The organism is Pirellulales bacterium (genome assembly GCA_035939775.1).
Taxonomy (GTDB): Bacteria; Planctomycetota; Planctomycetia; order Pirellulales; family DATAWG01; genus DASZFO01.
Map to the genome: position 1 here is coordinate 1 of DASZFO010000245.1, position 57,671 is coordinate 57,671.

Sequence of the window (57,671 nt, forward strand, 5' to 3'; positions counted from 1 at the left end):
GTGAAGGTAAAGGTGAGGGTAAAGGAGAGGGTAAAGGAGAGGGTAAAGGAGAGGGTAAAGGAGAGGGTAAAGGAGAGGGTAAAGGAGAGGGTAAAGGTCAAGGCAAGGGTCAGGGACAAGGTCAGGGGCAAGAAGGTCAGCCGCAAGGAGACAGCCAAGATCAAGACAACCAGCCCAACCAAGGCCAATCCGACGATCAGAGCCCCGCCCGCAAGCGGATCGAAGCCGCTGAGAACAAGATGCGGCAGGCGCAGAAGCGATTGGAGGAGGCGAATCGCAAAGGCGCTGCCGACGAGCAACAGAAGGCCCTCGACGATCTCAAGGCCGCCAAACTGGAACTCGAAAAAATCCTCCGTCAGATGCGCGAAGAGCAGATCGAGCGCGTGTTGGCGATGCTCGAGGGCCGGTTTCGCAAGATGCTCGTCGAGCAAATCGAAGTCTACGAAGGGACGGTGCGGCTCGACAAAGTCCCCGACGCCGATCGGAGCCACGACGACGAGATCGAAGCTTCGCGCTTGAGCCGCAAGGAATCGGGCATCGTCCTTGAGGCCGATAAGGCGCTAAACCTATTGCACGAGGAAGGCTCCGCCGTGGCCTTCCCTGAGTCGGTCGAGCAAATGCGCGACGACATGCAACAGGTGGCCGCCCGGCTCGCTCGCGCCAAAGTGGAGCAAGTCACGCAGGTGGTCGAGGAGGACATCATCAAGCAGCTCGAGGAGACGATCGCCGCCTTGCAGAAGGCCCAGAAGGACCAGAAATCGGGCAAGCCGCGGCCGGGCCAGGCCCAAGGGCAACCTCAAGAGCCGCCGCTGGTGGATAAGATCGCGGAGTTGAAGATGATCCGCGCTTTGCAGATGCGCGTCAACAGCCGCACCAAGCGCTATTCCAAATTGCTCGAAGGGGACGTCGAGGAGACCGACCGCCCCGACCTGGTCGAGGCCCTCAAGCGGCTCGCGGAGCGCGAGGAGCGAATTCACCAAGTGACCCACGACATCGTTGTCGGGAAGAACCGATGAGAGTTAGAATAAACTGTTCGGAGGCCATTCGATTGGCCGGACTAGAGGGGAAGCGATGATTCGAATTCAAACCAGGATGGCAAGCTGCGCTTGGGTGATCGCCTTGCCGCTGGCGGCGCTACCGGCGCGGGCAACCGCCGTCGTTGCCCAGGAGCCGGCCGACGAGGAATTTGCCAAGCAACCGACTTGGTCGGCCCCTACGGCGTCGGCCGTGCGGGCCGACGTGTTCAAGTGGGTCGACGATCGGAAACCTGGCGAGGCCATTCGCAAGGAGGTGGAATCCCTTTGGCCGAGCGACTCAGGGGCATCCGCTCAGCCTGCCGCCGGCTATCTCTTGGAGCGAGTGGTCAAGTCGATTGCCTTGGCGGACGCGCAGACCGGCGATTTGGTTTCGCTCTGCGCCAAGCCGAAAACGCTCGGCCCGCTGCCGAGCTTTTCTTGGCTAAGCGACGAAAAGACGCCGGCCTTCGAGCGCAATAATCTGCGGCTGTGGTATGGCCGCTGGCTTTCGCAAGAGCATCTCTACGACTACGCGCTCGAGCAATTGAGCGGATTGGAGCCGGCCGACGTTGTCGATCCGGCCACGCTGTTGTTCTATCAGGCGGTGGCCAATCACTGGCTGTTGCACCAAGATCCTGGCCTAAAGGCGATCGCGCGGCTGTTGGAGCGGAAGAAGGAGCTTCCTCGCCGCTACGCCCAGCTCGCCGATATGATGCAGACCGATCTGGCCGCCGTCAAAGAGGATTCGCTGGACCACATCGACCGGCGCATGCGCGACGTCGACGGCCGGCTCGACCACGCTCAGGCCGGCAAGAAGGTCCGCGGCGTCGAGGACGGGATCATCGCTTCGCTCGACAAGCTGATCGAAGAGGAAGAGAAGCGTCAGCAGGAAGCCGCCGCCGCGGCTGGAAGCCGGATGGGCCCCGGTGGCCGGCGGTCCAGTTCCCCTGCTCCCGATAGCGCGAGGCTCTTGGGCAAGGGCCCGGGCGACGTGGCGAAAAAGCCGATCGGCACGCATTCCAACTGGGGCGATCTCCCGGCCAAGGAACGCCAAGAGGTGCTCCAGGCGATCGGCAAGGAGTATCCGTCTCACTACCGCGACGTGATCGAACAGTATTTCAAGCGTTTGGCCTTGGAAGATGAAGAGGCGGGCAGATAGGGACTCGGGGCTGGGGATGGGGCACGCAGGCGGAGGTCCAGGTTAAGATGGAGCGTATGATTTCGCGCGAACCAGCCATTCGACGATGCGCCGGCGCTTTGGGCCGTCTAATACCCCGCCGTTCATTGTTGCCCATTGGCGTTTTCTTGCTGGCCTCTGGCCTCTGGCCTCCGACCTCCGACCTGCTCGCGGCCGAACCGCGTCAATTCCGGGTTACGACGATTGACGGCCAGATTCTCACCGGTGCTCTCGACGAACTCGGCGATCGGCAGCTTGTCGTCGAGACGGCCGGCGCGAAGAAGACGTTCAATTCCACCGATGTGCGGATGGTCGCTCCTGTCGAAGAGAAGGGTGTTCCGAAATTTGCCAACGGACTCACGGGAGAGCGGCGGCCGGCGGTTTGGCTCGAAACGATTGACGGCAGCCGGATTCCTGGATCGACGTATTCCGTCACCAAGGGGACCGCCGAATTGAAGCTGGCCGACGGCGCGGCGCTCAGCCTCCCGACGAAGTCGATCCGACTCGTCGAATTCCCCGGGACGGACGGCGCGGCCGCGAGTTGGGTCGGCGACTTGAGGACCGATTTGGCCGCGGACCTGATCGTGGTTCGCAAACGCGACGGAATCGATTACGTCGAAGGGGCCGCCGGAGACGTGAACGACGAGACCGTCAACTTCAATGTCGATAGCGACAACGTGCCGGTCAAGCGCGCGAAGGTGGCGGGGATCGTGTATTTTCATCCACCGGACAGTGCCGATTTACCGGAGGCGAATTGCGTGTTCGACGATGCGGCCGGCTGGCGCGTGAAGGCCAGGAGTGTGACTTTAGCCGACGGCCAACTGAAGATCGTGACCACATTCGGCGGCGAGTTGGCGCGGCCCGTCGAATCGCTCAAGCTCCTTGACTTCTCGCCCGGCAAGATGGTTTACCTCAGCGATCTTCCGCCCGTCTCGCGCGACTGGACGCCGCTGGTCGATTTCGGCAAAGAGGCCGAGTCGCTGGCCAAGTTTTACCGGCCGCAGGTCGATCGCGGCCTGGACGACGGCGCGCTGCGATTGGCCGGAAAGATTTACCCCAAGGGGCTCGCGATTCCCAGCCGAACCACACTCACCTACAAAATCACCGGCAAGGGCAAGCGGTTCAAGGCGCTCGCGGGGATCGACGACGGCGTGCGCGCGGCGGGCAGCGTGCGGCTGGCGATCCGCGGCGACGGCAAGCCGCTTTACGAAGCAAAAATCTCCGGACGCAGCCCGCCGGTCGATCTAGACCTGGACATCTCGGGAGTGAAGCGATTGAATATTCTCGTGGATTTCGGCGAAGGGCTCGACGTGGGGAACTACCTCGACCTCTGTGATGCAAGGATTGTGAAATGAAGCGACGGCACGCTCAAAGTATTAGGCACACTCCGTGTGCCGCAACCATCGAACTCCTCTCCTTCTGGGAGAGGTCGGGTGAGGAGAGCGTAGGAGTGGATTCTGCCGTCACCCCAGCCCTCTCCCAACGGGAGAGGGAGCCGATTTGCGGGAGGCCGCGTTATCTCGCCAGCGCCACCCGCGCTGCGCTGATCCTGCTGGCTTTACCCATCGCCGGTCTCTCGGGCCTCGCCACCGCGCGCGCCGACGTCGATGAATCCGTCAAGAAGGCCGAGGCCGAGCGGATTGCCGCCATCGCTAAGGCGGCCCCGGCATTCGTCGCGATTTACGCCAACAATGGCCAAGGAGGCGGCTCTGGTGTGGTCATTTCGCCGGATGGCTATGCCCTCACCAATTTTCACGTCACGCACGAGGCGGGCATCGGGATGAAATGCGGCATGCCCGACGGAAAGCTCTACGACGCCGTGGTCGTGGGCGTCGATCCGACCGGCGACCTCTCGCTGATCAAGCTCTTGGAACGCGAAGACTTTCCGGCCGCCGAATTGGGCGACAGCGATCAAGTTCATGCCGGCGACTGGTGTTTCGCCGCCGGCAATCCGTTCCTGCTGGCGACCGACTTTCACCCATCGATCAGCTACGGGGTTGTTTCAGGCGTCCATCGCTATCAATATCCGGCCGGCACGCTCTTGGAGTATTCCGATTGCTTGCAGGTCGACGCGGCAATCAATCCGGGCAACTCTGGCGGCCCGCTGTTCAATGCCCAGGGACAACTCATCGGGATCAACGGCCGAGCGTCGTTCGAGAAGCGCGGCCGCGTGAACGTGGGCGTCGGTTATGCCATTTCCGTCAATCAAGCAAAGAACTTCATCGGCTGCTTGAAAAGCGGGCGGATCGTCGACCACGCGACGCTTGGGGCGACCGTGAGCACGTCCGACGATGGCCGAGTGTTGGTCTCCGATATCCTGGAGGATTCCGACGCTTATCGTCGCGGCCTGCGCGAAGATGATGAGATTGTCTCCTTCGCCGGCCGGCCGATCCCTTCGACCAACGCCTTCAAGAATATCTTGGGCATCTTCCCGCAGGGCTGGAGGATCGCGCTTTCCTATCGCCGCGACGGCAAGACTTACGACATTCTCGTTCGCTTGCCGGGCGTGCATCATGAGACCGAACTCATCGCGGCCGCCGCCAGCGAGGAGCCGGTCGAGCCGAATCCGAAAGGGAGGCAACGGGGAGCGCCGAAAGACGACAAGGAGCCGCCGAAGGACGACAAGGAAAAGCCCAAGAACGACGGCGAGAAGCCGAAGGATAACGAAGGCAAGGGCAACGACGACAAGAAAGACGCCGACAAGTCCCCGCCGGGCGACAAGCCCGAGAATAAAGACCAGCCGGATAAACCAATTCCGCTTCCCGAAGCTTTGCGGCAACTTCTCCAAAAGCCACCGTTGGCGGAGGCCGTCAAGCAGCGCTACGAAGCCCGCTCCGGATTCGCCAACTATTATTTCAACAAGCTGGCCCGCGAGCGAATCTGGAAGGCCAACGTGGCCCGCGGCGATTTTTCATCGCTCGCCGGCGAATGGGCGCTTTCCGGTGATCTGATTGGCGGCGGCACGTTCGAGATCAAGCTGACTGATAAGGACGCCTCGATTGCGCTGCCGCTGGGCGACACGAAGCTCGAGGTGTGCGACGATCTCGGCGCCGTGCTCAACCCGCCGGGAAGCGGCGGCCTGTTGGCGGCTTTGCACCTCTGGCGGAAGCTGCAAATCGGCGGGCCGGTCAAATACGGGCAGTTGGTTTATCTCGGCACGATGCCGCTCGTTGGCCACGATCGGCCCGTCGAGGTGATCGTCGGCACCGCGGGAGGCGTGGATTGCCATTTCATGTTTGACACCGTTGACGAGTCGCTGGTCGCACTCGAGATGTATCCAGCGTTTGACACCGACCCCTGCGAAGTCTACTTCAGCGATTATCGCGAATCCGAAGGCCGCTTCTTCCCGCGCCGCCTGGAAGTCCACTATGGCGACAACCTGTTCGCGATCATGACGATCACGAAAGCCGATCTGAAAAAGGAGTCCGAGAAATGAGCCGGCCGGCTTTTCCCCAAATTGCTGCGGACCTAACCTCGGACCGTGCGCCGCCGCTTCGCGCCATTGGCTCGTTGTTTTTCGTTCGGCATCTGCCGATGGTCGTCTGCACATTGCTCCTGGCAACCGTAACCGCATCCGCCGGCCCTTCGCTGGCGAAGATCAGCGGTCAGGTCCAGCCGAAGATCGTTAAAATCTTCGGCGCGGGCGGGCTGAACGGCTTGGAGACTTATCAGAGCGGCTTTCTAGTCTCGTCCGACGGTTACATCGTCACGGTTTGGAGCCATGTCCTCGACGTCGACGAAGTCACCGTGATCCTCGACGACGGTCACAAATACGAAGCTAAACTGATCGGGCCCGATCCGCGGCTGGAGCTGGCGCTGTTGAAGATCGACGGCCAGGATTTGCCTCACTTCGATCTTTCGCAATCGGTCCCGGCCGCCGAAGGGACGCGGGTCTTGGCCTTCAGCAATCTCTTCGGCGTGGCGACCGGCGAGGAAGCGGCCAGCGTGCAGCATGGCGCGATCTCGGCGGTGACGACGCTCGACGCCCGCCGCGGCGCCTACGAAACGCCCTATCAGGGCCCGATCTACGTGCTCGACGCGATGACCAACAACCCCGGCGCCGCCGGCGGAGCGCTCACCGATCTGCAAGGCCGGCTGCTCGGCGTGCTCGGCAAGGAGCTGCGCAACTCGAAGAGCAACATCTGGCTGAACTTTGCCATCCCGACCGCCGAATTCGTCACTTCCGTTGAATCGATCCGCAAGACGGGCACGTCCGCGGGGACTCCCGATCCATCGAAGCCGAAGTCGCCCGATAATCCGCTCACGCTCGACCGGCTCGGGATCGTGCTGATTCCCGATGTGCTGGAGCGGACGCCGCCGTTCGTCGACGAGGTGCGGCCGGACTCCGCCGCGGCGAAGGCCGGCGTCCACCCGGACGATCTCGTGCTATTGGTCGAAAATCAGGTGGTGCAATCCTGCGCTGCCCTGCAAAAGGAATTGGGCCTTCGCGAAGCCGATGCCGACGTTCACTTGACTCTCATGCGCGGCAACGAATTGATCGAAGTGCAACTCAAAGTACCCGAAGATACGAAGCAATAGCCGCCATGCAGAGATCGACTGAATTATCGCGGCCACTGCGAGCGGCTCTGAGTGCCACTGCTGGCTTGCCAGCAGTGAAGCCCAACCCTCTGCTTGTAGGCAGCGCCGTTCAACGAGCTGACAGCGACGAAGGTGGCGCGGATGCGAATCGTGGCGAGTCTGGCGCTGCGAGCCGCAAACCAAGGACGGAGCTTCACTGCTGGCAAGCCAGCAGTGGCACCCAATCCAGCGGGATTCTCGGCATCGGTGCATTCAGCCTTGCCGCCACGCTTTTTCTCACGGCCGCGATGGCGTATTCCGCCGATGACGATGTCTCGCTCCGCGAGGATCAAGCGATCAAATCGGCCGTCGAGCGGGTCGCACCGTCGGTGGTGCGAATTGAAACCTTTGGGGGACGAGAGCGGATCGGCGATCTGCTCGTCGGCACCGGTCCGACGACGGGCCTCGCTGTCTCGGCCGACGGTTACGTCATTTCGAGCGCGTTCAATTTCGTCCAGAAGCCGGCCCAGATCTTGGTGCACCTCGACAACGGCGCGCGGCTGCCCGCCAAGCTCGTCGCCACCGACCACAGCCGGATGATCGTGCTGTTGAAGGTGAATCTCCCGTCCGGTGTGGAACTGGCCGTGCCAGTCGCCGCGCCCGAGAGCGAAATCGCCGTCGGGCAATGGTCGATCGCCGTCGGCCGCACGTTCGACGGCGCCGAGAGTCTTTCCGAGAATCGCCGGGGACTGTCCCCTTTTTCGGAGTCCGCGGAGAAAAAGGGGACTGTCCCCCTCTCCGTGGGCGATTCTCGGACAGGCTCTAAACCGAGCGTCTCGATCGGGATCATCAGTGCCGTGAATCGCATCTGGAACAAGGCGATGCAGACCGACGCCAAGATTTCTCCAAATAACTACGGCGGACCGCTCGTGGATATTGAGGGGCGCGTCATGGGCCTGCTCGTGCCGTTGTCGCCGATGGCCAGCGACGAATTAGCGGGCGTCGAATGGTACGACTCGGGCATCGGATTCGCCGTGCCGCTCGAGACCATCAACCGCATGCTCCCGCGGCTGGAAAAGGGAGAAGATCTATACGGCGGGCTGCTCGGCATCAGCATGAAGGGGATGGACATTTACGCCGACGAGGCGGAATTGGCCGCCGTGCAGCCAAATTCCCCCGCCTACCAGGCCGGCTTGAAGCCCAAGGACAAGATCGTCGAGATCGACGGCCACAAGATCGCGCGGCAGGCGGAGCTGAAGCATTTGCTCGGCCCGCGCTACGCCGGCGACAAGGTGACGCTAGTTCTGCTTCGCGGCAGTGAACGGCTGGAAAAGACGATCGAGTTGGTCGGCAAGCTGGTTCCCTATGCGCACCCGTTCTTAGGGGCCCTGCCGATGCGGCTCTTTGGCAAGGATCCCGGCGTGACGCTGCGCTATGTCTATCCCGAAAGCCCTGCCGCCAAGTCCGGTCTCCAGCCCGGCGACCGGATCACCGCTTGGGAAGGAAAGCCAATCAAGTCACTCGACGAACTGTTCGAGCAGCTTGTCTCGCTGACGCCGCGGCAGAAAGCGAAGTTCGAGGTCCATCGCGGCGACGAAACGCTCAAGCTCGAAGCGCAGCTTGCCGCGCTGCCCGAGACGATCCCCGGCGAGTTGCCTCCGGCGCACGACGAGCCGCCGACAGCCGACGGGCCGAAGGCGGCCGTCGGGATCGTGAAAATCAAGATTCCCGAATCGCAATCCGAGTGCATCGCCTACGTCCCCGAAAATTACAACCCGCGGCTGGCTTACGGGGTAGTCGTCTGGCTGCACGCACCGGGCGGATTCAAGGACGAGGAACTGGCCGCTCGCTGGAAGGAGATTTGCTCGCGCGACGATCTGATTCTACTGGCGCCCAAGAGCGCCGATCGGGCCAAATGGCAGCGGACCGAGTTGGGTTTCGTCCGCAAGACGCTCGACGACTTAAGCGGCAAGTACCACGTCGATCGCGCGCGGACGATCGCCTGCGGGCAAGAAGGCGGCGGCGGCATGGCCTACCTTTTCGCGTTGGCCAATCGCGAGGTGGTCCACGGCGTCGCGGCGATCGGGGCCGGGCTGCCGGCGGGCGCCCAAGTGCCGGCCAATGACCCGGTGCTGCGGATGGCGCTCTATATCGCCGGGCCCCAGAAAGACCCGCTCAAATCGCAGATCAAGGCGACCATTGACCACTTTCGCTCCGAGAAGTATCCCGTCACCGAGAAAGACCTCGGCCCTGCCCCGCGCACGCTCTCCGCCGACGAACTCTCCGAGTTTGCCCGCTGGATCGACTCGCTCGATAGGATCTGATGACCCGCCGCACACAGCTTGGAATCCTGACCTTGCTTCTAATCGCGGCGGCCGGGCTGCTGAAGCTGTTTGAATCTTCCAGTCCGATTGCCGAGGAAAGCTTTGGCGCGTGCCTGCGGTTCGGCATTATCCTCGGCGCGTTCTGGCTAGCCTATCCCGATCTCGTTCGGCTGCCGATCTGGATCTATCCCGCGGTCGTGCTGCTCGCTCTGGCCGCGATCAAATTCAAGCTGCTGCTCTTCGCGATCCCGCCGGTGCTTTTTCTCGGCTGGCTGCTCCGTCCGCGCAATCCGGCGGGCTCGCGCCGGCGATGACCGAACTCCGTCTTCCCATCCGCCAAAAAAATCGGCCCGCCGCAGTTCGGTGGGCCGAATTTGTTGCCGCGTCGCAGCTCAAACTGCCGTCTACGAATCGACACCTCCATCGCCTCCCGCGGGCCGCGGGCCGCCGCCCGAGGGCGTCGGATTGGCTGGCAATGGGGCCGGCGCGGGTGGAACGAGGCGGTCTTTGCCGGCATCCCCTTCGCCGTACTTCTTGAGCAATTCGGCGGCCAGTTTGTCGTTCGGGGTGAGCTTCACGGCCTCGCGCAGTTGGTCGAGCGCTTGCGGCGTGTGCCCCATCATCAGGTATTGATAGGCCCGCAGGAATCGGGCGTCGGCGGCGGTTGGATTGTCGTGCGAGTATTTTTCGAGCGCTCGCAGTTGGTTGGTGTAAGTCGCGTCGTCGCCGTAGTAGGCGTAGAGCGTCGCCCAATCGGCCGGCGGGCCGAACGCCAGCGCCGCATGGGCCTCGACCGCCGCGCCGCGATATTCGGCCGAGGCGAACATCGCCAGCGAGATCAGCTCGTGCGCTTTTGGGTTCTGCGGCGATTCGACGGCCGCGTGGTTGGCCAGCCGCAGTGCGTCGCGATACTGGCCGTTCTGGAAGGCGGACGTGGCTTGGGCGAAGAATTCGCCCCCGGCTGCTGATTCGCCGGCAGCCGGCTGCGCGTCGGCATTTTGCGCCGCAGTATCCACATAGTCCGTCTGCACAGCCTCCGGCTGGCTCACGACCGCGGCGGGGTAGATCGCCGGGCCATAGGAGTACGGCCCCGAATAACCATAACCGTAGCTCGGCCAGGAATCGTTGTACCACCAGGGGAACCAAAACCCCGCGCCGATCCCGATGGAGGGAAAATAGCTGAAGTTGTTGTAGCGGCCCCACCAAAAGTTGCCGCGCCAATTATTGTTGCCCCACCAATTCCCGCCGTTCCAATGCTGGCCGTGGTTCCAGTCGCTAAGATGCTGTTGCCAGGTGGAAGAGCCGCGATCCATTTGCCAGCTCGATTGGCCGTGCGCCCAATTCGACGAGCCGAAGTTTTGCGAATGCGAGTTGCCGCTCAATCCGGAGTTGTTGGAGAGAAAGTGCGACGACTGCGGCGAGAAGCTGCGGCTGGTGCCGCCGCTGAAGTTGTGGGAGATCGACGGGCTGAATCCACCGCCGCTAAAGCTGTGCGACATTCCGCCGCCGCCGAAACTGTGAGCGCTAAAGCCGCCCCCTCCGCCGCCTCCACCTCCGCCGCCGCTATGCCCGCCACCTCCACCACCACCACCACCTCCACCGCCATGCGCGAGCGCCGAACTAGCGCCGCACGCCATCATCGCCGCCGTCAACACCGCGATTCCACCGAACCGATGCAATCTCGACATAAGTCACCCCCGTTTCGAGCCTATCCGAAAACGGCCGGGGACTGTCCCCCTTTCCGCGGGCCGCTTTCGGACAGGCTCTTGGATTCGCCGGTCGTGCCTGTACCATGTAGTCACTCGCGACCGGCTGCTGTTCGTTCAACTCTGGATTATACACGCTCCTGACCGGCAATGGAAAAAATGCGAGCTAGATGCGGGAGTTTGAAACCGTGAAATCGCGTCGCGGTGTGAATGTGTGAAGGACGAAACGGATGCAACGCGTCGTGCCGCCGACCAGGCGGACACTACGCCGCCTTCGCGCTAGGCACTTTGCACTTTCCCCGGACTCTGACGGTTGCGATTGCCTTGCCGCCGGGGTAAAGTCGGAGACGCTGAAGCATCAGTCGGCAGGAGGCAGGACGGTAGTCGCCGGCGCCTTGCAACTTTTCCTACATTTTGACGACGCATTCGCACGCCGTAATCCTTGCTTCGTACTTCGTACTTTTTACTTCGCACTTGAATTCGGAGCATCCCATGAACCGCACGCTGCTCGCTCTCGTTCTGATCCTCTTTCTTGCGGCGCCGGCCGCCCGCGCCGCCGATTCGCTGCAATCTGGCGACTATCTGGCCGTGATCGGCGATTCGATCACCGAGCAGAAGCTGTACTCGGTCTTCATCGAGGATTATCTCCTGATGTGCCAGCCCGCGGCGGACTTGCGCCAGACGCAATTCGGCTGGAGCGGGGAGACTTCGTGGGGATTTGCGGCCCGGATGGACAACGACCTGCTCCGGTTTCAGCCCTCGGCGATCACGACCTGCTACGGAATGAACGACGGCGGCTATTCCCCGATGACTCCCGATAAAGCCCTGCACTATCGCGACAACCAGCGGCAGATCGTCGAGCGCGCAAAGCAGGCCAAGGTCCACCTGATCGTCGTCGGCTCCCCCGGTTGCGTCGATGCCGACACATTCCACAAGAAACCGGCCGACGCCGAGATGTACAACAAGACCCTCGCCGCCGAGCGCGACATCGCCCGCGAGGTTGCCGAGTCGGAAGGGGTTGTCTTCGCCAATGTCTACGACCCGATGATCGACGTGATGACGAAAGCCAAAGCCAAGTACGGCAAGAAGTATCCCTTGGCTGGCGGCGATGGCGTCCATCCCGATCGCAACGGCCATCTCGTCATGGCCTACGCATTTCTCAAGGGGCTCGGCTGTCCGGGCGAGATTGGCCGGATCATGGTCGATCTCAAGGCCAATCGAGCGGAAGCCACTGCCGGGCACAAGGTCCTTTCCTGCCGCGACGGCGTGGTCGAGCTGGAAAGCACGCGGTATCCCTTCTGTTTCTACGGCGATCCGGCCCAAACTTCGTCTACCCGCGGCGTCATCGAGTTCCTGCCCTTCAACCAAGACTTGAACCGCTTGACGCTCGTGGTCAAGGAACCGGCCGGGCGGTGCAAGGTGACTTGGGGCACGGCGAGCAAGGAGTTCTCGGCCGAGCAGCTTTCCTCCGGCATCAACCTGGCCGCCGAGTTCCTCGACAACCCATTCTCCGAGCCGTTCCAACAGGTCGAGAACGTGATCCGCCGCCAGCAAGAATTCGAGACCCCGCTCATCAAGAACCTGCTTCACAGTATGCCAGAGTACAGACGGCTGCTTCCCGAGGCGACGGACAACCTCGAGCAAATCGCCGCCGCCGGCCTCCACCGCGATAAAGAGATGATGGGCCTCTCGACTGCCGCTGTGAAACCGGTCCGACACAAGATCGCGATACAGGCGGCGGGCAGCTAGCGCTAGTACGAAGTATGAAGTACAAAGTACGAATTGGCAGGCGTTCGCGCGGTTCGCATCGGCCGGAGGATGTTCCAATGTTCGATCTGCAAACCATTCCCTTTAGTACTTCGTACTTGGTACTTCGCACTTGTGACGTATGACTTGGTTCACCGAAGACTCGACGCCGATTCTGGTGATCGGCGTGATCGTCGAGGCCATCTTGCTCTTGGCCTTGGTGAAAACGAGCCGGGTGGGCTTGCTCTACGCGATCGTGGGCGTGGGGATCGTGACGGGTGCGATCGTCTGGATTGAAAAGCACACCGACACCGACACCAAGCGCATCCGCCGCGTGTTGGATGCTGCCGCGGTGGCCGTGGAAAAGAACGACATGCCCGGTCTATTGGCGCTGATTTCCCCCGCGGCCCAAGGGATGCGTAGCCAGGTGAGCGGCGTCCTGCCGCAGGTCGAAATCCGTAAGGCGTATGTCACCGGCCTGGCCGTGAAGGTCAATCGCTTCAATAACCCGCCGACGGCCACGGCCGAGTTCTTCGGCCAGGCCGACGGCAAAGACCGCCACGGCGTCTACGCCGACCAACACTACATCGCCCGCTTCAAAGTCAACCTGCACTTCGAAAACGACCGCTGGCTGATGGACGACTACGAAGAGCAACCGGGGTTAGGAAACGGCGGTTGAGGGTGAATGCCCCCGGATTTCGAGGCCGTCGCCGATGGCTCCGGGTTCAACGAACCCGCGGTTATGGCTCCTTCCAGCGGACTTCCCCGTCGGCCACGCGGGCGCCGAGAGCCAGGAATTCAGCATTGCGGGGGGCGGATTTTTTTGGGTCCGAAGCGGCTGACATTGAAATCGCTACGACAGCGGCTTGAGCCGTGAGCGTTGCTTTCGGCGGCACGTCGGGCAGGCCGGGGGGGGCGATGCTGCCACCGTTCCAAAAGGCGGCGGCTGCCGCCCAGCCGGCGGACGTCTCGTGTTTCGTCGCTTCGGCCGCTGATTCAGCGCGGCGGCGATTCTCCTCGGTCGGCTCGACGACCCAGGCTTCGGCCGCTCCAAGTGCCGCTCGGTCGGCCGGCGGCAGTTGATCGCCGAAAGTCGCTCGGATGCATTGCGCGGCCCACCAGACCACCTCGCGCTTCGGCAGCGCGTGGGCCAGAAGCCGCATCGCGTCGGCGTGCAACTGCTTCTTGCCGAGCAGAAAGAAGAATTGCCGCACCGTTTGCTGCGGCTCCAGAAGCGAGCGGGCCTCGTCGTCCAGTTCGAACTTTTCACCGACCATCGCGGCCAGCGGGATTGGCACGTGGACAAAACCGCTCGATAGCGTTGCCACGGTGGGCGATGCGGCAGCGGCGCTGGCGGCCGCGACGCTCGTCGCTGGCGCCGTGGCCGAGTTTCCCTCGATAAACACGCTGAAGGTCGAGGCCCCCGCGCTGATCCGATCGCCGTGCGTTACGATTCCTTCGGCGACCGGCTGGCCGTTCACCAGCGTTCCAACTCCGCTCGTCAGGTCGTGGATGCGGCAGATATTGGCCGAGAATTCGAGCGCAAAATGGACCGGGGCCATCGCGCCGTCTTGCGGGACGCTGAAGTCGGCCCGTTCGGTGCGGCCGAAGTGCATGAGCTGGCCGGCGCGGAGAAACGTCTTCCGCCCCGCCGCCGGACCGCCGGTAACTTGTAAGATGACTGCCATATTCTAGTTGATCTTCACCATTCCGCCCTTCATATCGAGCATCGCATCGGCGGCGACTTTGATCACGCCACTCTTGCTTTGCAGCATGCCGTCGGCCTGCAGCTTGATCATCGTGGATTGGATGGTCACACCGGTCGGAGTGAGCTTGATCGAAGTCGCTCCGACTTTCAACTCGATCGATTGCATCGCCTCGATCGTGCATTGACCCTGCGAAATCTTGTAACTGGCGTTCCCCATGTTGACCGTCACGCTCAAATCCCCCTGTTTCACTGTGTGCGCGTCGTCCTTCTGCACGGTGACGATCCGACCGCCGTCTTTCACCTCATGCGTGTCGTCCTTCTGCACGGTCGTGGTGCGCGTGCCCTTCTTGACGGTCAGCGTTTCGTTGCCTTGATCGAGTGTGGCGGTGCGGTCGTTATAAATGTCGATCGTTTGGTCGCCTTTGTCTTTCTTGTCGAAGCCGACCTTGAGCGTGTCGTTATTCTCCACGACCCGATTGAAATCCTTCTCGGCGTGGAAGTAAACCTCTTCGCTGTCTTTCTTGTCCTCAAATCGCAGCTCGTTGAAGTTTTCGGCGGTCCCCTTCTCGGTGCTACGAGTCTTGACGTAGTTGCGGGTCTTGTTGTCGGGCAGCGTGTAGGCCGGCATGTGGTCGGCGTTGTAGACGCAGCCGACGACGATCGGCTGATCCGGGTCTCCTTCGAGAAACGCGACGATCACTTCGTCGCCGACTCGCGGCAGGAAAAACGCCCCGAAGCTCTTCCCGGCCCAAGCCTGGGCCACTCGTACCCAGCAGGAGCTGTCGAGGTCCTTCTTCCCCTCGCGGTCCCAGAAGAACTGCACTTTAACGCGGCCGTACTTGTCGGTGGAAATCTCTCCGCCAGCCGGCCCAACGACGACGGCCGTCTGCGTGCCGCCGATCTTGGGCTTCGGCGTGACTTGCTGCGGGCGAAACGGGACCGCCGTCGGGATGCAGCGGAACGTGTTCTTATAGCGCAGCGGGACCGATTCGTTGCTCGTGTAGGTCCCCTCCATGGTCGCCACGTGCTCGACGTCGGTCAGCACGTAGGTGCCGTTGGCGTTGAAGTGCTTGTCGAGCTGGAATTTGTAGCCGGCGATGAAACGGCGGACGTTTCCCTCGCCATCGAGCATCAAGCCATTCGCGGCGACCTGCTCCATGCGGATCTTGACGGTGCGCGTGTTGTCCTGCTCGATCTTGCTCAGCTCCGACGGTTGCGGCGAACCTCCTTTGTCGATGCCGTCGAACCGGCCGGCGTAGTCGCCGGGAAAGTCGTAGATCTCCCACTGATCGTTCCCGCCCACTTTGAGGTGATGCGTCACGGTGCCGACCGCGGCCGTCGCGAGGATCGATTCAGTCGCTTCGAGGTTCTTCGCCGGCAGCTCGAAGCAATGATCCCAAAGTCGATATTTCCCCGACCGCATCTCCTGCGACTTCTGCCAGCGCACGACGCGGTCTTCATGGAGGCTCGCGTCGCGAAGCCCCTTGAAGTCGTTAAACACGATCTTGGCGGACTTGCCCGGCAGATTGGCGAAGCTGCCGGCATCGTTGGCCACGACGATCGTATGGTCGGAATCGGTGTGCTTGAAGAAATAGAAGATTCCTTCTTCCTCCATCAGCCGCGTCGCGAATTGGAAATCCGATTCGTGATACTGGACGCAGTAATCTCGTGGTTCGAAGGCCCCCTTGAGTTCCCATTTGGTGTTCAGTCCCGTGAGCACCTTCTTGAGAATGTCGGGGACCGAGAGATGTTGAAAGATGCGGCTGCGGACCTGGCTGCGGAGTCTGACAAAGCTCGGCATCACCTCCGCCCAATATCGCGTGAGGAACTTGCCCGTGTCGGGCGAATGCACCTTCGAGCCTTCGGTGAGCTTGTAGACGACGCCGTTGAAGTATCGCGTCTCGCCGCCGCCGGGCTCGTCGAGCCGCACGGTAACGCTCTGCCCCAGCAGCTTCTCGAACGCCAGCGCGTAGTCCGGCGCCCCCAACAACGACAGTCTGATCCGGAACGGCCGCGACAGCCCCTCGCTGACCGAAAACTGCTCCAACAGCAGCTTGTCCTTGCCGAGCGACGAAGCCGTCATGCCGATCGGTCGATTGTCTTGAGTTAGCGTCGCAGTACCGGTCGACATGCATTCCTCCAGCAAATATAGCAGGCACACTCCGTGCGCCGTCCGCTTAATGTAGCAGGCACACTCCGTGTGCCGTCCGCTTCGTTCTGGTAACGGCACGCGGAGCGTGCCTACTACGTTGAGCGCCCGCGGCCGAGTCTACTTTACCGATCTTCCGTTCGCTACGCCAGGATGGGCGCGCCGTCGAGCGGCGTCCGGGGATCCGCAAGTGTTCCAGTTATGGCAATCGACCGTCGCTCGCGCGACGACCTCCTTCAACATCTTGGTGGGATTCGAGAGATTTTGTGAGCGCCGTCCTTCGTTTGCTCTCGTTCTTGACGGGTCATCCCCAAAATGGGGTAATCGGGAGGTGAGCATCGCAAGCCGTGTTTGTGCTTCACTCGTTCCAGAAGAAGTCCAAGAAGTGCATCGCAACGCCAAAAGCGGAATTCGACCTAGAAACTTGGAAATTGTTAGGGGTATGTTACGCTGAACGCTCACGCGGAGGATTTCATGGCGATCAGAATTCTGGACGTTGGCCAGTGCGGCTTCGACGGCCCACGCATGGCCGCGCTCTGGCGCGACCAGTTGGGCGCTACGGTCGATCGCGTCGCCAACGGTAAGGATGCCGTGGAACGGCTCAAGAATGGCGATTACGACGTCGTGCTGGTCAACCGCGTGCTGGCCGCTGACGGTTCTTCCGGCCTCGACGTCATCGAGGATCTGCTAAGCGCGAAAATATCGATTCCCGTGATGCTCGTGAGCGACCTGACGGACGCGCAAGACGCGGCAGTCGCCCTGGGCGCGGTTCGCGGATTCGGCAAAGCTGATCTCGGCGAGCCGGCCACGTTGGAATTAGTCGCCAGCGTCTCCGCCGGCAAAGACGGAGGCGAACGATGAAGGACAAAAAGACCGCGCCGGTAATCCGCATCTGCGGCCGCGCCGATTCGCCGGCCGCCTACGAAATCCGCAACTACCTCAGCCGCAACGTCGTCTCTTTCAAGTGGGTGGAACTCGCAGACGACGGCGAAGAAATTGTGAACTCGGATTCCCGTCTCTACGCTGGTCGCGCGCGGACCTGCCGTTCGGCGGATAAGCATTGGGTCGAGCATTATCCCGACCGCCCGTCACGGCTCGGATTGAATTGCTTCTCGGTTCGATCGACTTGTCCGCGCAAGCCGAGTTCGTTGTATCGCTCCCGGCGATCACGGAAATCGAGCGGCTCTGGGCAGAGCCGGCAATCTCTGCCTGACGCTTGGCGGTTGACCCGGTGATGCCTACAATGTCGGGCGTCATCGGGAGCCTTGGCACGGCGCGACAAGGCGAGTCGAGTCGGCCCGAGTTTTGTAAAGAGGTGTAGCTGAACGATTTGGGCCGTTATTGTCGATTTCCAAAAGAGGGCTATCCAGTGACGACGATTGCCAAGGGAGCAAAGTGTGTGACGCTCGTCAACGTCTTCACGGTCGAACCGGCCAAGCAGCAGCGATTGGTGGACGTTCTCGTCGAGGCCACTGAAACGACGATGCGGCGTTTACCCGGCTTCATGTCGGCCAACATTCACAGGGGCCTGGACGGTACGCGCGTTGCCAACTATGCCCAGTGGCGGAGCGTCGAGGACTTCCAGGCGATGCTCAAGAACCCGGAAGCGATCCCGCACATGCAACAAGCGGCGGCACTGGCGTCCAGCTTCGACCCGAAGTTGTACGAGGTCGTCGAGGTCTGCAACATTCACGGTCAGCGGGGCTAACGATGTCAAAAAAGGCAGACTTGCCGCCTACCCGAACCCATCCACCGCGCGATGCTCGCGCTCATGGGCTAGGCTGGACGCTCAATCGCGTAGCTTGGACCGCTTCCGGCACCACCACATAATGCCGCACGCCAGTACGGCAAGAAGCCCGGTACTTGGCTCAGGCACGCCGCCGACGCCCGCTACTCGGAATCCGAAGATGTCTGCGTCGTCACGCGTGGGATAAAATACGCCGCGAAACGAGGCAGCCGAGCGGTCGGGGCCTTCGCCCCAGTGGCCGCCCCGCACCACTTTATAGCCAAAAGCATTGAATGTCGTGTCCTCCCATTGATACACGTTTCCACCCATGTCGAATGTACCGAACGGGCTTTGCGAATTAGGATAAGCGCCCACGTCGGTGTAATACCTTCCTGTACCTGTTCAAGAATTCGACGTACAGAGCGTTGGTCACGTCGTAGGTGCCGATCCGGTAATTGTACGGCACAGCTCCGTAGGCTGTCGTGCCATCGTTCATTACCTGAGTGTCAGGCGCATTGCCTGCATAGCCGACCGGGACCGTTGAGATAGTCACGGCTTGCGCCGAGCCGATCATCGTTGCGAGAATTGCGAGGGAGCAGAGTCCGGCCGCTTTAGGTGCAAAGAATCGGTGCATTAGCGCGCTTTGTTTGACAAGGGATTGCCGTCGCCGGGCGACGGCTCGGAAGTAGGCATCGTAACCATGCGCCGGGCGCGAGTCAATTTGCTCGGCACCGCGGCCGTCGCATCGTCGGGCGAGAGTCTCAACGTCCCACGGTTAACGCGGCCGGACGCGGGCGGCTGGATTCTCAGCGGATCATTGCGTCAAAGCGCCGGCAATGCACCCCGCGAGAAACGCCAACATGATTCCCCATGCAGCGTAACGAATTGGCCTGCCAGCCAACGTGCCGAATCCGGCTCCGACAGCGGCCGAAACGCCAAAATAGCCAATTCTGCGCAGTGCGATGTCATTCAAGTGTCGCCAATATAGTGCGGCTAGCCACGCCGCGAGACAGAACCATGCGACCGCGCCGAGCATCCGGCGCATCGAAAATTGAAACGGCTTGCTCATCGCCGCATTATCCCCGTCCGCGGGTTGCCGGAGCAAGGGACCTGCGGGGCCGGTAGTCGTCCAAACTCGTGTCCAGGCCGCGGCGGCCGCAAATCAATGATTCTTCGATTCTTGATCCGGAAACACCCAGCGAACTGGGCCGTCTGGCTCTTCCCTTTGTCGTCGCACTGTCGCCTCTGGAAACACCCGGCGATATTCTGCTAGCTCTTCTTCGGTCACGTCGTCTACGGCATATATTTCTCCGCAATCAAGATCACCCAAAAGACGACGGACCCAAGGGAGCCTGCGCTCACCGTCAACTGTCTCGACTTCTGAGCACAAGGTAAAGCGCGGGTTTTCGAGCATCGTCTTCCGCTCCCTCACGATCTTCGCCTGCCAACCCACATAGGCGCACGAGATCGCCAATAGCGTCACGCCGATCAGCAGCGTCCGAGGCTGAATTGAAACCAGCGACGACGGCGGGGCTTCTCAGCCATAACGGGCGCGTCTGTTTTGGGCGGCTCGGTTTGCATGACCGCATTATCCCCGACCGCGGGCGGCCGGGGCAACATAATATCGGGCCACGAAAGCCACGATCCGCGGCCACCCTCTGGCCAACACATCGTCGGGCGGGAATCTGGGCGGTTCGTGGCCGACGCTCCCCGAAGCCATACGACGCGCGATGGTCGCGTCGATCGGCTGAGCATCATCGCGACTCACAAGCCCTCCGCCGATCGGCAGGGGCGTTTTCGTGCGCCGCCACGGTCGTCTAGCTTCGCTTCTCGCGGGCAATAGCCGGCTGTGGAGCTGTCTTGTCGTCGAGCATCGCCAAGAATTCATCCGGCGACGGCAAAGCCAGTGCAGCCGGGACCGTGAATATCTGCCCGCAGCCCCGGCAGTGGACGTGTGTTCCGGCGGCCAGATTGGGGTTACTCACAACCTTGCCGCAATCGGGACAGGTGAGAAAATCCATGATTCGCCTCGCCACCGTGATTCTAGCCGCCGTGATCCGGCGATTGCAAGCGCGGCAGCCGGATGGAAGCATCCTAGGATCGTGCGCAACCCAGGGGGGCAGTGAGACTCGGACATACGCCCCGGAGAATAGCAGCCGCAAACGAACTCGGAGTCAACCTTGGCCTCCAGCAGAATCTGCCGCGTGCCAGGGTCGTCAAATCGCGATTCGGACAGGAATGGACACAAGTGGACAGTGCCGCAGCCGCAGCTCGCTCCGCTCGGATCCAGCGCCTGATGGAGTCTATTGCTCCGCGTTAGCCCGCGCCACCAAGCTACCTTCGATCTCGCCGATTCAGATAGCCGAGCGAGGCCAGTCCGAGGAGGGCCAGCAACAGGGTCGAAGGCTCGGGGACCGCCGATGGATTGCCGTTCATCGTGGTGCCGTCCACGGAAGGGTCGGCCGGAATCGGATCGCCGCTGAAGCCATCGGCGCTTGGAGGATCCAAGCTCGAAGAACCCGGCGCGTCGGAGGCAAAGGGCGCCGTCGATTGCAATGAGCCGGCCAGCGCGAGTCCGCTGGATTGGCTGAGCGGGTTGCCACTGGAGTCTGACGCGTCGATCGTTACCAACGCGGGCGATCCGGCAGTGCCGCCGATCACCAGCTCGCTTTGGACGATGTGGTTAGCCGTGAGATCACTTCCCGCGTTGACCTGCGTAACGCCCGATCCGTCGATGTTGCCCACTTGCTGATGCGTGCCGGAGACAAGGATGCCCGCGGCAGCAGTGCTGTTGTTCGTGACGTTCACGCGATTCGGTCCATTGGAAAGCGCTGATACGGAGCCGGCCAGTTCCAGCGTCGCGCCGTTGTTGACCGTCGCGGTGACGCCCGTGCCGATCGTGGCCGAGCCGGTCGTGGCCTTGAAGCGCAACGTGCTCGAATCGTTGACGGCCAACGAACTGGCTAGGCCCATCGTCGGCGCGCCATCGACTTCAAGCGTCCCGCTGCCTCCTTCGGAGAACGCGGAATTGGCGTTGTTGGTGAACGTGCCGCCGAACGTGCCGCTGGACCCGCCGGCAAAGACGGCCGTCGTGCTAATGATGTTGAACGTCCCGCCGCCGTTGTTCGTCACCAGTCCCGTAAAGATAGCCGGATTGTAGGCGACGACGATTGTCTTGCCGTTTTCGTTCGTGACCGGACCGTTCACGGTCGTCAGTCCGCCGGAGAAGGTGACGCTGCCATTGTTGTCCAGCCCGGTGCCGCCGGTGGCGAAGGTGCCGAAGCCGCTGATTTGGCCCAAATTGTTCATGGGCTGGCCGTTGTTGTCGAACGTGCCGCCTGTGAGATTGACGACCCCCGCGCTGGCCAGCAAACCATGGCTAACGAGCAGTTTGTTTCCGGTGCCCGCGCGGATCAATCCGCCGGCCGGATTCAAGAGCGTGCCGCCGAGGAATAGCGTGCCCCCGATCGGCTCGATGGTGCCGGTGTTGGTAATCGCGTTGCCGATGTTGCCGAAGCCCTGGATCGTGCCCGAGTTCGTAATCGCCCCCCCGGCGAGATTGGCGGCGATGCCGTTCATCTCGATTAAGCTCGTGTTGCTAAAAGGCTGGCTGATATTCATGGCGCCGCTGCTGAGCACCACGCCGCCGCCGGCGTTGCTGAACCCGGACGAGATGGTTCCAGGCCCTGAGATCGTGCCGCCGGCTCCGTTGGTCAACAATCCGGACGCGCCGCTGAGCGTCCCGCCGTTGAGATTCAGTGCGCCGGCATTGGTCAGCGTCGCGCCGTTGAGATTGAACGGAACGGTGGCGGAGAGATTGAATGTTCCGCGATTGACGTTCGCCGCGCCGCCACTGGTGCTCAGGTTGAGCGTTCCGCCGGCCATCGTGAGCGTTCCCTCGTTGTCGAGCCCTGGACCGCCCAGCGTGATGGGGGCCTCTGGCAAGGTTGTCCCTGAGAGGGTAAACGTCGCTGGGAGCGTCAGCCCGCCGTCGTTTTCCAGGACGTTTGCCACCGTAATTGGCGCAAAGATTTCGAGTGCTCCTCCCGCCACAATCAACCGCCCGCTCAACGTGCCGCCGGCATAAAGGAAAGTCGCCGAAGCGGTCACATCGCCGACGAGCGATCCGGCGGTCATCCCGAACGTTCCGCCATTGATGGCTACATTGGCGACTGTCGATCCGCCGGTAATCGCGAGCGTTCCGCCGTTGACCGTCACGCCGCCCGTAAGCGTATTGTTGCCCGACAGGTTCTGTTCGCCAGTGCCGCTCCCGTTCACGACGAGCGAAAGCTTGCCGCCGCCGCTGCCATCCTGCAGCGTACCGGCAAAGGTGCCGCCGATGGTGTTGGAGAGGTTGCCCACCGTCAAGGTCACGTTCGCCGCGCTGGCGTTTTGGACGATCCCGCTTCCGTTCAGGCCGGCCAGCGTGACGCTGTTGCCGTTCAAGGTCAGTGTTCCGTTATCAGTCACCGCATTCGGGCGCGCCGAGTTCAGAGCGCCAGGATTGCCAATCTGGAGCGCCGCGCCGGCGTTGATCGTCACACCACCCGTGAAGGTGTTATTGCTACTCAGCGTCATGCTTCCGGCATTGATCGTCAGGCCGCCACTGAAACTGTTGCTTCCACTCAGCGTCAGGTTTCCCGCATTGACTGTCATGCTCCCTGAGAAGGTGTTGTTTCCGCTCAACGTCAAGCTACCCGCACCCGCCTTGACAAATGAGAGCGTCGCCGTGGTCCCCGGAAATTGGTCTTGGAGCGATCCGGCAAACGTCTCATTGCCGGACTCGATTACGGTCAACGTGGCAGGGCCACCTTGAATAATCGCGCTCGGCGAGCTGCTGCTGAGTCCGCCGATTGAAACGCTGTTGCCATTGAGAGCCAAAGTTCCGGTGCTTCCCGGACCGAACGCGACAGCGTTCGGCGTCGTCGAGTTCAGTGCACCGCTGCCTCCAATGCCGAGCGTACCCGCATTGATCGTCACGCCCCCCGTAAACGTATTATTGCCCGATAGATCCTGCTCGCCATTGCCACTCTTCACGAGCGACAACGCTCCGCCACCCGCGCCGTCCCGTAATGTGCCAAAATAATTGTTGGAGAAACCATTCGCGTTGTTCGTGGTGAGGGCCGCGGGAGTCGTGGCCGCGTTTTGGACGATAGCCGACGACGTGCCAGCCAGTCCGCCGATCGTCTCGTTCAGTCCTGCCAGCGTGAAGACGCCGGTGTTTTGGATCGTGACCGTTCCGGAGTCGCTGATTTGATCGCCACCGCTGCCGGAGAGCTGCACGTTGCCGGCGTTGATGAGCAATCCGCCGCTGCCGATTGCATGAACCGATGCCGAACTCGACTTGGCCAGGAGGAGCGTGCCGCCATTAGCGATCACGCCGAGGCCCGTATTGTCGGCGCTGCCGCCCAGGGTCAGCGTGTTGTTGCCATTCTTGGTCATGCCGATCGTGCCGCCAATCGCGCCATTGATGTTCACGGCATCGTTGCCGGAGACGGTCAGCGTCTGCCCGACGGCGGTGCCGTTGGTAATCGCGCCTGCGAACGTGAGGACGTCGCCGGTGTTCGTCGCGTTGTTGGCGAAAGTGTAGTTGCCTTCGAGAGTCAAGGGCGTATTGAGGGTTTCCGTGATGTTGCTCCCGGTAAACGTGCCGGCGATTTGGATCGTGCCCCCGGAGGTGAGAACCATGGGGCCGAAGAAGTTGAACGTATAGGCAGCCGCCGAGGTGTCGAACGTAATGTTCTCCAGATTGCGATTGGAGTCGGTGAGGATTGAGGTAGTCGTACTGGTCGTATTGAACGTCGCCGTGTCGGTGTTCGTGGTCCCCGACGTGGCGCCCGGCACAATCCCCGACACCCAGTCGCTGCTGGTGTTCCAAAGGCCGGAGGGGGCGGATGAACTCCAGGTGCCGTTGGCGGCCAGCGCCGGACGAGCCGCCGCGCCGAGACCGCACAAGAGGGAGAGCCAGATTTTCGTCCAAGCCGGCCGGACTCTTCGCCGGCCCCAGACGCGCGTCGCGACAGTGAAGCAATGAAACCTGCTCATATAGCCCTCCAAGTCGAGAAAAAAGGCGAGAATCACGTGGCCCCGATTCAGTTGTGCCAGTGTCGGCCGATCGCGTCGAGCAGATCGTCGGACAATAGCGAGAAATCGGCGTCGGCCGCCGGAGGCCGAGGGTCCAGGGCAAAAGCCGCCCACTCCAAAACGTCGGCATCGGCGAACGCCGCCCCGACGGCGTCGCAATGAAGTAACTCACTATTCCCGTTTTTGGTGATGGCAGTTTGCCGTTCGAGAAATGTCGCTGCGTCGGAAGTCGAAGCGACGCCAGTGGCCGTAAGCGATGATAGTCGTTCGCCCTCATTGCTTGCGGAATAGGCGAGGCCTAATGCGCCGAAAGTCTCCCTCGACGACTGCAAAGCAATCAGACCCGCCGAATCCGAGGAATTCGAGTTGACCGCCAATGTTGATCCAAATGAATCACGAGAGTTCGCCGCGACGGCAACAGAAATCGGCGGCTCCGACGAAGCGGTGGTCGCGGTCAACGGAGAGGCAGTTGCGACCGCCGACGCGCTACCCGCGGTCGGCGGGGCGGGCTGCGGCGAATTGGCCATTGCGTCGACCGTCATGCGGGTGTCGCTAGCCCCCACGGAGTTCAGCGGATTCCCGTTGGCATCGCTTGCGGCGATCGTAACCGTCGCCGGGCTGCCCGCCGTGCCACCGATCACTAAGGCACTCTGAATGATGTGGCCGGCCGTCAAGCTGTTGCCGGCGTTGACCGTCAAATTGCCCGTGCCCTCGATGCCGCCGCTGATCGTGAGTGTGCCGGCGCCGGTCAGAGTCAGCGAGCTGTTGTCATTCCAAGCCGTGGCCGACGAAGGGTCGATCGTGACGTTCTGCGTGGCATCGACCAAGGCGATCAAGGGATCGGTTACATCCGGCAACGAAGAGAGCAGACTGATCGTCTGCGATCCGGCGGGCAATGCAAACTGAATCGTGTGCGTCTGGCCGGGAGCGCCGGCGGCGTCTAGCAATGCCTGCCGGAGCGAGCCAGGGCCGCTGTCCGAAGTGCTTGTTACAGGGATGGGCGCATTGACGTACGTGGTCGCCTGCGGCGCAGTGGGGACGCTTTGCTGATTGCCCACATTGTCGGTCGCCACGCAATAAAACGCATAGGTATGAAAGTCTTGGCCCGTGAACGCGGCCGAGGTCGCCGTAGTGTTTGATTGGAACAACATATACGCGCCGCCACTGTCGGACACATAGACGTTATACGAGCCGATGCCGGAGCCCCCAGCGTCGTCCTGCCCGCTCCAGTTCACTGTGAACGTAGTCGATGCTTCGGTCGGCGGGAGCGCGGCGACGCTGCTCGTCGGCGGGCCGGCGTCGATCGTGACGAGCGCCTCTTTGGCCGGATCGGTTCCCTGCGTGGGATCGGTCTCGCTGACCTGATCGGTGGCGATGATCGGCTGCTCGTCGAAGCTGACATCGGCGACGTTGCGAATCTGCGTGCCGGTCGGCAAGCCGGCGATGGGCGAGATGGTGTAGCTGATGTGCCCCATCCCGCGCCCCGTGCCATCTTCCGGCGGGAGGAAACCAGTGAGCACGTCCGGGGGCAGGCTGGTCACTGGATCGATGCTGAAAAACTGGGCGGTGATGAGACCCGTGGCGAGGTCGATGCCGATCTGCACTTCGACGTTGAACGATTCGCCGTTGAACGTCATCGGCACGGTCGTCTGAAAGTGCTGCGAGTTGGCCGGGACCGTGATCTCAGTATCGCCCCAGCCAACCTCATTCAACCGGAAGCTGCTCCAATCGAGGTTGGAACTCAGTTGATCGGTGATCACGACCTGCTGCGCCGGCGCCGTGGCCGAAGGATCGTTCTCGAAATCGACGCGATACGGAAGCGCCGTGCCCGCGGCGACAAAGCCGCTCGGGCCGAAGCCGGGGCCGATCTTGTCGTTCGGATCGACTGCAGAGGCGATCCGCGAGAGGCCGAATATCGTGCCCTCGAGGTTCAAGCCATTCAACGCAAGGAATTTCAGTTCGAGTATTCGCTGCTCCGCCTTAAGGCGGCGCAAATCCTCCGCAAGTTGATCGTGAAGGTCATGGGGTCCCGGAAGCGCCCAGTCGATCACTTTCATTACCGCGAAGTTGGCAGGTAGTCCAAAGAGCACCCGCGAGATGTCAAAGGGAAGAAAATCTACACTCTTTGGGTGCTCCATGTCGTCCAGTTCTGCGGTGTCATGGGTGATAGATTTGTCAAAGGCATCGATCTGAGCTTTCAATGCAACTTGCTCATTTTCGTCTGCGGATAGCGTTGGGTCGTATCCATAGGAATAAACCGGAGGCCAGTTGTAGTTATAGACTGTAGAATGGTAATAGGTATCGGCATCGCCAAGTTCAAGGTCATTGTTAGTGAACCAGATTATCTGACCCGATGGATCGACGAATTGCACGGGCTGGTTGGCAGCATAACGGTAGAAGTTCGTATCGCCACCTCCTAATTGAAGCGGATCGCTGCTTGTGAATCGACCGACCGCGGTGCTGTAGAACCGAGCCCTCATGAAGCTCAATCCGCCCCCCTCGGCTTGCACGCCGAATGCGCCGACGAACTGGAATGAATTAGCGGTGGCGGCGGTGACGCTTTGACTTTCGCCGAACGGCAAGTACCGATAACGGTTCACGTAGCTCCCTGTGGCGTCGGTCAAGCCCGCCGTCGAGCCGGTCGCGTCGAAATCGTAGAAGTACCTAGCGCCGGCAGCGGTGAGCTGACTGACCAAAGTTAAACCGTGATCAAAATGCGCGACGAGGCTTCCCGCGCCATCATACGTGCCGACGACATTGCCCAAGCCAAGCGGATCGTTCACGAATTGGGTCGTTTGCCCACCGGCGATCGTCGAGACGCGCTGCCCCAGAGCGTTGTAGACATATTGCGTGGCGCCTTGGGCATTGCTGACGCCGGTCAGCTCGTCGAGCTGGTCGTAGGTGTACGTGTTCGTTCCGTCGAAAATGAGATTCCCGTCGGCGTCGTACTGCTGCGTCGTGCCGCCGATGCTCGTGTATTGATTGAGGGCATTCGTTACGTAAGCGGTTGTGACGCCGTTGATAACCGTGCTGGTGCGATTACCGTTCGGGTCGTAGTTATAGGCGAGGTCCTGGTTCGGCAGGCTTGGATTGGTCGACGTGAACACCGCGCGGACGAGTTGGCCGTCGGCGTCATAGCTATAGGTCCATGAGCCGTCGAGAGTGGCCATGCTCGTCTCTTGCCCTCGCAAGTCGTAGGTGTAGTCGAATCGGCTGTTGGCCGCGCCGCCGGGGGCATGGTTCACAAGGTGCATGAGATTGCCGGCCGCGTCGTACTCGTAAGTCGTAAATGTGCCGTTGGCGTTGTCCTGCTCTTGAAGTCGCCGGGCGGCGTCGTAGTGATATGTGACGACCGGTTGATTACTGCCATCAGTGAGCTGCGACAAATCGCCGGCGGGAGTGTAGGCGTAGTTGACCGTGTATCCGCTCTGATCGACCATGCTCGTCCGCCGCCCGCCCGCGTCGTAGGTGAACGTCAACGACTTGCCGCCGGGATAGCTGACGCTCGTCATCCGGTCGGCTGAATCGTAAGTGAAAGTCGTTATTCCCGTTGCGTCACTGGCGGTCAGCAAATTATTGCGGGCATCGTATGTGTAGTCGTAATGGCTGCCGTCGGCGAACGTCTCGTGGGCGGTTTGGCCCGAGGCGTTGTAGGTCATCGTGGCCGGCTGCCCATTGCGATTGACGTACGAAATCGGATCGCCCAGCGGATCGTAGGTGTAGGCCGCTCCGCTGCCGTCGGCGTAGGTAGCGGTTGTGAGATTGCCGTTGGCGTCGTATGCGTAATGAGTCACGTTGCCGTTTGGATCGGTGAACGAAGCCAGCCGGCTCATCGCCCCGTAAGTGAATTGCGTGACTGCGTGGAGCGGATCGGTGGCGGTGAGAAGATTGCCGGCCGCGTCGTAGGTGTAGGTGCTCGTATCGCCGGCGGCGTCGGTCAGCGAAAGCAAGTTCCCTTGCGAGTCGAAGGTGCTGTAGACAGGATTTCCGAGCCCATCAACGCCTTTCACGGGAAAGCCGGCCGCATCGTAGAACGATTGCGTGGCGTCGCCGAGGGCGTTGGTGGCGGTGACTTCGCCGAGACCGTTGTAGGTAAAGGCGATGGCCCCCGCGCCGCCGTCGGCGGAAGTGCCGGCGACGCGGCCCTGCGCATCGTAGGAGTAAAACGTATGCGTGCCATCAGGATGTGTGATCGACGTCAGCGCGTTAGTCGTCGCGTCGTAAGCGTATGAGATCGTTCCATCCGAACCAGTGACGCTCAACAGGAATTGATTCGATGGATCGTACGAGTAGGTCGTCACGCGGCCGGCCGAGTCGGTCAAGCTCGCCAGTCGACCGGCGGCGTTATAGGCCAGCGTCAGCGATTGCCCGGACGACGCCGTAATCGCCGTGAGCTGGTTCGTGCCGTTGTAAGTGAGTGTCAGCCGATTGCCATTCGTGTCTTGCTCGTAGGCCAGCAAGCCGGAAGCGCCGAACACCGCGAATGTGCCGTCCCTTTGCGTCAGCGTATAGGTTCCGCCGCCCGTGGCGGTGAGCGTTTCGCCTTGGAGAGGCGAGACGAATCCACCGTACTTGGAGGAGTCTGGCTGAAACGTCGCCGTGAGTTGGCCGCCGAACCCGACGCCGATCGACCCATCGCTATTCTTTGACAGTGCGAGTTGCCAGGACGTCTGCCAACCTAATCCGAGTATGCCGGCGGTGTATCGGCTGCCGATCGCCTGCTGGTAATCGCGTTCGAAGCCGAGCGACGCCGCGTTTGGCAACGGCAGGATGGCGTCGCTCGCACTCGCCAGCGTTTGGGCGGGACCAAGTTCCGCATCGGCTTGAGCGATCATAAAGCCGAAAAGCTTGTCAACGTCGTTGACGTTTTGTCCCAAGCCGCCCAAATAGGCGGCGCTCGTGTCAAGTGCGCCGACAAACTGGCCGGACGTGCTACCCAACTGAGCCACGAGCGTGCTGAACACGGAATTCCAGGCGCCGTTCGGGATGTCGGGGGGCTGCAGGCTGGATTTGAGGCTATTCCAGTCGATCGTGTCTGTGCCGGACGTGTCAACGGCGCCCAGACTCATCGGAATCGTCGTGTGCGTCAAATCCCAGGGCTGCTCGAGGCCGCCCCAATAAACTGGCACGGTGAACGACTCGCCCGGCTCGAGAATGCCGGGCACCGCGCCGTTGGCGAGCATCATGAGCGAGGTGCTGTAGCCGTCGGGCACCCTCGTCGTCACGAGTCCCGGTGAGATTCTTGAGGGGTCGAGCGTCATGAGCGGCACCTGCACCGGATCGGTCGATTGCAGCACGAGCAGCGGAGCGGGCATGGCGACCGTGCCGTCGTTGGCGTAGGTGACGTAGAGCGTGGAAGCGATATGTCGTCCCAAGGCGGCCGGCACTTGAAGGCCGGTCTGAAGGTGCGCCGCCCCGCCCGCGCTGATCGTCAGGGCGCCTGGCAGAGTGCTGCTGCTCGCGCCTTGATTGACGACAACCGAATAGACACCGGCCGGCAAGCCCTGCGGGAACGTTGCCACGAGCTGCGTGAAGGAGACATCGTTGACGCTGGTCGCGGGGATTTGTGTGTTGCCCGGTCCCACGAGCGACACCGTCGTGCCGGGCTCAAAACCGTCGCCGGTCAGTCGCAGCGTCATCGGGGCCGCATTCCCGATCGCCTTGGGCAGCACGTCGTTCAATTGCAACTGCACGCCGCCGGCCGACAGGCTGAAGGTCGAGGCGACCGGGACATAGTTCCCGTAGACGAGCACGTACCACGTGCCGATCGCCGCATTGGGGATCGTGATGGTTTGGTTGGCGGAGTTAGCCGTCGTGTAGCGGTAATCGAACGTCTCGCGCGTCGGCGGGGAACCGAACCGCAGATAAAGTTCATTCGAGTCGTTGCTCGCCGGGTCGGTGAGGCTGGTGATCAGCGTTTGCACCGCCGGCACGGCAATCGTGAACAACTCCGCCTGGCCGGAGCCGGCCAGCGTGCCGTTGACCAAGCCGCCAAGCGGCAGGTCGGTCTGCGTCGTCGGGTTGACCGCAAACGCGTAGTGCCCGGTCGCGCCGTTCACGCCGGACGCCGAGAGGGTATACGTTCCCGAAGAAGGTAGGTTAATTAGCGGTGAGTCGCCCGAGGCGTTGCTGAAGGCCGCGAAATTGTTCGGTCCGGTCAGCGAATAGACGATTCCGGTTGATGTGCTATTGATGAGGTGGAATTGCACCTGCTCGCCGGCCAGGGCCGAGAACGTCCATTGCTGAATGTCAAACGGCGTGCGGATGCTGCCGTTGGTGGGTTGCCCCAACAACAGCGGCTGAATCTGGGGAGTCACGTCCCACACGGCTACTGCGTAGTTGCCTGTGGCGGTGTTGGTGTGCCCCGTGGCGGCACTGATCTTGATGGAGTAGACGCCATCGGTTGGCAGGGTAATGTTCGGCAGCGAGACCGCGGCGCCGAATGCGGCGCTATTTCCGCTGGCCAGGACCGAGTTATTCGGCGCAATGAGCTGGATGCCGGCAAAAATAAGATTGGGCGTGATCGGCGCCGGCACGGTGCCCGTCCCTGGATTGACGTAGGCAGTAACCGCCTCGCCAGAGCGGCCGAAGAACGTCCAGATGTCCTGGTCGCCCGCCGGGCTGATCGTACCGGGCACCGCCGAATTGATATCGATCTGGCCGCCATCGGGGAATTGCGTGATGGTTCCATTGACGACGCTGGCTCCGTTATTGATCTGCACCGCGCGGGCGTAGACGTGAAGCCCGTTGAGGTCGAGCGTGCCAGCACTCACGAGCAGCGAGTTCGCATAGAGGGCGTTGGGGCCTCCCGGGGCATTGGCGAATTGATCGACCAGCCTTACATCGCCCGCAACGTTGATGGTTCCGTAGACAAAGTTGTTCTTGAAGCCGGCCGCGGTGTTGCCCAGGTCCTGGCTCATGACCTCGAGCAATAGTGGATTCCCCGGTGAGAACCCACCATTCAGCGTGGTGACGCCTTGGGGGTTCGAGGAAGCGAATGCGGTGCTGTTGCCCAAGATGCTCCCACCCACCGAGAATGAGCCGGAAAGGTCCGTCGAAAGTGTGCCGGCGCCGTCGATGCCAATCGTGCCAAGCGTACTGAACGTCCCGCCGTTCGCCTGCATCGTTCCCTGGTTGCTGAACGTCCCACCGCCGGTGCTGATCGAAATCGTGCCGGCGGGGTCCGCGGCGACGATCCGGCCCTCGTTGATGATAGCGCCGCTGGCAAAGCTGTTGCGGAACCCACCGGTCTTGCCCTCAATCGTGATGTGGGGGCCGATAGTGAGGGTGCCGCTGGCGCCCGAGAGGTTCGAATTGTTGTCGATCACATTTCCGCCGCCTTGGTTGAACCCGAATACGATTGTCCCGTTTCCGATCAGACTTCCGGCGGCGACGTTGAATCCTCCGAAGTACAGAGTGGCGGAGTTATTGGTTCCCGAGCCCATTGTGATCGTGCCGTTGAGAACCAGGCCGCCCGTAAAAGTGGCCTGCGCGGACTGCTGGGTGGCATCGACATTCCCGTTGACGGTGACGCCGGCAAGCGTTCCGCCGAAGTTGCTCAGGATGAGCTGCGATCCGCCGCTGGTGTTGACCGCGCCGCCGTTGATCGTTCCGCCCACCAGCGTCCACGATCCATTGGCCGCGTCAAGATTCAAACCGCCGTAGAGCGTCCCCGTGAGGTTCACGGTGCCGCCGGTGCGGACGAAATTGCCCAACGTGGCGCGGGTAAAACTGCCGGCCAGATTGAGCGTGGAATTGGTGGCGACGATCGTACCGTTGTTGCTCCAATTCGAGCTGAGCGACAACGTCGAGTTCGTGACCGTGATCGTCTTGCCGGCGCTGTTGATCAGGCCGACGCCACTGATTGTCCCGCCGTTGATCACTTGGATCGAGCCTTGGTTAACCACCGGCCCAAAGGTCCCCAATTGAATCGTTCCGCCGGCGACATCGGCGCTGATCGTCCCTTGCACGACGATGGTGTTGCCCGTCGTGCCGGCTTGCTGCTGGAGCGAGCCGGACTGTCCGCGAATCGTGATATTCGGCCCGATGGTCAATGTCTGAGACCCCGTGCCGACCCAACCGTTGAAGAGAGAATTGCCGAACACTCTCGTTCCCCCGAAAACCACGGTTCCCGTTCCGACCAGGCTGCCCGGCGCGTTGAGATTGTCGCCAAAAATGACGGTGCCAAACGCGGAACTGGCCGTGTTGCCGAGGTACATCGTGCCGTTGAGCGTCAGTCCGCCGTCCACATTGACGATCGGGGAGGCTTGGAGCGAGGCATTCAATCCGGCGTCGAGATCCATGTCGCCGTTGAAGGTGACGCCGTTCTTTAAGATTCCGCCAAATTGCGTAAACGCCAGCTCCGCCCCCCCGCTCTCGCTGACGGCGCCGCCCAAGACAGTCCCCGCGTGCAAAAACCAAGAACCGGTGCTGGCATCCAATGTCAAGCCGCCGCTGAGCGTTCCGGAAAGGTCCACGATCGATCCGGAACTGTTGAAGGTTCCGAGGCCGGCTTGCGTGAATGTGCCGTGGAGGTCCACCGTCGAGTTCGTCGCGGTGATCGTGCTGTTGTTCGCCAGGGAATCGAACAACTGCAGCGCCGCGCCGTTGACCGAGACCGTGCCCGTCGATTGCGTCAGGTCGCCCAGCGCGAGAGTTGCGCCGTTGATGGCCTGAAGGGTCCCTTTATTGATCAGCGAATTCTGTGTAACGCCGAGGCTTCCCGACCCGCCGACGCTGATGGAGCTGTTCGCCCCGCTGGCGATTACCGACGTATCAACTTGAATGGTGCTTCGCGAATAGAAGTTGGCGATTGAGCCAACGCCCCCTTGGATTGCTCCCGAGATTTCGATCTTGCTGCCGCCCAAATAGGTTGTGGCGCCCATGTCACTGTATGAAAGCACTGCGGGGGGATCATTCGGGCCAGGCTTTGGGATGAAGTTCAAATTGTTATTGATGATTCCGTTGCCCGTCGAGGAGCCAAAGATGATTTGACCCCCTACGGTCAGTACGGTGTCGCTGCTGATGTGGTAACCGCCCACGCCCGTATTGTCATAGGGCGACTTGCTTCCAAAATCCTCCGCACCCGTGCCGAGAATGACGACCGCGCTCGTCGTGCCGGTGGCGTTGCCCAGCCGCAGATTGCCGGTGACCGTCAGGCTGTCTATAACGGTGATCGAGCCGTTTTGGGCCAGCGTGAGGTTGAAATCGCCGCCGATCGTTTCGCGGGCGAGGAGCCCGCCCGTCGGCGCGAATCCCGCCGTCGCGCCGCCGCTTTGAGTCAGCGTTCCATCACTGAGCGAGCTGCCGGCGAGGAAATTCCACGACCCGGTGCCAGCGTCGAGCGTGAGGTTGCCATTGACGTTGCCGGTGACGTTGACCGTGCCCCCACTGCGGTTGAATGTGCCCAAGTTCGCCTGCGAGAGACTCCCCGTCAGGTTCACGGTCGAATTGGTGACGGTGATCGTTCCCAAGTTGCTCAAGCTGCCGCCGAGCGTCAGCGTCGATCCGGTGGCGGTTACCGTTGCCCCCGACTGATTCACGAGATCGGCGATCGTGAGACTGGCGCCGTTGACCACTTCGATCGATCCCTGATTCGTCACATTTCCGTTGGTGCTGCCGAGCAAAATCGTGCCGGCGGACGCGCCGGCGTCGATCGCGCCCTGGTTGACGATGCTGCCGGTCGTAAAGTCGTTGATCATCGATCCGCTCCCGCCTTGGATCGTGATATTCGGGCCGAAGGTCAGCGTGCCGGAGGCGCCGCCGAGATTCGAATTGTTGTTGATCGAGTCGCTGGAGGATGCGCCGAACACCACAGTGCCGGTTCCCGTGAGTCCGCCGGCGGCATGAGTGCTGTCGCCAAACAGAATCTGCCCGGACGTGCTGCCGCCGGCATTGCCCAGCGATAGCGTGCCGTTGAGAGTAAGCCCGTCGTACACCGTCGCATTTCCCGATTGCGTGGCGGCGTCGATGACTCCGTTCACTGTGACGCCATCGAGCGTGCCGCCGGAAGTGGAGAGCGAGATGACGGCGCCCCCTGTCTCGCTGAATGTCCCGCCCAGGATCGTTCCGCCGGCCAGAGTCAGGTTCGCCCCGATTTGGGCGGTGGTTCCAACTTGCAAAGTTCCGCCGGTGAGCTTCACCAGATCGCTGGTGACGAGGCGATTGATGGATTGAATTCCCGACGAAATCTGAATCGTCGGGTTGCCCGAGATGCTGATGGTGACGTCGTCCGCGGGACCGGGCAGTGCGTTGGTCGACCAGTTCGCGGGGTTCGTCCAGCTTGTGCCGTCACCGGCGCCTGTCCAACTGACGGCCGTAAGAAGACAACGACCCTCGAGCCGTTCAAGTCCGAGGTGGACGAAATTCGGGCCTCGGCGTCCGCGGCTCCGTGCTTGCCTTCGGGGCATTGCATCGCGACGGCGATTCGGAGAACGATGTTTTCCCATTTGAACCTCGCACGTTTGTCATCCAATCAGCCCATCGCGGACAAGAACGCCCTTGGAAGTTTGAATCCAGGCGCCTCGACGTTCCATCAGCGACGGTAAACCCGGAACGTGCCCCGCTCACTTTCTCTCAGCGCCGGGACTTGTGTCGGAGCGAGGCTTGTCGGGCTTGAATCGTTCCAGTGCCGCCTTCCGAGCTTCCAGTTCTTTCCGCCACTTCGCGGCGTCGTCCGGCTTGCCTGTGACCTCATAGAACAGCACTATCCGTTCTATGGCCTCGGCCAAGTGAGGCTTGCCGCTGGCGGGCATCGTGGCTTCACATTCTTTCATTTCGTCGAGAGCTTGGATGAGCAGAGGCCCTGCCTTGTCCAACTTTTGTTGGCCCAGCAGGGCGCTGCCCAGTAGTGACTTCGCGTCGAATGTCGTCCACGCGTCGGGCATCTTCTGTTTTCGAACGGCCAGGCATTCACGCAGAATGGACTCGGCCAGGGTGTACCTCTTTTGCAACAGGTACCTTCGGCCCAACTCAGCGAGCGCCCCGGCCGGTTCCAAGGTGTCCGGTCCGTACTGATCGGGCATCGACGTCGCTGACTCGAGTAAGAGCTGCCTGGCCTTGGCTGGTTGGTCGGTCGCCTCATAAGCCGCTGCGAGTTCATACGTGCCTGTGACCGTCAAAGGGTGATCCGGACCGCATCTGGCCTTGCAGGCCGGCAGGGATTCCTCCAGAATCGCCATTACCTGCCCTGGCTGCCCGACGGCCAAGTAAATCTCGGCGAGGTTGTTCGTCGTGTTGAGAGTCTGAGGATGATCGCGCCCAAGCGTGTCCTTCATCAGTGCGAGAGACTGCTTGAACAGCTCCATGGCTTCCGGAAGCCGCCCGGCAACTTGATATGCCAGTGCGAGGTTGTTCATGGTCTGGAACGTGACGTCATCGCTCTTTCCGAGTTTGGTTTTGCAGAGTTCCAGCGATGGTTCGAGGAGGCGTATCGCTTCGTCCGGGCGTGCGGCCATCCGATAGGCGTCACCGAGGATCGAGGCTGTCAGCAGTGTGTCGCGGTGGCTGGCGCCAAGCTTGGCCCTCTGCCGCCTCAGCGCTTCCTCGGCTAATGCGATCGCCTCGTCCAGCCTTCCAGTGCCCCGGAGTGCCCAGGCGAGTTCCCTCATCGCCATCAGTGTCTTTGGGTGGTCCGGGCCGAGCGTTGCCTGCCGCAACGCTCGCGCCTTCTCGAACATCTCCCCCGCTCGTGCATATAGCCGCAAGCCCTGGTACGTGAAGCCCAGCGTGGCCAGGAGGTCCGCCTTGAGGTTGGAAGAGTCCGTGAAGTTCGCATCCAACTCGACTGCGGCATGGTCCAAAAGATCGGCCAATCGGATAACCCGACCATCTTCACGCGGATCTGCTGACCGAAAAAGCTTCACGAGAGAATTGGTCACCGCTTCCGCCTGCCGCCGCGCCTCCTCTGACTCCTTAAGGGCATCTTCCATGAGGGCCTTTGCTTGTTTGGCCTCGGACAGCGCGCTACCCATTTTTTCCTCCGCCCAAGTCGCCCGCACCGCCTGCCAAGTGCTGACGGCCGCACCCACCATGAGCAGCAAGCCGGTCACCGCGGCAGTCGCCAAGGCCGCGCGATGCTTGTGAGCAAACTTTCGCAGCCGATAACGGGCGCTGGGCGGCGCTGCCTGCACCGGCTCATCGCTCAGGTAGCGCTCCACGTCGGCGCCCAGGGCGCTGGCTGTTTCGTAGCGGCGGGCGCGGTCTTTTTCCAGGCACTTCATCACAATCCAATCCAGTTCGCCGCGGAATAGCCGGCTCAATTGGCGCGGGTCGCTTTTGCGCTGCGTGCCGACAGTGCTGGCCGCTTCGAGGGCCAGAGTCGTCAGCCGCGTGCTGGGCCGTGACGGTTCCTCCTCGCGGATGATCCGCCGCAGCTCGTCGAACGAGGCGCTCTTCAGCCGCTGGCTGTCGAACGGCGTCGTTCCCGTGAGTAGTTCGTAGAGCAGCACGCCCGCCGAGAATATGTCGCTGCGGGTATCGACGTCCAACCCACTCATCTCCGCCTGCTCGGGGCTCATGTAGAGCGGGGTGCCGATCATTTGAGTGAAACCGGTGAATAGAGTTTTGTCGGTCAGCTCTTGCCCGGTGGCCTTGGCCACGCCAAAGTCGATGACCTTGATTACGGGGCGTCCATCGTGCAGCGTGACAAGTACGTTCGTCGGCTTGATATCGCGGTGGATGATGCCCTTCTGATGGGCGTGCTGCACGGCCTGGCAGACCGCTACGAACAGCTCCAGCCGGTCGCGAGTTGCGAGCTTTTTCTCGTCGCAGTACTCGGTCACCGGTACTCCGCGGACCAGTTCCATCACGAAGTAGGGCTGGCCGCTCGCGGTGGTTCCCGCGTCCAACACTTTGGCAATATTCGGATGATCCATCAGGGCCAGGGCCTGCCGCTCGGCCTCGAAACGGGCGATGACCTGCCTGGTATCCATGCCCGGCTTGATAATCTTCAGGGCCACCTTGCGCTGAATCGGCTTGGACTGCTCGGCCGTGAAAACGACGCCGAAGCCCCCTTCGCCGATTTGCTCTAGTAGCTTGTAGGGGCCGATGACGGTGCCCGGCATCTCAGCGAGAGGCTCGTCCGGGGTGGGATCGCTCGTCGCCGAGCCCCCGAGAAACTTGCCGGCGTATTGGTGGGCCCGCAATAGCCGCTCGATACGGCCGCGCAATGCAGCGTCGTTCTGGCACACCACGTCAAGGTAGCGCGCAACTTCTTCGGGCGACTCTTTCTCAATCGCCTCCAGGAAGATCAGTTTTGCATCGGGTACTACGTGGCTCATGACGGACCCCGAGTAAATCGGCTCCACTTACCAATGCCCCGTTTGGGGTGAAAGTGCGCCAATTGAACGCGATGATTGTAAAAACCTCCCGCAGACAGCTTTCAGTCTTCGCTCAGGCGAGCGGCCAGCCATGCCCGGGCATATGCCCAATGTCGATCGGCGGTGCGGCGTGGAATTCGTAGAACTTCCGCCGCTTCGCGCTGCGAAAGACCGGCGAAGAACCGAAGCTTTACTAGATTGGCGCAGAGAGCATCCTCAACCGCGAGCGCCTCCAGTGCGTCGTCGAGAGCGAGCAGATCTTCGTCAGGCGTATCGAGCGCCACTTCGATCTGGTCAAGACTGATTCTCCGGCCACCGCCACCACGTTTCAGCCGATTGCGATCGCGGGTTCGATTCAGCAGTACCCTACGCATGGCCTCGGCCGCTGCGGCAAAGAAATGACCGCGGCTGTCCCATTGCGGTGAGGCCTCGGGACCGACCAGACGCAAGTAGGCCTCGTGTACAAGAGCCGTGGCTTGTAGAGTTTGGCCCGGCTTTTCCTGTGCCAGCCTTTGGGCCGCCAGCTTGCGTAATTCGTCGTAGACGAGCGGCAAGAGCTGCTCGGCGGCGTGTTGATCGCCTTGCTCAACGGCGGATAGGATGCGGGTAACTTCGCTCATCGGCACCACCACAACTGAGACCACTTTGGAAGTGCTTTGAGTCTAGCCGCTCGCTTGGCCAACCGCCACAAATCAGCCCGCACAGGCGCCGCAAGCATATGTACGCCGACGCCTCCAAATCACGATTCAAGGGACCCGGTCGCCTGAGAACTCGCGGAGTGGTTGGCAATGGGTGCCCCGTCCAGCCGTGCGGGTCGAATGCACGGCGGTCGGATCGACCGACGTAGTAAAGTGTGTTCATCGGCGGACCGAAATCAGTTTTGCCGTCCGCCACCGTCGTTTTATCGTGGTAGGGGTCCAAGGTCATTCGGCCTTTCAGGGTGAGTCCCGATGGTGACAGGTGGACGACGGCCGTTAGAACTTTTTCTGGCCGGCGTCCAGCGACTCGACGCGACAATCTGTTCCAAGATGGGACAGGCGACGACAGAGTGAGACGGCACCAGATCGTCGCCTGGGCAATCGGTGCTAGGGGGCACGTCGGATCGGCGGCGAGTCAGACCGGATAGCCCCACTCTTCAAAGCATCGCCGCCACTCCCCTGCGAGCCGCCGACGCAATTCTGGCGCAAGCTCGCCAAACGCGTTCTTTCGATAGCCCAACAGCGACTCGAGGTATTGACGGAAGGCTGGTTCGGCGACCAGGAAGTCCGGCAGCGCCAGCGCATCGTAGATGTCGCGCACCTGGCCGATCGGATCAGCCTCCAGGGCCTCAAAGCTCACCTCGTGGAAGCGGCCCGACGGGATGAGTTCGCACTCTTCAAAGAACGCGTCATAGACCTCGCGGTACTGGCGGGCGATGTAGTCTTCGAGGTCGCTCAAGTCGGGACGCTGGAGAGACCAATACGGCAAGACCTTGCGGTACATGTGCACCGTCGATTGAAAGACCGCCAGGGGATTGCGCCGAATATGGACGAATCGGGCGTCGGGAAAGGCTTCTAGCAGGAACTTGATGCGGCAGGTGTGGGCCGGCGATTTGAGCACAATCGGCCGGCCGTATTTAAACGAGAGTTTTTGCACAAAGTAGGCCAGCGCCGCCTGCCACTCCGCAACCTCTGCGCGCGGAACGTTGCGGAACGTGAGATAGCGATCGTAGAAATCGCGACTGCGGGGAAAAGCCCAGCCGAGCATGACGCTGTGCCCGGTCAGTGAACACAAGGCGAACTCGTCTTCCTGAGGTTCGTCGATCCTCATCGCCACGTTGTCCTGCGGCCGCTTGCGAGGCATGAAGAAACCCATCAAGCGGGCGGTGGTCCGTTCGGTCGAAAGAAAAGTCCGCGGGAAGAAGACCTGATAGGTGTTCGGACAAGCGAACCGCGCGTCGCGGGCCAGCAGATTGTGCAGATGCGTCGTGCCGCTCCGCCAGATTCCGAGGATGAATAGCGGCGGATGCACCTTCGTCTCGCGAATCTTGCGGCCGTAGCGCCACTCTTCCCAACGTGCCCGAACGGAGTTCAATACGCTACTGAATGTGATCGCTGCCGCCCGTGGCCAATAAGGCAGGTCGACGCGAAAACGATTCGCGCGGAGCACTCTGAGCCAGTCGCCCAAAGTGGCACCGCTGAATGACCCCGTGCCGATGCTTTTCAAGAAGGCGTCACGCCAGGACATCGTATTGACTCGCTCGAAATTAATCTGCGAAGTCCGGTTGGAGGCACGACTACTGCCGATTCGCGTCGCCCGGTCTGCCGAATCTTACCAAATGGGTCCTGCCGCGGTGGCTCAAGCCGTAAGCCGGTCAATTGCCTGGGTGTTATCTTCGACAGATGCCCTCATTCTGAACGACTTGTCCGCCGTCGCGTGATCGCCAGTCCGCCGAGCGCCAGCCCGCCGAGGGCGAGCAGAAATAAGCTTGCGGGCTCCGGAACCGCAGCAAGGCCAGCGGTTGCACTGAAACTGCCCTGCGCGGAGATATTGAAACCAAATCCCTTCGTCGTCGAATCGGCGATCAGTTCGGCGGGACTGACAACCGCTCCAAACGGATGCTCGCTCGCTGTGAACAACACGGCCTGAAATAGGCCACCGGCCAACGGATTCCCCGAGGCGTCACTGGCGTCGATCGTCACCAGCGCTGGGCTGCCAGCGGCACCGCCGATGATCAAGGCGCTTTGGATGATATGGTCGGCCGTGAGGTCGCTGCCGGCATTGACTTGCGTGTTGCCCGCTCCGCCGATGCCGCCGACGACTTGGTTCGTGCCGGAGATGACGACACCCGGGGCCGTGCTGTTGTTCACAACATGCACGCGATTGCCGCCTGCTATGCCGAGCGCCGAATCCGAGCCGGCCAGTTCGAGCGTCGCGCCGCTGGAGACGACGGCGGAAACGCCGGTGCCGATCGTCGGCGAGCCGCTGGCGAGTGTGAAGCGGAGCGTGCCGCCGTTGACCGCGAGCGCCGAACCGTTGCCCAGTGTCACGTGGTCTTGGACGATCACGGGAATCGGCCCCAGCCCCCGACTGGGATCACCAGCGTAGTCTCGCACCACCAGCGACGCGCCGGGCGCAAGGTCGAGGCCGGCAATGTGGCCGTCGGAATGAATCAGATTGTTTGTAACTGCGCTATCCAAGAATGAGTCACTTAAGTCAGATCCCCGCGCGTCGGCGCCGCTCAGGTTCGCTCCGGCCACAGTGCCCGAGTAAGGTTGGAAGTACGTGTTGGTGAGATTGGCCTGGCTGAGATCGGCGTTGCTCAAGTTAGCGAACGACAGGTTGGCATTGGTGAGATTCTGTCCGGCGAAATTCCAAGCGGCAAGGATATTGTTCGACAGGCGAATTCCCGTCAGATCGTGGGCTTGGTAGCTGGCCGTCGAATAGAGCTGGGCGGCGGTGAAGCCGGTAGCCCCGAAATTCGCCCCCCGCACCTGGGTGCCGCTCAGGTTCGTTCCATCAAGTGTGCAATTAACAAAGCCGGCGTTGGCGAGGTTTTGGCCGGCGAAATTCGCACCGGAAAAATCAATGCCGTTCACGGCGAAATCGGCGTTGAATCGAATTGCGGTCAGATCATGCGATTGATAGCTGGCCGTGGAATACAGTTGCGCGACCGTAAAGCCGGTGGTGTTGCCGAACGATGCTCCCCGCACGTCGGCGCCGGTGAAGTTCGCGCCGGTCAGATTAGCGGCGCGGACGGAGGGGTTATCAGGAGGCGCGGTGAAATTCGCGCCACTGAGGTTGGACCCGTGGAAATCCGCGTTGCTCAATATGCCTGACCAGAAAGACGCGTTGGTGAGGTTCTGGCCAGCAAAGTTCCAGCCGGAAAGATTGTGGTATCCCAACCCGATTCCGGCCAGATCATGGTTTTGATAGCTCGCCGTAGAGTAAAGCTGCGCCGCCGTAACTACGTTGCTACCGTTGATATCTGTACGGAAATCCGCCCCCAGCACGTCCGCCCCGGTGAGGTTCGCCCCAGTGAGGGTACCGTAACTGAAATTCGAGTTTGTGAGGTTGGTTTGCCGGAGATTGGTGTTTTGCAGCGTGGCGTGGGAGAAGGACGCGCCGGTGAGGTTCTGGCCGGCGAAATTCCAGCCGGCAAGGTTGTTGTATGAGAGATCGGTTCCGGTCAGGTCGTGGGCCGCATAGCTGGCCGTTGAATAGAGCTGGGCGGAGGTGAAGCCGCTCGATGTGGTGTTGGCGAAATATGCCCCGCGAACCTCGCTGCCCGCCAGGTTCGCCCCCGTCAGCGTCGCACCATTGAAGATTGCGCCGGCGAGGTTCGCCCCGCTGAAATTGCCATTGTTCAGCGCCGCCTGAATGAAAGAGGCGCTTGTGAGGTTCTGGCCGGCGAAGTACCCGCCGGCAAGGTTGTTTCCATCCAGACGGATTCCGGTGAGATCGTGGTTTTGGTAGCTGGCCGTGGAGTAAATTTGGGCGGGCGTCAAGCCAGTGGTGTCGGTGAGCCATGCCCCTCGTATGTTGGCCCCCGTCAAATTCGCGCCGGTCAGGTTGGCTAGATAGAAGGAGACGCCGGTAAGGTTGGTGTTGCTTAGATTGGTATTGCTCAGCGTGGCCTCATCAAAGGACGAGCTGGTGAAGGTGGCCCCAGTGAGGTCGGCGTCGGACAGGATGGAGTGATTGAAGTAAGTGGCTGTGAGATTTGCGCCAGTCAGCTTCGCTCCGGTGAGCGTAGCATACTCGAAGCCCGCGCTGGTCAGGTTCTGCCCGGCGAAGTTCCAGCCGGAGAGGTTGAGATTATCGCCGCCGAGTTGGATGCCGGTTAAATCGTGATTTTGATAGCTCGCCGTCGAGTAAAGCTGTGCAGACGTGAAGCCGGTCACGCGGTTAAGAAATGCGCCGCGTACTTGGGCACCAGTCAGGTCTGCGCCGGTAAGCGTGGCCTGATAAAAGCTCGCATTGGCGAGGTTCGCCTGGCTTAGGTTCGCTCCGGTCAGATTGGCGACAACATCGAAATATGGATCGAAGCTTGCGCTGGTGAGATTGGCGTGGCTCAAATCCGCGTTCGTAAAATTGGCCCCTTGGGCCAGCGCGCCTGATAGGTCGGAGCCGATCAGGTACGCCATCGTAAGGTTGCGGGTCGACAAATACGCGCCCGACACAGCATTGGCGCCCGCGCCGTCGGGGCAGAGGGTTGTGCCCTGTTGCTTGCCTTGTGTGGGATCCGCGGGATTGATGTACTGCCACTGAAAAATGTCGGCCCGGGCGACGTGGGCCGGGGCGAACAGTGCGAGCAGCAAGGCCAGCAACGCTGTCACAAGGAGCGTCCAGTGTTTCGTCATGGGATACTTCTTTCTTTGCGGAGCGATCCGCGAATAAGTAAGCCGGTCATTGGTCCAAGCGCGCCAAAGCCAGCGCTGGAATAGCTGCGGTAAGATCCTTGAAAACGGTCTGCCGTATGTTCGCGGCGACGACCTCTCCGGCGCGCAGACCGAGCGCCGGCCGCGGTATCCGCAGCATGCGCGCCGGTGAGTCTCCGTCTTCGCGGTTGGGACTCACCGGCCGCTTTGGTTCACTTTTTGTCCTTGCCGCGGGAGATGGTCCCCTCGAATGAACCGAAGGTCTCGTCGGTGGTCGTGTCGAAGTAGCGCTCGCAGGTGAAGCACCCGCTCGCGCCGGCGAAGCGGCCCGTACCGCCCGTGATAGTCGCGACTTCCACGATGTAGAGCACGCCCGGTGTCTCCGTTGGCATGGACTTCCCGGTAAAGTCAGCGAACAGGGCGTCGCCGTTCGCCGCGGTGAACTCATACGTCCCGATCGCGGTCCCCTTCGCGCGGTTCACTTCGTGCGGGATGTCCAACTCGAACTGACCGAGTTCGGTTGCGTTTCCGTCAGCGTCCACATCGACCTCGACGAACGGCGGGGTGAGCGGATCGACGGTAACATCCCCTTCTAGGCTGCCTTTGAAAGGCACCTGTTCTCCAGCCGCTGCGGGGCCGGTGAGCCCCAGGACGGCTAAGACTGCCAATATGAGGCTGGCGGCAAAACAGTATCGTTTCATGGCTTCTCTCCAGTTGATCTGCGATAGTATGAAGAGACATCGCTGCCGGCGCGCAGACCGAGCGCTGGAGCGATGCCGGGCCGGTGAGCGGCTTGCTTGGCGGTAAGGCGGCTCGGAAGCGGTAAACCTTAGCTGCCTTCTAGAAGTGTTCGATCACCTTCTTCGTAGTGCCCGGCGCGGCAGTGCGCCGAGAATTAGCCCCTTCCCGCGCGAAGCCCTCGCGGCGATTTACCATCACGGTTTCAGCGTCTTCTCCGCGTCGTTGCGCGCCTCCAACTCCTTACGCCATTTCGTTGCCTCGTTCTTCTTACCCGTGGCTTCGTAGAGTTGTATCAGCCGGTTCAGGGCCTCGGTCAGGCGAATCTTTCCCTGGGACGGAATCTTGTCATCGCGTTTCTCCATTCCTTCGTAGCCGGCGACCAACAGCGGCTCGGCATCGAGGTATTTCTTCTGACCCAGAAGTGCGCCGCCGAGCATGGACTTGGTGCTAAACGTCGTCCAGGCGTCGGGTTCCTTCTTCTCTCTCATGGCCAGGCATTCGCGGAGGATCGGTTCGGCGTCGGGCCACGCATTCAGTTGCAGCAGGACCAATCCGTCCAGGGCCAGCGCCACGGCCAGCGACGGGCTGTCCGTCGGCAGCTCTTTGCGGGCCGTGTCGAGATTGTCTTTCACCAAGGTCGATCCTTCGGCGGACTTCCCGGCGCGGACGTAGGTCGTGAGTAGCTCAGCGCCCACCCAGCGCAGCGACGCTTGATTGCTTCCCTCGCGGTGTGCCTGTTCCAATAGCGGGATCGCTTCCGCCAGTCGGCCCGCGTCGCGGTAGTTCACTCCCAGGAATGCCAGCGTCCCGAGTGTATTCGGATGCAACTCTCCGAGTTCCTTCCGTTGCACCGCCAACGTTTGCTCCAATAGCGGAATCGACTTGTCAAGTCGGTTCAATCTCCAATATGCGGCAGCGAGGTTGTCGAGCGTAAACAGCGTGCTGGGATGGTCGGGGCCGAGTTTCTTCACTCGAGCATCGCGGACTTGCTCGTACAGGGCGATGGCCTCGGCCGTCCTTCCGACAGCTAGGTACGCGTCGGCGAGCTTGTTGAGCGTAGCCAGGGAGTCGGGGTGGTCGGGGCCGAGGTCCTTCACTTGGGCATCGCGGACTTGCTCGATCAGGGGGATGGCCTCGGTTCCCTTCCCGGTGGCTAGGAACGCCACGGCGAGGTTTTGGAGCGTGGTGAAGGTTTCGGGTTGGTCGGGGCCGAGTATCCTTGCCCGGGCATCGTGGACCTGCTCAAACAGAGCAATCGCCTCGGTTTTCTTCCCGGCGGCCAGGTACGCCACGCCGAGGCTGTTGAGCGCGGCCAGAGTGTCGGGGTGGTCGGGGCCGAGTTTCTTCATCTGGGCATCGCGGACCTCCTCGTTCAGGGCGACGGCCTCGGTCGCCTTCCCGATGGCTACGTACGCCACGGCGAGATTGTTGAGCGCGGCCAGGGTGTCGGGGTGGTCGGAGCCAAGTTTGGCCTTGCGAATGTCGGCGGACCGCCGGAGCTGGGTGACGGCTTTCGCATATTGCCCGACCTCCCGGTAGGCATTCCCCAAAGTTTGTCGAATGCTCGCCTCCAGCTCTGGGCGGTCCTTGAACTTGTCGCCGGCCGCGGCGGCGGCCCGGTCCAGGGCGTCGCGGATCGTCAAGCTGGGATCATGCTTGAACTTGCGGTCGGCCTGGGCTTTGCTCCCCGCCTGACCGAGCAGGTCGTTTTGCAAGAACTCGGTGACGGCGGTGGACATCTCGAGAAGGTCCTTAGCCTCGTTCTCTTGCTTTTTGGCCTTGGCCAAGTTCGTCTCGGCGCGCTGCTGAGCCGCCAGCGCCAGACGCTCTTGCTGTTTAGCCTCGACCAGTCCGAGAGTCGTGCCGACGATGCCGGCCAGCAGGGCCAACACAACCAGGTTCGCCGCCAGGACCGGCCCTTTATGCCGCCGCGCGAACTTGCGAAGCCGGTAAGCCACCGACGGCGGGCAGGCCAGCACCGGCTCATCCTTCAAGTAGCGCTGCACGTCTGCGGCGAAGGCGTTGGCCGTTTCGTACCGGCGGTTGCGATCCTTCTCCAAGGATTTCATGACGATCCAGTCCAATTCGCCGCGGACCAGTTTCGTCAGCTTGGCCGGCTCCATGTGCCGCTGCGCCGAGATCGACGCCATCGCCTCGCCCGATTCGGTGAGCCGCGTGCTCGGCTTGGGCGGCTCCTCCTCTTTGATGAGGCGGAGAACCTCGGCATAGGCAGCCTCCTTGAGCCGCTTGTGGGTCAGCGGTGTGCTGCCCGTTAGCAGCTCGTACAAGAGCACGCCCAGCGAGAAGATGTCGCTGCGGGTATCCGCGCTCAGCGCGCTCATCTCCGCCTGCTCGGGGCTCATGTATTCCAGCGTGCCGACCAGGGTGCCATACTGCGTGAACAGGGTTCGCTCGGTCAGCGTTTGCTCGATCGCCTTGGCAACGCCGAAGTCGATCACCTTGGGGATCGGCTTGCCGTCGTAGAGCGTGATCATGACATTGGACGGCTTGATGTCGCGATGAATGATCCCCTTCTGGTGGGCGTGCTGGATCGCCTGGCACACCGGGACGAGCAATTCCAACCGCTCGCGCGGGGTCAGGTGGTTGTCGTCGCAGTATTTGGTGATCGGCACTCCGTGGACCAGCTCCATGACGAAATAGGGAAGGCCCGATTCCGTGGTCCCCGCGTCGAGGACGCGAGCGATGTTGACATGGTCCATCATGGCCAGGGCTTGTCGCTCGGCCTCGAAGCGCGCGATGATCTGGCGGCTGTCCATGCCCGGCTTGATGACCTTGAGCGCGACCTTGCGCTGCACCGGCTGCGTTTGCTCGGCCATCCAGACGACGCCCATGCCTCCTTCGCCGATTCGCTGCAAGAGCTTGTAGGGCCCGATCTGCGCGCCGGGTTTCTCGAGCAGAGGCTGGTTGAGGGTGGCATCCAGTCCGGGGGCAGGAGCAGCCAGGAAGCTACCGGCTTCGCGGTGGACTTGCAGAAGGCATCCCACCTGTTGCTCCAAGTCGGCATCCCCGCCGCAGGCCTCGGCGACATAGCCTTCCCACTGCTCCGGTGGCAGTTTGCCGACGGCGTGAAGGAATAGTTCCCGAGCTTTTCGCAAATCTGTGGGCATGGCAACACGCAATTCCAGGTTGGTCCGTCACCTTACAGTGCGGATTGGACTTCCGATTCGTCCGGAAGAAAAGCAACGAGATTAAGATTTCATCCCGCGGGCCGATCACTCAGCGTCTAGCAAGGTCCTGAGGCGAACCCGCGCGTAGGACCAGTGTTCGTAGGCGGTTGAACGCGAGATACCGACTACTTCGGCAGCGTCCTCGATCGATAATCCAGCGAAGTAGCGTAGCTGAATTAAACGGGCGGCCTGGGGATCCTCGGTGTCCAAACGAGTTAGGGCCTCATCGATGTTCAGAAGCTCGTCAGCCGGCGAGGTAAAGCCAATGTCGGCTGCGTCCAGAGTGACACGGCGACCCTGGCCGCCGCGCTTGTGAGCCTGCTTGCGGCGCGCCTGATCGACCAGTATCCGACGCATCGCCTCGGCCGCGGCTCCGAAGAAATGCCCGCGGCTATTCCAGTGCTGAGCTTTGTCCGTATCAACCAACTTAAGGTAGGCATCGTGGACCAGCGCAGTTGCCTGCAATGTCTGCCCTGGCTTCTCCTGAGCTAACCTCACTGCGGCCAACTTCCGCAACTCGTCATAGACGAGCGGCAAGAGCTGCTCGGTGGCGTGTTGATCGCCTTGATCAACGGCGGATAGGATTCGGGTAACTTCGTTCATCGGCGCCGCCAGAATTGAGACCGTGTGGTAACCAGCTTGAGTTTACCCGCTCACTCGTTCAACCGCCACGAGTTGGCCCGCCACAGTCGCCGCAGGGATGACGACCTGACGTCCGCATCGCGATTTGAGGGTCACCGTAGACTCAGAGATCACCGAGGGTTCGGCAATGGCCGCCTCCGTCCGGCCGCGCGGATCGAAAGTGTGTCGGTCGGATCGACCGCCGCTGCGAAAGCTGTAGGAAAATCAAGGGGGCCAGTGCATTTCGGTCGCACCCGGTGGCGGGAGCCGGTTTGGTCGGGGACGGATCGCCAGCAAGTCCGGAGGCACCAGAAAGTCTTCGGCGCAACTGCCGCGCTGGCTCCAGCCTCCGTAGTTCAGGCGAAATCGCACGGCGAAGTCGAGCACCGCTCGATCGACTCCCGTCTGCCCGCCGGATCGAATCACAATAGATGACATTTATCACTAGCTGCGGCGCCGCCTCCGCACCCAAGTCTTTCCGAAGGAGACCTGCCCATTGAACACCATCGTTGTTGTTTCGGTGAGCAGCTCGCTCGCCCTGCGAGTCGTCTCGATCGCGCTGGTGCGCGAAGTGCGGCTTCGCAGGGCCTTGCAGCGACTGCTGGCACGACTGTTGGCCCATTGAAGAGGAAAGGAACCATGAAATTGTATTGAGTGTTGCGGCTTCTGATATTCGGGATCCTGGTTGTCGCGGCGAATCGCTGCGATTCGGATCACGCGCGCGTGGCGAGACTTTCGCAAGAAGCCGCCGCCCGCCATGCCGAGCAGAACCGGGAGATGGCCCGGCAGGTCGAATCCCAGCAGGGCGTGCAATAGGGCATCGACGCCCAGCGCGGACATCTCGACCAGCAACGCTCTGTACTGGAAGACGAGCGGCGGGCGATCGCCGCCGAGCGGGTCCGGGATCCGATCACCGCCAATGCCCTGACGGGAACCGTCGTCCTGGCCGCCTGCGCGCTTCCCCGGGTGCTGTCATTCTTCGTTCTGCGCGGCGCCCACAAGTCCGAGCCGGACGATGCGGCGCTCAGCGAATTGCTGGTGCGTGAACTCGTGGCGGACGAACCGCTCTTGCTCGCCTTGCCGACCAGGCCAGTGCTCGAGGAGCAACGCCATCAAGTCGAAACCACTCCGCGTCCCGCAGGAAAGGGAATACCGTCAGCGAGCAAGCGCTCACCGACGGTTCGATCAAGCTGACCGTTCAGATTGCCGAAGGTGCCGCATGACGCGGACGATCGAAATCATTGTCTCGCCCAGTGGACGGACCATGATTGAAACCAATGGCGACACCGACCCGCGAACCGAAGGCGTTAGCGGCGAGCACCGTCCCGAACATAATGCCCGGCAGCGAGCTTGTCTCCACCGCGCTGCGCGCGTTGAACTAATGGTCCAGACATGCCAGCAGCGGGTTCTCGGTGCGGGAGTCGCGAATCTGCAAGATCATCCCCAGCGCGGCGGCCGAGTTGCCTCCCATCATTTTGTCCGCCGCTGGGCCTCCCGGGCCAAGCCCGCCACGTTACAACTCTTGATGCAGCACAGATCGATCGAGACGACGCTCAAATACTACGTCGACCAGGACGCTGACGATGTGGCCGACGAGTTGTGGCGGGCGTTTCCCAATTTAGGTAAAAGTTCAGGTAAAAGTCGGCGAAAATCCCCTCATTCGGAGGGGACTGGCTCTGTGGACCCATCGCCGGAAACTATTTGACGGGAGCCTCTTCCGCAGCGGAGGGCACGGGGCTCGAACCCGCAACCGGTTTCCCGGCACCACATTTCCAGTGTGGCCGCTAGCCATTCGCTTACCCTCCGAATCGGCTCGTTTCCAATGGTACCACGTCGATTTGCGTCGTTCAACGCGGCGCCGCCATCAAACGAGTTGCGTTGCCGGCGGTGGCTACGATCGATTTCGGAGGCCGATCAACGCTGCTGTCGGCCCTGGGCAAGTGAGAGGTGCGGTCAAACTTGGCCGCGCGGCGACGTGATTCATCGTCCGCCGGATTAGTCGTCAGCATTTACGAGCTGCCCCAAAATCCAGCGTATTCGCAATTCGACTCCTTTGATCTCTTCGTCGGACCAACTCGGGTCCCTTCGCAGTCTTTCCAGATGAACTGCCAAATGCGCAATAACCGACCGACCCGGCTGGAAATTGTCCAGACAGTCATGGACCGCTGCGTTAAGTCGAGCTTCGGATGTCACGATTTTTGAAAATTGGCGACGGTGCGAAACGCGCGCCATGATTATGGTCGTTTTCAGACCAAACGGCAGGTGATTTGCTGTTTATATTCGCGGATGCAGGAAGTGGGCCAAAGGAATGGAGGCGCGAATGATGCCCGGCAACCGATTCTGGCTATGCGTGGAATCGTTGGCAGCTTCCTTCGACGGCGATGGCGAGACCGTCGAGGACAACCTGATCGTCTATGAGCAGCAGGCCGCTCAACTCCCGGCAGAAAAGCGCGCGGAACTCAAGCGGCAACTCGTTCCTGTCATCGGCGGCCTAGCGCGCATTTCATTGCGCATGCGCGAAGCCGATGGCCACTAGAAGCGCCGGGGCAACCTCAGAACCGCGAGAAACTCGTCTTCGGCTGCGACGGCGAAAGACGTGTCGATGCAAAGTGCGGATGTCCGTTCATAGTACTCCGCGGCAATGACCTCTTGCCGCCCCTATTTTTATTCAGAAATCCCGGATCTGCCATCTGGATGGCACTCGACGGCTCGGCGGCAGACGGCTAAAATGCCGGATTCCTATGCCACCCCAATCACATTTGTAAACCCAATGTACGCGATCATCACCGACGGCGGACGCCAATACAAAGTCGAAGAGGGCCAGTTGGTCGATCTCGACTACCGCAGCGTTTCGGCCGGAACTCAGTTGAAATTCGAGCAGGTCGTGGCGGTTGGCGACGGCGGCAAGCTGCAATTCGGCAAACCGCATCTGGGCGGCGCGAGCGTGACGGCCGAGGTGGTCGGGCTGGTGCAGGGCCCCAAGCTCGTCATTCAGTGGTTCCGTCGCCGCAAGAATTCCCGCCGCCGCAACGGCCATCGGCAGCTTCACACCAAGGTGAAGATCAATAAGATCAGCCTGACGTCGAACTGATCTAGTTGCTTCCGGCCCGCGGCGGATTCAATCCGCTCGGCCGCTCAAGATTCCGCGAACAGTGAATCGACGCTCAGACGAGCATTCGGCGCCGCCAGCGGCTGCACTGTTTCTCCGGCGCGGAATGACCGCACGCTGCGATAGTGGCCACCCTCCGGATCGCGCCGCACCTCGATGGTGCGCTCAACGACATTGACGATCCAGTATTCTTGGATTCCCACGTCGGCATAGACCTCTGACTTCTCGCCGCGGTCATTGTCGAGGCTGGACACGGCGACTTCGATCAGCAGCAACACGTCATCGGCAATCGGATGTCCGGCGGCATAGTCCTTGCGCTTCGCCCAGACGATGTCGGGTTCCGGTTCGCTGTCGACAGTCTCGAAGGCCAGTGGGTTTTGCACGCGAACCCGGACCTTCGCACGGGGTGCGCTGTCGAAGCTCCACTCGGCCAACCGGTCGACAATAGTGCAGTGGTCCGGACCGATCGGATTCATTTCGCGGAGTTCTCCTCGGATCAATTCGAGCCGTCGCCGGTTCTTGCCGTCGAAGACGCCGGTCGCAACGATCCGCTCGTATTCCTTAAGAGACAGTTTTGCAATCGCGCTCATTTTGGTCCTCTCGCAGCGTACAAACGTCGCGTTCGCGCATAAAGGCCGTTCTTCGTTCAACCCGCCAGATGCTCCGCAGTCGAGCCCGATTTATTATAGCGTGCGCGGCGGAGGCAGGGGCGCAGGCAAGCGCGAAAAGCGGGATGGTCCCTTCTTTCCGTGCGATCACGGGCCGCGCGCTGAGGGCCTACGAACCGAGGAGCGTTCGTTCGTCCGCGTCACGGCAGATGCAACAGCCGCGGCCACCATTCTTCCGTGCGCAAGTGGGCGACGATTTCGCATAGCACGGGCAGCCAGATCCACCGGGCGCTGCGCAGACCTTCGGCCCGCAGCCCGCGGATGTTGAGCGGGAATTTGGCCGGCGATTGAAAGTTCCGCAGCCGCGGCAGGTAGCGCGGGACTCTTCGGCAATAGTCCAAGAACGTCTGCCCAAACTTTTGGCGCAGCAAGATTTCCTCGGCGGGCACGGTCACACCGAGGTAGAAAACCGCGGCCAGCCCGAAACCGATTGCAAATGTCAGCGACTGGAGAAAGAAAGCGATCCCAATTCCCATCAGAAAGGTGCCGACGTAAAGCGGATTGCGGCAGATGGAGTAGGGCCCATCGGCGACCACCATGTCGAGCTTCCGCCCGCCGATATAGAATGTCGCCCACCAGCGAAACGCGGCGCCCACCATGAAGAGCATCCAGCCGGCGAAGTCGAATTCGATGTCGGTCCACGAACCTTCCGGCGCTCCCGGCGGCGAAAGGACGGTTGCCACCGCGAACGGAGCGATGATCAGAATGGCGATCCAGGCGCGCGAGCGCACCCACCAGTTTCGCCGTTTTGTGACAACAGAGGCAGCCACACTCATTGGGCGCACCGTCCTTGGCGGGCCGTTGTAAATCGGGTTGTTCGAGTCGGCCCCAGCGTTTGAGAGGTGGCCGAATGTCAAAGTGCCGAAAGGTACCCGCTTAGGCAAGATGTGTCAAAGGCAGTAAATCCGTTTGACTCGATTTGTTTCCCCCAACTTACCGATGACAATTGACGGGGGGCGATTCGTCGCCGCGGTGCTGCACATGGTTCGGATTTCCCGAGAATTCGCCTGGAAAATCGATGATTGTCCGACGCTGGGGAGTGCTCTCGATCATTGCGCTGGCGGGTTGCCAGAGCGCGCCTCCGGCCGCGCAGCCGCTGAGCTTTTCCCAGCCGCCGCAGTTTTCCAAAGTCGCGATTCCGCCGCCGCAATCGATTCGGGCCGAAGCGAAGCACGCCGCGGCCGACGATAGCGTCCGCCTGGCGTCGTTTAATTCTCCGGGCAAAACGGCGATCCAAATCCGGATGCCGCAGTTGGCCCAAAGCGATCCGGCGTCGAGTTCGGCGATGGAACTCTCCGCGGGCCCACCGAATCCGATGGTCCCGGAGCCGATTTCGCCGCTCGCGTTGCCGATTGCCTCGCGAGCGATCACGATCGACGAGGCGCTGGCGATCGCCTTGGCACAGAATCCCGATCTGGTAGTAAATCGTCAGGATGTGGCCGTGGCCGAGGCACAGCGCGTCACGGCCAACACGTATCCATTCAATCCGACATTTGAATCGCAGATTCAGGCGGCCGACAATTTTGGCTTAGCGCAGCACATCAGGCAATCGTACAGTTTGCTGCAGGAAATCGAGACGGGGGGCAAGGGAGGTTTCCGCCGCGGCCAAGCCAGCGCCGGCGTGCAGCGCACCGGATGGGAGTTGCGCGGCCGGGAACTCGATCTCACTGCAGATGTGTATCGCAAGTTTCAGGCGGTGCTCCTGGCGCGGCAGAAGCTGGACTTATCGCGCGAGACCGTCGCGTTGAACGTTCAACTTGCCGCCAATGCTCACTCACTGTTGCAGGCCGCGAAAGTAAGCGGCGCGGATGTCGTGATCGCGGAGCAAGAGGCCCTCGATTCGCGACAGGCGGAAATGGTCGCGGAAAGCGAGTTGCGCACAGCCCGATTGGAACTCCGCTCCACTTTAGGGATCGCCGAAGTGGTGCAGCTCGAGCCGCAGGGAGACCTGAAACTGCCTCAACAAGCGGCGTCGCCGAGTTTGAACACGCTGGTTCAAGCTGCTCTGGCGACGCGGCCGGAAATCTTCGCCAAGACCGCCGCCCTGCAGCAGGCCGATGCGGTCGTCGGCTTGGCGATTGCCAATCAAAAGGCCGATGTCACCTTCGGCCCCGCGATGGAAATCGACGAAAATAAGACTTTCTTTATCGGAGCAACGCTTCAGGTGCCATTGCAGGTATACAACAAGAGAGAAGGGGAAGTCTTGCAGGCGGAGGCCGAGCGGGCAAAAGCGGCCACCGAGTTGGAACAGAGTCGGCTCAAGGTTAAGATGGCAGTTCTAGCGGCCTGGCAACAATACGAAGATGCCCGGCGGCTGGCGGCAACCCTTGCGAACGAGGCACTGCCGGCCAGCGAGCGCCATTTGCAGGATGCCGAAAAGTTGCTAGCCGCAGGGCAGATCGACTTGCTGAAGCTGGTCGAATTGCGGCGGCGACATTTGGCGGCCCGGCAACAGTTGCTCGAAGCGCAGAATCAGATGGTCCTGCGGCGGATTGATCTAGAGATACTCTCCGGCCGACTCCTTCCCACTGAAAGTGCTCCTAGTGAATCGTCACACCCAGCTCTGCTGCCTGAACCGAGCAAACCGGAGCGAGCTAAGCCGTGAGATTTTTCGTGCCGTGGATCTGTTAGCGCCCTCGACATTTACCGGTCGCGCGGCAGAGCCGTGTCGGCAGTGCGTTCCCGGGCAGAGCCTGGGAACGAGCGGCGCGCGCTTTGCCGTGTGTGTCGGCATACTTTTGCTCGCCGGGTGCCGGCAGAACGCCAAGGAAGGGGCGCCGGAGGACGAAGTTTCGGCCAAACCCGTCGTCCAAGTTGAACTGCAACCGGTCGTACGCACGGCGATCGACGACACGGTCGAGGTCCTCGGCACAACTCAGCCATTGCGAAGCCGCACCGCTCGAGTGACGACCGCGATCGAAGGGCGCGTCGCTCAGATCTTGCCAGCGGCGAGCGAACCAGAACAGAACGATTCCGGCGTTCACACTTTGAACGGCGTTACCGACCCGCCGACCGCCGTTGAAGGACAGATGGTCACGGAGCGGCAGGTAATCGTTCGACTTGACGACAATCTAGCTCGCGCCGGCGTGGCCAAGGCGGAGGGTGCCTTGGCCGAAGCGCAGGCCGCGGCCGCAGCCCAGAATGTTTCTCGTCCGCAACAGCTTCAGGCGGCCGAAGCCGCATTCGCCTCCGCTGAGTCGGCACTCAAGGCGGATGAGAAGCAGCTCGAGCGGCTTCAGGAAGCCGGCGAGCGGCTCGTCGGTTCGGCGTCTCTGGCCGATGCGGCGACGGCCGTCGAACGCGCCCGGTCCGACAAACATGCCGCCGAGGCGCACCTCGCCGAATTGAGCGAGTTGCCGGCCGCGCGTAAGGTTGCCGAACTTCGGGCGAAGGTCAGGGCGGCCGAGGCCGACCTCACGGCGGCACAAACGCAATTGGAACTATGCAAGATTCGCTCACCCATCGCCGGCCGGCTCGGACAGGTCTCGGTCTTTCTCGGTCAGAGCCTTGCCGTTGGAACTCCGATCGCCACGGTGACGGATTTGCGACAGATCGGGCTCGACGCCGCGGTTCCCGCGAAGCGGATTCATTTGATTCAGGTCGGGCAGCAGGCGACGATCGCGTGGGGTGATGAGGCCTCGCCGCAATCGCTTGCGGGCAAGGTCACGTTCGTTGGGCAAGAGATCGAGCCCGGCAGCGGCAGCTTTCCGGTAACACTGGTCGCGGAAAACCCGCAGGAGCGGTTGCGCTCGGGGCTGCACGTTCGTGCTCGCATCGTCGTCCGCCATTTGGAAAACGTCTTGGCCGTGCCCCGAGCGGCAGTGATCGAGGAGACTGACGATCCGTATTTGTTCGTCGCCGAAAAGAAGGGAGACAAGCTGGTCGGTCGCCGGATGCCGGTCAAACGCGGCGTCCGCAGCGGCGATCTCGTTCAAGTGGAAGGAGAAGGACTCTCTGAGGGAGCCCTGGTCGTAACCGCTGGAAACTATTTCCTGCCAGACGGCGCCGAATTGAAGACCACGAGCGATGAGAAAAAAGAGACGAAAGAATCGCCAGACAAATCGGAATCGGCGCCAATGACGAAAGACAAGGACGACAAGTGAAGTACTCCACCCCGCGCTCACCTCCGCGTCGCTTCGGGTCGCGGCTAAACTCATGCACCTCTGATCCATTGCCTATGCCGCGGCATACCAGCTTCTCTCCGACCTCCGCCGCCCGATCCCCGAATTCCGACTTCCGATGTTCAATCTCGCCGCCAAATCGCGCCAATACTTCGGAGTGATGCTGCTCCTGACGGCGCTCGTGGCGGGGGCGGGCGTCGTAGCAATGCTACGGATGCCCAACAGCGTCTACCCGGAAGTGACATTTCCGCGAATCGCGGTCATCGCCGAGCTTCCTGGCACGTCGATCGACTTGATGGAGATTTCCGTCAGCCGGCCGCTCGAGAATGCAGTCAGCACGGTGGCCGGAGTCGAGCGCGTGCAGTCCACCACGATTCGCGGCTCGTCTCAGCTATCGGTCATGTTTTCCGCGGATGCCGACATGCGCTCGGCGCTTGAAAGCATCCGCGGGAGGATCGCCACCATGTCGGCCGATCTGCCGAAGGGGACCGCGCTTATCGTCGAGCAACAAACGCCGTCGGTGTTCCCGATCATCACGCTCGATTTGAGTGGCGGCTCGAGCCCGGCAATGCTCAAAGACTACGCGACCTATTCGTTGCGACCGCTCATCAAGCGGCTTCCGGATGTGGCCTATGTCACGATCCTGGGCGGCGACGAGCGCGAGATTGTCGTCGAGCCGGATCCGGACGCGCTCGCCGCCGCCGGATTGTCGCTCGATGATTTCTGCCAGCAACTTCAATCCGGCAACGCGATCCAAGCAGCCGGCAAGATCGATTGGGACCATCAGGCCCTGGGGATCCTCGGCCAGTCGATCTCGAACACGCCGGACCAAATCGCGCAGCAAGTGATTGCGCCCAAGGCCGGCGGCAAGCTGCGCGTCGACGATCTGGCCCGCGTCCGACTGTGGCACGAAGACCGCACGCAAGCCGTCTCCGGAATGAATCGCCGTCGCGAGCAGACGCCGGTCGTGTCGGTCAGCATCTTTCGGCGGCTCGGCGGAAACACGCTCACGGTCGCCTCGGCGCTCGAGGAGGAACTGAAGCGGCTCCGCCCGCTCGTGCCGCCGAATATCGAGATGCACATCGTTTATAACCAGGCGCAATTCGTGCGCGAATCGGTCGCCAACGTGCGCGACGCGATCTTGATCGGCGGCTGCGGCAGCGTCCTCGTTTTGTTGCTATTCCTCCGCAGTTGGAGAGCGACGCTAATCTCGGCGGTAACGATTCCCGTTTCGATCGCCATCACGTTCTTGTTCCTGCATGGGTTCAACCAGAGCTTGAATCTTATGTCGATGGGCGGACTTGCAGTCGCGATCGGGCTGATCATCGACGACACGGTCGTGGTGATCGAGAACATCTGCCGGCACCTAAGCGCGCGCGCCACCGCGCACGGCGGCAGGGGCGCGCACAGCGGGAATGTCGCACATGCGCTTCTCCCTCTCCCTCTGGGAGAGGGTCGGAGTGAGGGTCCGCAGGAGTCGACTGGCAATCCCTCTCACCCTAGCCCTCTCCCAGAGGGAGAGGGGACCGGACGCATCGCGCCGCACGCGAAAGTTGTAGGGCGAGCTGGAATCGATTCCGCGGCGGCCGCCGTCGATGCCGCGTCGCGCGAGATCACCGGGGCGGTTGTCGGCTCCACGTTAACGACCGTCACCGTGTTCGTGCCGCTGGCCTTCATCTCCGGCATGGTCGGCCAGTTTTTCACGTCATTGAGCATGGCTCTTTGCATCGCGGTGCTGGTGTCGATGGTGCTCAGCCTGACGTTGATTCCCGTGGTTTCGGCGCGAGTGCTCAAGCCGGGCTCCGTCCCCGAGCCAGGCAAAATATTCAATTGGTTCGCGAACGCCTACGAACGGGTTTTGCGGCTAGCGCTCCATTGGCGGAAGACGGTGTTGGTGGCCGCGTTGGCAGTGATTCCGCTCATGTGGTTGCTCTACGGGCGATTGGAATCGGGGCTGCTTCCGAATATGGACGAAGGGACATTCATCCTCGACTACTTCATGCCCGAGGGAACGTCGCTGGAAGAGACCGATCGGATGGCGGGCAAGATCGAAGAGATTCTTCGCGAAAACAAGTACGTCGCCGCATACACTCGCCGCACGGGCGCCGAGAACGGCTTTTTCGCCACGCAGATGTTTCGCGGGGATTTCAGCGTCGTGCTGGTGGATCGCGCCGATCGCCCCGCGATCAACAAGATTATGGACGATGTCCGCAAGGAGGTGGAGCATCGCTATCCGGCGATCCAGCATGTCGAAACGATCCAGGTGATGCAAGACGAGCTGAACGATTTGGCCGGCGCCGGCAAGCCGATCGAGATCAAAATCTTCGGTCCCGACTATGCGGTGCTGCGGTCGCTGGCCGAAAAGGCGGGAGAGATTCTCGATTCAAAAG

Annotated in this window: 35 protein-coding genes and 1 tRNA gene (1 of these 36 running past the window's edge); 18 read left to right on the plus strand and 18 right to left on the minus strand. The window is 61.6% G+C overall.

Annotated elements, in window-relative coordinates; all coding sequences use genetic code 11:
* The 7 genes from VGY55_15250 to VGY55_15280 all read left to right on the plus strand — a co-directional run.
* Positions 1–1,016 (plus strand): hypothetical protein (locus tag VGY55_15250; protein HEV2971330.1); only part of this gene is annotated, 1,016 nt, incomplete at its 5' end.
* Positions 1,017–1,071: 55 nt separating this feature from the next.
* Positions 1,072–2,175: a hypothetical protein gene (locus tag VGY55_15255; protein HEV2971331.1), complete on the plus strand. Its 1,104-nt coding sequence runs from the start codon at positions 1,072–1,074 to the stop codon at positions 2,173–2,175.
* A gap of 125 nt (positions 2,176–2,300) precedes the next feature.
* A complete protein-coding gene (locus VGY55_15260) occupies positions 2,301–3,548 on the plus strand; it encodes an NPCBM/NEW2 domain-containing protein (protein ID HEV2971332.1) in 1,248 nt (415 codons plus the stop codon).
* 95 nt (positions 3,549–3,643) lie between these two features.
* Entirely contained in the window at positions 3,644–5,629 is a 1,986-nt protein-coding gene (locus VGY55_15265; protein HEV2971333.1) for a trypsin-like peptidase domain-containing protein, read from the plus strand.
* Complete coding sequence (locus tag VGY55_15270) at positions 5,626–6,732, plus strand: trypsin-like peptidase domain-containing protein (GenBank protein ID HEV2971334.1); 1,107 nt, start codon at positions 5,626–5,628, stop codon at positions 6,730–6,732. Before VGY55_15265 ends, VGY55_15270 begins: the two co-directional genes overlap by 4 nt.
* Before the next feature lie 5 nt (positions 6,733–6,737).
* The gene (locus VGY55_15275; protein ID HEV2971335.1) at positions 6,738–9,035 is read left to right on the plus strand and encodes a PDZ domain-containing protein; all 2,298 of its coding nucleotides are present in this window, start codon (positions 6,738–6,740) and stop codon (positions 9,033–9,035) included.
* Entirely contained in the window at positions 9,035–9,349 is a 315-nt protein-coding gene (locus VGY55_15280; GenBank protein HEV2971336.1) for a hypothetical protein, read from the plus strand. Before VGY55_15275 ends, VGY55_15280 begins: the two co-directional genes overlap by 1 nt.
* A gap of 90 nt (positions 9,350–9,439) precedes the next feature.
* Here VGY55_15280 and VGY55_15285 read toward each other — a convergent pair whose 3' ends face one another.
* Positions 9,440–10,723 (minus strand): hypothetical protein, encoded by a 1,284-nt coding sequence (locus VGY55_15285; protein ID HEV2971337.1) that lies wholly within the window; start codon positions 10,721–10,723, stop codon positions 9,440–9,442.
* Positions 10,724–11,233: 510 nt separating this feature from the next.
* Here VGY55_15285 and VGY55_15290 point away from each other — a divergent pair.
* On the plus strand, positions 11,234–12,490 hold the full coding sequence (locus VGY55_15290) for an SGNH/GDSL hydrolase family protein (GenBank protein HEV2971338.1): 1,257 nt from the start codon (positions 11,234–11,236) through the stop codon (positions 12,488–12,490).
* Positions 12,491–12,629: 139 nt separating this feature from the next.
* Positions 12,630–13,166 carry a hypothetical protein gene (locus VGY55_15295; protein ID HEV2971339.1) on the plus strand — a complete coding sequence of 179 codons (537 nt, stop codon included), beginning with the start codon at positions 12,630–12,632 and terminating at the stop codon, positions 13,164–13,166.
* A 61-nt stretch (positions 13,167–13,227) separates the two neighbouring features.
* Here VGY55_15295 and VGY55_15300 read toward each other — a convergent pair whose 3' ends face one another.
* Entirely contained in the window at positions 13,228–14,175 is a 948-nt protein-coding gene (locus tag VGY55_15300) for an FHA domain-containing protein (protein ID HEV2971340.1), read from the minus strand.
* Between the two features lie 3 nt (positions 14,176–14,178).
* Positions 14,179–16,326 (minus strand): type VI secretion system tip protein TssI/VgrG, encoded by a 2,148-nt coding sequence (tssI, locus tag VGY55_15305; GenBank protein HEV2971341.1) that lies wholly within the window; start codon positions 16,324–16,326, stop codon positions 14,179–14,181.
* Positions 16,327–16,818: 492 nt separating this feature from the next.
* Between tssI and VGY55_15310 the strand changes: the two genes are divergently transcribed.
* The 3 genes from VGY55_15310 to VGY55_15320 all read left to right on the plus strand — a co-directional run bounded on the left by VGY55_15310 (position 16,819) and on the right by VGY55_15320 (position 18,052).
* Positions 16,819–17,205, plus strand: a complete 387-nt coding sequence (locus VGY55_15310; protein HEV2971342.1) for a response regulator — start codon at positions 16,819–16,821, stop codon at positions 17,203–17,205.
* A complete protein-coding gene (locus VGY55_15315; GenBank protein HEV2971343.1) occupies positions 17,202–17,579 on the plus strand; it encodes a hypothetical protein in 378 nt (125 codons plus the stop codon). Before VGY55_15310 ends, VGY55_15315 begins: the two co-directional genes overlap by 4 nt.
* A 134-nt stretch (positions 17,580–17,713) precedes the next feature.
* A complete protein-coding gene (locus VGY55_15320) occupies positions 17,714–18,052 on the plus strand; it encodes an antibiotic biosynthesis monooxygenase family protein (GenBank protein HEV2971344.1) in 339 nt (112 codons plus the stop codon).
* A gap of 1,835 nt (positions 18,053–19,887) precedes the next feature.
* Here the strand turns inward: VGY55_15320 and VGY55_15325 are convergent.
* The 11 genes from VGY55_15325 to VGY55_15375 all read right to left on the minus strand — a co-directional run bounded on the left by VGY55_15325 (position 19,888) and on the right by VGY55_15375 (position 47,821).
* Positions 19,888–20,091 carry a hypothetical protein gene (locus VGY55_15325; protein HEV2971345.1) on the minus strand — a complete coding sequence of 68 codons (204 nt, stop codon included), beginning with the start codon at positions 20,089–20,091 and terminating at the stop codon, positions 19,888–19,890.
* Positions 20,092–20,404: 313 nt separating this feature from the next.
* The gene (locus VGY55_15330; GenBank protein ID HEV2971346.1) at positions 20,405–24,115 is read right to left on the minus strand and encodes an autotransporter-associated beta strand repeat-containing protein; all 3,711 of its coding nucleotides are present in this window, start codon (positions 24,113–24,115) and stop codon (positions 20,405–20,407) included.
* Positions 24,116–24,162: 47 nt separating this feature from the next.
* Positions 24,163–34,602, minus strand: a complete 10,440-nt coding sequence (locus VGY55_15335; GenBank protein ID HEV2971347.1) for an RHS repeat-associated core domain-containing protein — start codon at positions 34,600–34,602, stop codon at positions 24,163–24,165.
* A 117-nt stretch (positions 34,603–34,719) separates the two neighbouring features.
* Positions 34,720–37,434 carry a serine/threonine-protein kinase gene (locus VGY55_15340; GenBank protein HEV2971348.1) on the minus strand — a complete coding sequence of 905 codons (2,715 nt, stop codon included), beginning with the start codon at positions 37,432–37,434 and terminating at the stop codon, positions 34,720–34,722.
* A gap of 101 nt (positions 37,435–37,535) precedes the next feature.
* Positions 37,536–38,093: an ECF-type sigma factor gene (locus VGY55_15345; GenBank protein ID HEV2971349.1), complete on the minus strand. Its 558-nt coding sequence runs from the start codon at positions 38,091–38,093 to the stop codon at positions 37,536–37,538.
* Between the two features lie 493 nt (positions 38,094–38,586).
* Positions 38,587–39,699, minus strand: coding sequence for a sulfotransferase (locus VGY55_15350; GenBank protein HEV2971350.1), 1,113 nt, complete (start codon positions 39,697–39,699; stop codon positions 38,587–38,589).
* A 161-nt stretch (positions 39,700–39,860) separates the two neighbouring features.
* Entirely contained in the window at positions 39,861–42,815 is a 2,955-nt protein-coding gene (locus VGY55_15355) for a pentapeptide repeat-containing protein (protein HEV2971351.1), read from the minus strand.
* A gap of 230 nt (positions 42,816–43,045) precedes the next feature.
* Positions 43,046–43,534: a hypothetical protein gene (locus VGY55_15360; GenBank protein HEV2971352.1), complete on the minus strand. Its 489-nt coding sequence runs from the start codon at positions 43,532–43,534 to the stop codon at positions 43,046–43,048.
* A gap of 234 nt (positions 43,535–43,768) precedes the next feature.
* Entirely contained in the window at positions 43,769–46,702 is a 2,934-nt protein-coding gene (locus VGY55_15365) for a serine/threonine-protein kinase (GenBank protein HEV2971353.1), read from the minus strand.
* A 105-nt stretch (positions 46,703–46,807) separates the two neighbouring features.
* Complete coding sequence (locus tag VGY55_15370) at positions 46,808–47,365, minus strand: ECF-type sigma factor (GenBank protein HEV2971354.1); 558 nt, start codon at positions 47,363–47,365, stop codon at positions 46,808–46,810.
* Positions 47,366–47,608: 243 nt separating this feature from the next.
* A complete protein-coding gene (locus VGY55_15375) occupies positions 47,609–47,821 on the minus strand; it encodes a putative molybdenum carrier protein (protein ID HEV2971355.1) in 213 nt (70 codons plus the stop codon).
* A gap of 58 nt (positions 47,822–47,879) precedes the next feature.
* Between VGY55_15375 and VGY55_15380 the strand changes: the two genes are divergently transcribed.
* Positions 47,880–48,008, plus strand: a complete 129-nt coding sequence (locus tag VGY55_15380) for a hypothetical protein (GenBank protein ID HEV2971356.1) — start codon at positions 47,880–47,882, stop codon at positions 48,006–48,008.
* A gap of 347 nt (positions 48,009–48,355) precedes the next feature.
* On the opposite strand, the gene VGY55_15385 is transcribed toward VGY55_15380, so the two are convergent.
* Complete coding sequence (locus tag VGY55_15385; GenBank protein HEV2971357.1) at positions 48,356–48,496, minus strand: hypothetical protein; 141 nt, start codon at positions 48,494–48,496, stop codon at positions 48,356–48,358.
* Positions 48,497–49,106: 610 nt separating this feature from the next.
* Positions 49,107–49,188 (minus strand) — tRNA-Ser (locus tag VGY55_15390).
* Positions 49,189–49,706: 518 nt separating this feature from the next.
* Between VGY55_15390 and VGY55_15395 the strand changes: the two genes are divergently transcribed.
* Both VGY55_15395 and rplU read left to right on the plus strand, forming a co-directional pair.
* Positions 49,707–49,919: a hypothetical protein gene (locus tag VGY55_15395; GenBank protein HEV2971358.1), complete on the plus strand. Its 213-nt coding sequence runs from the start codon at positions 49,707–49,709 to the stop codon at positions 49,917–49,919.
* 234 nt (positions 49,920–50,153) lie between these two features.
* Complete coding sequence (gene rplU / locus VGY55_15400; protein ID HEV2971359.1) at positions 50,154–50,474, plus strand: 50S ribosomal protein L21; 321 nt, start codon at positions 50,154–50,156, stop codon at positions 50,472–50,474.
* Positions 50,475–50,518: 44 nt separating this feature from the next.
* Here rplU and VGY55_15405 read toward each other — a convergent pair whose 3' ends face one another.
* Both VGY55_15405 and VGY55_15410 read right to left on the minus strand, forming a co-directional pair.
* Positions 50,519–51,082, minus strand: a complete 564-nt coding sequence (locus VGY55_15405) for a Uma2 family endonuclease (protein HEV2971360.1) — start codon at positions 51,080–51,082, stop codon at positions 50,519–50,521.
* 218 nt (positions 51,083–51,300) lie between these two features.
* On the minus strand, positions 51,301–51,936 hold the full coding sequence (locus VGY55_15410) for an isoprenylcysteine carboxylmethyltransferase family protein (GenBank protein ID HEV2971361.1): 636 nt from the start codon (positions 51,934–51,936) through the stop codon (positions 51,301–51,303).
* 242 nt (positions 51,937–52,178) lie between these two features.
* On the opposite strand from VGY55_15410, the gene VGY55_15415 reads away from it, so the two are divergent.
* From VGY55_15415 to VGY55_15425, 3 genes are all read left to right on the plus strand, one after another.
* The gene (locus tag VGY55_15415; protein HEV2971362.1) at positions 52,179–53,765 is read left to right on the plus strand and encodes a TolC family protein; all 1,587 of its coding nucleotides are present in this window, start codon (positions 52,179–52,181) and stop codon (positions 53,763–53,765) included.
* Positions 53,766–53,880: 115 nt separating this feature from the next.
* The gene (locus VGY55_15420) at positions 53,881–55,263 is read left to right on the plus strand and encodes an efflux RND transporter periplasmic adaptor subunit (GenBank protein ID HEV2971363.1); all 1,383 of its coding nucleotides are present in this window, start codon (positions 53,881–53,883) and stop codon (positions 55,261–55,263) included.
* A gap of 136 nt (positions 55,264–55,399) precedes the next feature.
* Positions 55,400–57,671, plus strand: partial view of an efflux RND transporter permease subunit gene (locus VGY55_15425; GenBank protein HEV2971364.1) — the 5' portion only. 1,064 nt of this gene lie beyond the right edge of the window; only the first 2,272 of its 3,336 coding nucleotides appear in the window; it begins with the start codon at positions 55,400–55,402; its stop codon lies off the right edge, out of view.

What these genes read in the sequence shown, in the direction of transcription:
- VGY55_15255 (HEV2971331.1), top strand. Translation starts at nt 1,072, where the DNA reads ATGATTCGAATTCAAACCAGGATGGCAAGCTGCGCTTGGGTGATCGCC.
- VGY55_15270 (HEV2971334.1), top strand. Translation starts at nt 5,626, where the DNA reads ATGAGCCGGCCGGCTTTTCCCCAAATTGCTGCGGACCTAACCTCGGAC.
- VGY55_15275 (HEV2971335.1), top strand. Translation starts at nt 6,738, where the DNA reads ATGCAGAGATCGACTGAATTATCGCGGCCACTGCGAGCGGCTCTGAGT.
- VGY55_15280 (HEV2971336.1), top strand. Translation starts at nt 9,035, where the DNA reads ATGACCCGCCGCACACAGCTTGGAATCCTGACCTTGCTTCTAATCGCG.
- VGY55_15285 (HEV2971337.1), bottom strand. Translation starts at nt 10,723, where the DNA reads ATGTCGAGATTGCATCGGTTCGGTGGAATCGCGGTGTTGACGGCGGCG.
- VGY55_15290 (HEV2971338.1), top strand. Translation starts at nt 11,234, where the DNA reads ATGAACCGCACGCTGCTCGCTCTCGTTCTGATCCTCTTTCTTGCGGCG.
- VGY55_15295 (HEV2971339.1), top strand. Translation starts at nt 12,630, where the DNA reads ATGACTTGGTTCACCGAAGACTCGACGCCGATTCTGGTGATCGGCGTG.
- VGY55_15300 (HEV2971340.1), bottom strand. Translation starts at nt 14,175, where the DNA reads ATGGCAGTCATCTTACAAGTTACCGGCGGTCCGGCGGCGGGGCGGAAG.
- tssI (HEV2971341.1), bottom strand. Translation starts at nt 16,326, where the DNA reads ATGTCGACCGGTACTGCGACGCTAACTCAAGACAATCGACCGATCGGC.
- VGY55_15310 (HEV2971342.1), top strand. Translation starts at nt 16,819, where the DNA reads ATGGCGATCAGAATTCTGGACGTTGGCCAGTGCGGCTTCGACGGCCCA.
- VGY55_15315 (HEV2971343.1), top strand. Translation starts at nt 17,202, where the DNA reads ATGAAGGACAAAAAGACCGCGCCGGTAATCCGCATCTGCGGCCGCGCC.
- VGY55_15325 (HEV2971345.1), bottom strand. Translation starts at nt 20,091, where the DNA reads ATGGATTTTCTCACCTGTCCCGATTGCGGCAAGGTTGTGAGTAACCCC.
- VGY55_15330 (HEV2971346.1), bottom strand. Translation starts at nt 24,115, where the DNA reads ATGAGCAGGTTTCATTGCTTCACTGTCGCGACGCGCGTCTGGGGCCGG.
- VGY55_15335 (HEV2971347.1), bottom strand. Translation starts at nt 34,602, where the DNA reads ATGGGAAAACATCGTTCTCCGAATCGCCGTCGCGATGCAATGCCCCGA.
- VGY55_15340 (HEV2971348.1), bottom strand. Translation starts at nt 37,434, where the DNA reads ATGAGCCACGTAGTACCCGATGCAAAACTGATCTTCCTGGAGGCGATT.
- VGY55_15345 (HEV2971349.1), bottom strand. Translation starts at nt 38,093, where the DNA reads ATGAGCGAAGTTACCCGCATCCTATCCGCCGTTGAGCAAGGCGATCAA.
- VGY55_15350 (HEV2971350.1), bottom strand. Translation starts at nt 39,699, where the DNA reads ATGTCCTGGCGTGACGCCTTCTTGAAAAGCATCGGCACGGGGTCATTC.
- VGY55_15355 (HEV2971351.1), bottom strand. Translation starts at nt 42,815, where the DNA reads ATGACGAAACACTGGACGCTCCTTGTGACAGCGTTGCTGGCCTTGCTG.
- VGY55_15360 (HEV2971352.1), bottom strand. Translation starts at nt 43,534, where the DNA reads ATGAAACGATACTGTTTTGCCGCCAGCCTCATATTGGCAGTCTTAGCC.
- VGY55_15365 (HEV2971353.1), bottom strand. Translation starts at nt 46,702, where the DNA reads ATGCCCACAGATTTGCGAAAAGCTCGGGAACTATTCCTTCACGCCGTC.
- VGY55_15370 (HEV2971354.1), bottom strand. Translation starts at nt 47,365, where the DNA reads ATGAACGAAGTTACCCGAATCCTATCCGCCGTTGATCAAGGCGATCAA.
- VGY55_15375 (HEV2971355.1), bottom strand. Translation starts at nt 47,821, where the DNA reads ATGTCATCTATTGTGATTCGATCCGGCGGGCAGACGGGAGTCGATCGA.
- VGY55_15385 (HEV2971357.1), bottom strand. Translation starts at nt 48,496, where the DNA reads ATGGCGTTGCTCCTCGAGCACTGGCCTGGTCGGCAAGGCGAGCAAGAG.
- VGY55_15395 (HEV2971358.1), top strand. Translation starts at nt 49,707, where the DNA reads ATGCCCGGCAACCGATTCTGGCTATGCGTGGAATCGTTGGCAGCTTCC.
- rplU (HEV2971359.1), top strand. Translation starts at nt 50,154, where the DNA reads ATGTACGCGATCATCACCGACGGCGGACGCCAATACAAAGTCGAAGAG.
- VGY55_15405 (HEV2971360.1), bottom strand. Translation starts at nt 51,082, where the DNA reads ATGAGCGCGATTGCAAAACTGTCTCTTAAGGAATACGAGCGGATCGTT.
- VGY55_15410 (HEV2971361.1), bottom strand. Translation starts at nt 51,936, where the DNA reads ATGAGTGTGGCTGCCTCTGTTGTCACAAAACGGCGAAACTGGTGGGTG.
- VGY55_15415 (HEV2971362.1), top strand. Translation starts at nt 52,179, where the DNA reads ATGATTGTCCGACGCTGGGGAGTGCTCTCGATCATTGCGCTGGCGGGT.